We start from the raw sequence: 43,296 nt of genomic DNA, 5'->3' as shown, positions 1-43,296 counted from the left end.
CTGCAGCATCATCTGCTTGCGACGCCTCCGAACCTCATTCTGAAATGATCAGTAAGCCGCGAGGAACGTGCCCTCTACAACCCCGCCTTCACCGCACTGCTCTGCATCCGTGCAGTGCAAGGCCACGAAAAGGCGTACGAGGCTCCCTGCCCACTCCCCGTAGCCGTCACCGCCAGCATCATGGCCTTGCAACCCGCCATCAGGGACGCCCTGCCGGCAACAACAGGAACCGGCTTGATGGGGTGGCTCGAAGCCAACCAGCACGTGCGCATCGAGATGTCCCGCAACGCCACGGCGCTCGCCGCCGTGGTCCGGCCGGGACTCCTCTTCGCTCTCCAGTCTCGCGCCGTGTTCTGCACCACCACAGGCCTCATGCTCAAGCCGCGCGCCGTGCCCAAGACCATCGGCGACGGCACGCAGCAGACCAGAGCCATCCAACAGGCAGCCCACATGCTCGGGCGCTGGCTGCCCAGCACGGGCAGCCTCGGTACTGTCCTGACCCTCATGGGAGTCCAGCCGTGACCTTTCAGATCCGCGCGGTCACCATCTACGGCAAGCAGCCCAGTCAAGTGCATACGGTGCCCTTCAAGCCCGGCGGCCTCAACATCGTCACCGGCGACTCCCGCCGCGGTAAGAGCGCGCTGCTGACGATCATCGACTACTGCCTCGCTAGCTCCGAGTATCCCGTGAAGTCCGGCAAGGTGCGGGACTACGTCGGCACCTACGCGATCACCTTGGTCAAGCCCGGACAGCAACTCTTCGTCGCCCGCCGCGCCCCCGAGGCCAAGAAGAGCGTCAGCACCGTCATGTGCGTCCTCTCGCAGGCACCAGGCTCGCCCCCTCCACCCCTGGACGACCTTCGTTTTGTCACACCGAGGGAGGTCGCCAAAGACATCTTGAGCGACTTCTGCGGTATCGACCGCAACATCCGTGTCCCCGCCGTCGGCCGGGCAACACTCATCGCACCGTCCGTCCGCCACGCGCTGTTCTTCTGCTTCCAGGCCCAGAACGAGGTCGCCAACGAAGACGTCCTCTTCCACTCCCAAGGCAAGGAGTGGAGGCCGAACACTATCCGCGGCGTCATCCCCTACTTCCTCGGCGCAACCGACCGCGAGCAAGCACTCCTCCGCAGTCGACTACGCCTCGCCCGCAAGGACCTGTCCGACCACGAAGCGAAACTGGCCGCCGCGAGAGTTCTTGCCCCCGCTGCCGGCCAGGCCCAAGCCTTGCTCACCGAAGCTATCGAAGCCCGCCTCGTGCGTCCTGACACCAGCCGCGAGACGACCGCCGAAGGAGTCCTGCGGCTCTTGCGCCAGCCGCTCCTCCAAAGAGGCCCCCAGGCAGGCCCGGACTCGACCGATGACCCCATCAGCGACCTGCGCAACCGTCGTACCGGGCTGCGGAGTCACGCCAACAGAGCACGGGCGCGCATCGCCGACCTCAAGACGACCCTGGCGGAGAACGGCGACTTCACCGACCAGGCCAACGAGCAGCGCGCTCGGCTGGCCACCCTTGGTCTCCTCAAGCGCGATCCCACGTATCCGTACGGCGCGCATTGCCCAGTCTGCGCCGGCCCGGTTACACCCGCCCATGTCACCGCAGCGGCACTGGCCATGGAGCTTGAGCACCTCCAAAGCGACCTCCACGCCATTGGCAGGGACACTCCAGCCATCGAGCGAATGATCAGCGAAGAAGAGGGCCAGCTACAGGAAATCCGCTCGCGGCTAGCCCGCAATCAGGAAGAGATAAACGAGGTCACGGCAGCCTTCCGGGCGCTGGACCACGAACCTGACGACGCACGGCGTGCCGCCATCGTGCAGGGCCGCATCAGTCTTTACCTGGACACCGCGGCCCAACTCGCCATCGGACCTCGAGTGGAAGACCGAACCGAGGAACTGCGCATACGGATCGCCGAGTTGGAGACGCTTCTCAGCGAAGATACCCAAGGCGACCGCCTGACTAGTTTCCTGTCCTTGATCAACCAGGAGATCAGGTCCAAGGCGCAGGAACTCGAACTGGAACACTCCAGCTCGATGCTGCGCCTCGACGTGAACCGTCTCACCGTGGTGGCTGACACCCCCGACGGGGCGATACCACTGAAAGACATGGGCAGCGGGGACAACCACCTCGGGTACCACGTGGCCACCCTCCTCAGCCTCCACGAGTGGTTCGCCGAGAACGGCAACCCAGTGCCGGGCGTGCTCATTCTCGACCAGCCCTCGCAGGTGTACTTCCCGCCTGACCACGTCGGCGAAGAGGTACTTGAGAGCGACGACCGGATCCTTCTCCTGAACATCTTCAAGGCCATCCACCGCACGCTCCGCCGGCTCGACGGAAGGCTACAGGTCATCGTCATGGAGCACGCAGACCTCGAAGACCCCGCTTTCAGCGATCACGTCGAGCACAGGTGGCGCCGACGCGACGGACAAGCACTCGTACCTGCCGCATGGATTACATCCGAGGCTGACTGACGCTGCAGCGCGCGTGACGCCGGTGGGCCCAGCTGCCATCATGGCCGGTTGTCGGCGTACACGTGAACGTGGCTCTGGCAGGTATCAGGTGCCACTGACAGAGGGCCTCCCGCGCCTGGCATACGTTCTGGACAGCACCGTCTTTCATGCCGAGGGAGAACCGTGCACCGCATCGAGCCCCGCAAGATCGCTCACGGCCTGAACGTGAGTACCCGTACTCTCACCAACCACTGACACGGCTGTACGAGCGCCTGGGATTTGAACCCGGCGATCAGTTCCGGCTGGGGAAGTGGTGGGCAACGTCCGACGAGCGCCCGCCGGATTGACCGCCGAGTTGAGGCGTCGCCGGAGCGCTACCGCCATCCCGCTGCTCGGTTACTGCCAGTGGAGGGTGAGAAGCCGCGGCGGCGATCGTGACCGGAGATATGCGGCTTGCGGCGGCCTTGCTCACTCAGGCGCTCGGGAGCTGTCGCGAGCGCCGTCATGAGATCCGTGCTGATTACAGGATGTACTCCTCCATCAATCCGGCGAGGTGGGCGATGGCCGGCCAGGTGGTGGCGATCGTCGTGTGGGCGTGAAGACGTCGCTGGGCCTGGGCGTACATGGCCCAATCAGCGGGGTTGTCTCCCTCTTGGAGGAACGCAGGCACAATCTCCAGGGAAGCCGGGTTGGAGCAGGTCTTGGTTCGGTTGCCCGGTTCGGCCGGGTCGAGCTTGGTGACGCCGAGCGAGATCTGGTTCTGGGCCGAGCGGGGGTTGATGCCCCAGAACGCGCGTTCCCCGACCTGGACGACGCCGGAGAAGCGCCCGAACTTCGACACGGGAATCAGCTCTTCCGATTCTTCGCCGACCCTGACCATCTCCTCGGTGACTCCGAAGGACCGGGGGACCGCGTCGCGGTCGCTGCGTTCCCGGAGCCGGATGATGCGTAGGCCGGGCTGGTCGCCGGGCTTTCGGATCGCCGGAGTCACAGCGGGGTCGGTCATGTCGACACCTGGCAGGACTAGCTGGTCGAAGGCGATCCGGCCGTCCTGCAGCCATGGCCAGATGTCCCGATCGCTCATTCGTGCGCGGCGTACGAGCAGGAGCCGGTCGGCGGTGGAGTCGAGGGCCAGGGCGCCGGTAATGAACTCGGCGAGGGCCGCGCGCGAGGTGCGGGTGGCTACGCGCCCGCGGCCGGCGGTCAGCGCCTCGGGAAGTGCGGTCAGCGGCATGGGGTGCTCGGTCGAGCTGCCGGGTGTGGGCATGAGCTGTGCGGTGGGTTCTTCGTGCGTGTGCTGCCGGACGAGGATGGGAACGATCATCCGTTCGCCCGCGGGGACGAGCCAGACCGTGATCAGTTCGAAGGGGCCGTCGATGCCCTGGGGTACGGCGATCTTGGGCAGGTGGCCGGCCTGGCGGAGAGCGTCGTTGAGGGCGGAGGCGGCGCGTTCGATGTCGCTCGTGGCGAAGTCGGTGTCCGCGAAGCGCTTGGCGAGGGCGGCTTTGCTGGGATTGGGGTTGGCAGGGGTAATCGGGCGAAGGCATTGGACGTTTCGGCCGAGAGCCGGGAGGGTCTTCTTGAAGAGCTTCTTTGGATCGCCCTGGCGCGTGCGCGAGAAGTAGGCGGGTCCTTCCATCTCCACGATGCAAACGATGGGTTCGGCGAGGCGGGGGAAGGCTTCGGCGATCCTTGCGGTGCGCTCGGTCTCACTCCTTTCGTACTCGGCGCGGCGCGCGACTTTGTCGGGGTTGGTGGAGCGGGGCAGGCCGGCGGTCAGGTCCCGGGGGTCGCAGCGGTGAAGCGTTACGTTCAGCGGCCCGGTGAAGCCGGCGGAAGTCTCTGTGGATTGGCCGGGGGTCAGGCCGAGCTTTGCGGCGGCAGCGACCTGAAGGCCCTGCCAGGTCCGGTCGGAGGACGCCCATACCTCGATCTCGTAGGTGGGGGCGTCAGGCAGCTCCAGCGGCAGGAGCGCTTTGGCGCGGGTCCGGGCCTTAGGGGTGGGCGCGAGTGGAGCCAGCCCCTTCTCCTCCAGCTGGTGGGCGACCTGGGCGAGGACCTCCATGTGGTCGCGGGGCTGGTAGCCGTTGCCGACGGGGTGGTCGTGGACCGAGCGCGTCGGCGGTGTGCCGTCCTTGTCGGGGTAGCGGTAGGTCATGCCGGTGCTGTGGACGAGGTGGGCGGCGAAGGGCTGCGCTGCCGCGTCGCCGGGGGCGGTACGCAGTTGGTCGAGGCTGGGTGGCTGGTGGTGGGTGAGGCGGGCGAGGATCTCGGCGACGCCCGGCTCCCAGGCCCAGGTGCTGCTCTCCCCGCGCCGGCGGATGGTGACTCTGCTCTGCAGGAGCATGGGCCGCTCGCGGCGGTGGACGAATCCTTCCTTGGCCGAGAGGAGGACTTTGGCGGTCGGGTCGCTGAATCCGCGGCGGGGGACGTACTCGACTGGGCGCGTCGCGAGGCGGGTCATGTTCAGGTCGACGTGGAGGTGGACTTCGGGAACGCCGGGCACTGTTTCGAGGTGGAAGGTCAGGACGTCCACGCTGGCTCCGGCCGAGCCGTCTTCGTCGGTGAGGGTCTCGGGTGCGCCGAGGTGCAGGGTACGGCGGCCGTCTGCGCGGGTGGGGCCGAGCCGCAGGTCGCGGTGGTGTCCCAGGAGTTGGAGCCCGCTGCTGGTGAGGTGCTCGGCGACGAGGCTGGGCAGGAGGTTGAAGACGTGGGTCGGGGGGTTGGCGGTGCCGTTGGCATGAAGGCCGTGGCGGGTGAGGTCGAGGTCCTCGGGGACCCACTCCAGCTGGCCGGCGCCTTCGAGTTGGCTGTACCAGTCGGTGTCGGGCATGTGGGGTGCCACGCGGCTCGAGGCCCATGCCGACAGGGCGATCAGCAGGAGGTCCGGGTCGACCTCGGCGCGGGCCCGGAGCCATGCGGGGTCGCGGGGGTTGGTTTGTACGGAGGTGATGTCGGGGTCGATGAGGGTGAGCAGGTCCCGTAGCGATTTGGTGGGCAGGTAGTCGGGTCCGCCGCGGGGACGACGGCCGGGCCGGGTGTCCCACGCCTTCTCCAGGAGGGCGAGCATTCCCGGCGGGCAGGTCGTGCGGTAGCCGGTGACGGGCCAGGTGGCTTCCGGTGTGAAGGTGAGGACGGTGGCTTGGGTGCTGCGGTAGGCGGGCATCAGCGGTGACCCCAGTCGATGTTGTCGAGAAGATGGGAAGCCAGGCCCCAACAGGCCTTCGCGAGTTCGTGGTCGAGCCGCTCGGCGACCGTGGCCGTGGGGCCGGGGTCCGTGAGCCAGCCGTGTAGGAGCTGCTGTGCGGCGACGATCACGCTGGTACGGGGGGTGTCCGGGGCGGAGTCGTCGAGATTCGCGGTGCGGGGGGCGAAGGCCGCGTCGCAGAGGTAGACCAGCACGGGCTCGTTGCCGCGGATGCCACGGCCGAGGGTCTGGTGGAGAGGAACAAGAAAGTTGCCGACGAACGCGGCGTGCTCGATCGGGTCGGTGAGTCGGGTGAACAGGACGGGCTCGCCTACCCGCCGTTGCCAACGGCGACGCTCGCTGCCGCGGAGCTTGCGCGCGAGGTCGACCGGGTCGGCGTGGTCAAGGGTGACGTCGAGAGGATTTCGAAGGCGGCGCATCGCCTCGCGGCTGAGGAGCGAGAGCGGGAAGGTGGCATCGTCGGCGGGCGGGTGGATCCGGGCCAGATAGAACACGGCGCCGAGGGCCGCGACGCGGCGGGCGTTGAGGATGTTGTGGCCGCGTTGAACGGCGCCTTCGGCTGCCACGAGGATGTCGGCCCCGGAGGCGGCGAAAGTGGCGAGGCGCCGCCGGGGGATGCTGTGGCGGGTAGGTGGGTCGTCGTCTCGGATGACATGGAGGGCCGTGTACGGGGTCTTCTGGTTGATGTAATCGGCGACGGTTTGGGCGTCCCGGGTGCTCTGCACGGTGAACAAGACCTGCTGGCGGTCGTCGGCCAGGCGTTGGCGGGCCTGTTGGAGCAGCGACTCCCGCGCACCGGGGGCGGGGTTGCAGATCCAGTCGGCGGACGTACACAGGGCGTGCGCGTGGAGGGTGGGGTCACCTCCGGTGCCCGAGGTGAAGACCGGGCGGCCGTCGCGGTAGCGCGGCGGCCGGAAGAACATCCTGCTTTCCAGCAGCGCCGCCCTGGCCTTCTCGGGTTCGCGCAGGACCAGGTTCGGGGTGACGTCGAGGTGGAAGCGGGGGGAGGCGGGCATCCAGCTGGTGGCGGAGGCGAGGACGACGTTGGGCCCCTGGATCCCTTCGGCCTCCAGGAGGTCATGCAGGTGATACAGCAGCCACCGGCCCACACCACGCAGCCACAGGATGCTGAAGGACCCGCTGTCGCCGGCGGGGTTAGGCTGCCACTGGAGAGCCATCAGGTTTCCCGCGGCCTGCTCTGGGACGAAGGACATCAGGTCGCGGGGCGGCTGGCGGCTCCAGAAGTCGTCGCCGTCTCCGATCTGTGCCGGGCTGATGGCCGGCAGACGCTGGGCGACCTCGAAGAACGATGTGGTGATGCGCGCGGCCCACAGGCCGCCCTGCAACAGCTGCGCGAGCTCCGCCGGCGTGCCCCGGGCCGTGATGCCGTCGAGTACCGGCTGATGGGCCTCGATCCATGCCTCGGCGGCCTCCTGCGCGGACATGAGCGTGTCGTGGGTCGCTGTCATGGCCTCGATCAGCTCGGCCCAGTTCTCTGCGGGCGCCTGGAAGGGGGCGGTGACCAGCGGCTCGAAGTGCTGTTCGAAGTACCGGTCGGCGGCTTCCTCGAGTTCCGCCTTGCGGGCGAAGTCGTTGCGCTCGCCTAGGCCGTGGAGGCTTCGGGCCAGGCGCCGCAGGAGGCTGTACCCGGTGAACGGTCCCTCGGCGATGAGGGCGCTCAGGTGGTCGGCACCCGGGTCGATCATCAGTCGGTAGAGCTCCGTCAAGGCCTGGTCGTGGCGGCGGAAGTGCTTGTCGCCTGCCGTCACCTCGGGGTCCCGGAGGTCGAGGAACCACGAGTGCTCCAAGCGCTGTCCGATCCGGTCCCCCACACGGTGGCTCCAGCCCCTGCCGGGTTGGGAGAGAATCTCGTGCAGCAGGAACTGGTCGTCGAACTGCTGCTGCACGGTGTCGGCCTCGTCCATCAGGAGAATGGCCAAGTGATGCTGGGCCGCTTCGGCGACGCGGACCTCGATCTGGGACTGCGGCATCTTCGTGGATGCCAGGCCGGCCGAGGTGGTCACCCACACCTGGGCTTCCGCCACATTGCGAGCCGCTGCGTGGGCAGGGCATCGCGAAAGGATCGGGCAGTCCCGGCGCCCGCGCTGGCCGTCCACAAAGAGCTTGCCCCTGCACGGCCGCTCCTCCCTCGGGAGCGGAGCCCGGTCGCTCCTGCTGGTCAGGCGCAGCTCCTCCACGTAGCACTGGTCGTCGGCGAACGCCGCCGCGGCGTCGACACCGGTCGGGAAGGTGGTAGCGCCGTCGTGGAGGAGCGAGCGCCAATAGCGGTCCTTGTGCACTCCCTCCCGGGTCCGTCCGAAGATGGGGACAGCGTTGATACGGAGCGCCTGCAGGAAACTGACCTTGGCGTACATGTCGCTACCGGAGGCGAGCACGAAGCCCACCTTGCCGCCGCGCTGGGCAACGATGTAGGCGATCATGTCCAGCAACGTGGATTTTCCGCTGTTCATCAGGCCCACCACGTGCCACAGACCGTCGATGACCATCTCCTGTGGCCGCTCCAGGAGACGCCCTCCCACATGGTCGGCCAGCAGGGCCTCCATCTGCTCCAGCCGCTTGACGAAGTTCCGGTTCTCGATCTCCGGGTGAGCGATCAGGAGCTCGTCCATCTCGGCCGCCGCCCGCTGAAAGTCCTCCATGGTGAGAGGAATCGGCTCCCGTGTTCGGAAGGCCGTCGCCAGCAGCTCGGGCGGGGCCGGCGCGGGGACAAAAGTCTCAGGGATACGGATCTTTTCCCAGCTGCCATCAGTTCGCTCGAAAGAGCACGTCGAACCAGGCGGCGCCGGCCGATAGTCGCTCCCCGCCTTGTAAGGGGCGACTTCCTGAAGCCTCTGCCGGTAGACGTCGTGGCGTGCCGCGGCGTATGGGGAGCGGCGCCGGGTGAACACGGTCGACAGTTCAGCCTTGTGCCCCGCCATGTCGCCTGGCTCGAACCCCCGTACCTGGGCGGGGAGCTTCACGTAGTGGTCGAGCTTCTCTCGCATCGTCCCGGTCTTGGCAACCGGGCCCATCAGCTCACGCAAGGTCCGGATCTGCGGGTCGAACGCCGGATCCAGCCGCATGTATCCAGCGAGCACCGGCCACAGAGCGCCGATGCCCCGCCCCGGCATGTGATCGACCAGGAACGACAGCCCTAGCTCGAGGGCACAGAGTTCCCACGGCTTGAGCTGGCCGAGCATCGGCCGGACGCACTCGTCGTCCAGCTCCTTCACCAGCGAGGTGCTCCAGGAGCGGGTGTCCCTCATCGGGCACCTCCCGCCCTGCTCGCGCGGACGGCGGCGTGCCGCAAGAACGCCTTCTCATCAAGCACCTCGACTCCAGCGGCCCGGCCATGCAGCTCGCGCTCCAGATCCGCGAGGTAGCCAGGCGTCTGGAGGCGGTGCATGGGGACGACGATGATGCGCCGACGCGCCGGCACGCGGGCATCGCTGCGGAACCCCCGGGCGAGGAGAGTGGGGCTCGCGCAGTCCTTCGCGTCGATCGCCCAGCATTCCCTTTCTCCGCCGGCGTTCACCGGTTCGAAGATCAACGCCGCGTCCCAGGCGTCCAGGCACGGCCACGGCTCAGTCCGGACCCGGTCCGCCGGCAGCTCGGCGAGCCGGTCCAACAGCCGCCCTTCGAGCAGTCCAGGGTCGTGGAAGAACTGGCGGGTCGCCCGGTGCTGGGTCCAGTACCCACCCAGACAGGCCACCTCGAACCGCTCGGGCCTTCCGCCGCACCCCGGAGTGCCGCAGCCGCTCGCCCCGTCGTCGACCGGATTGCGACACTCGCGACAGCGACCCAGCCGGACCTTCCCCGGGCTCTCGACCGGATGGAGGACGTACGCAGTGCGCACGAACTTCGCGAGGTACGAGTCGCTGTCGGCGTCCGCCTTCGACAGCTCTCGCGCCAACGCCTGGACGTCGCGGTCGCTGAGAACGGGGCGATCGATCAGCAAGCGCCGCAGTCGGCAGTAGATTCGCTGGACAGCCTCCTCGCCATCACCATTCATCCGGGCGCACGACATCAGTGCCGCGAAGGTCTGGTTTTGAACCAACTCCGCCTCGACGTCGGCGTGACGGACCAGATCGGCTGCCTGCTCGGCGAACTCCGACAACTCATCCCCGTCCAGCAGGATGGCTTCGAGATCACCGCCGGCGAGGGAGAGCGGAACGGGCCAGGACCCCAGCGGGCGACGGCACCACTCGAACAGCTCGAGGTCGTTGCCCGGCCAGTCCGACCCCAGCGCCTGCGCCTTCCACCACAACCGCCCCCGTGCGTCACGCCAGGCGCGCGGCAACGGACCGGGCAATTCAGCAGCCCTGAAGTGCCCGCCATCCGCCTGCTGCCGATCGAGCCGGATTCTCGCCAAGGCGGCACACAACAACTCCACCGTCATGTAGTCGTCCGCTGCGCTCTGGGGATCCCGGCCCCTGCCGGGCGCGGCATCCCGTGACTCCGCTACCTCATTCGCTGGTGGACAGCCGTCCGGCGACTCCGATCCGACGGACTGAGGGTGCGCACGGTCAGCGGGCCTGGCGGCTTCCTGAGTAATGCTCATAGCTGATCGATATACACCACGTCACTGACAATGCACTATCCGTTACGAGTGAGTGTTCTTTTTGGAACTGTCATTCGACATTGGGTGGTCGTTGTTCAGCGGTGGAGGGCGTAGCAGCGGAGTACATCGATGTCGGCGGGACGGACGGCGGACCAGGCCATAGTGTCGGCCTCCGTGGCGGTGATCCCGAGACCCTGGAGGGGTGGGTCGAAGCTCGCCGGCCGTCGATAGATACGTACGTGAGCGGGGTCGGTTCGTTGACCGCTTGGCCTTCGCGGCACCGGGTACGGAGACGGTTGCTCCTCCTGCTGGCGGCGCGAACGCCAATGAGGGCACTTCGGCCCAGTGTGGTCGCGGGTCAGTGGCCGCCGGAAGACGCCGCGACGACCGGTGATATGGCTGGTACCTACGAACCGGACTGCGCGCCGCTGTGCGGGCACCACGTGAGGAGAGGCTGTGGGGCTGGAGGATCTCGGATTCACGGCGGACGAGTCCGCCGTCTACCTGGGGTTGATCGGGCTGCCCTCAGCCCGGGGGGGTGGAGATCGCCGAGGCGGCCGGAGTGCCGCGGAGGCGGGCTGAGGAGGCGCTCCGTGCGCTGGTGGAGCGGGGGCTCGCGACGCTCGCCGACGACGGTCGGTACGCCGCCGCGCCTCCGTCCATGGCGCTCGGTGGCGAACTCGCCGCCCGCAGGGAGCGGCTGCGGCATGCGGAGCTGGCGGTGGCCCGGCTCGCGGAGACCTACCGGACGGCGGCGGGGGAGCGGGGGCGGGGCGATCTCGTGGAGATCGTCGAGGGTACGGAGGCGATCGCCACGCGCTACCGTCAGCTTCAGCTGTCCGCCCGCCGCTCGCTCGACATCCTCTCCGCAGGGCAGCCGGAGGCGGTCACCCCGGAGGACAGCGAGGAGGTGACGGTGCTCGCCCGTGACGTGCGCGTGCGGGCCGTCATCGACCAGGGCTTCCTGACCGAGCCGGGCGCTGCGGAGCACGTCGTGCGGTCCCTGGCCGACGGCGTCGAGGTCCGTACCGTCGACGAGGTGCCGTGCAAGATGATCCTCTGCGACGACGAGGTGGCGATGCTGCCGCTGCACGGCCGGGGCGCGGCCGTCGATCCCGCGATGGTGCTGCGAGGCGGACCGGCCCTGCTGGCCCGGGACCTGTTCGCGCAGGTGTGGGAGCGGGCCCGGCCCTACCAGCGGCCGCACGACGGCATCGACCCCGTCGACGCCCACATCCTGCGGTTGCTGCTTGCCGGACTCACGGACACGGCGATCGCGGGACAGCTGAAGCTGTCCGTGCGTACCGTGCAGCGTCGGCTCCAGGCCCTGACGCAGCGGGCCGGGGCGACGACGCGGTTCCAGCTCGGCTGGTACGCCCGGCAGTACGACTGGGTGTGAGCGAGCCGCGGGGCCGGGAGTGCGGTGAGCAGGCCCGGTCGTACCCGGCCCGCCCACCGCCGTGAGGCTCACCGCAGCCCGATGGCCCGGATCACCTCCTGCTCGACGCCGAGGCCGCCCGGCGCCTGGGCGGTGACGCGCAGGGACAGTGCCCGCCCGTCACGAGGCGGGTGCAGGACCGTCGTCCAGCGGCCGGCGCCGGCTGCCGTCAGCTCAGGCTGCTGCCAGGTGGCTCCGTCGTCGTAGGAGACCTGGAGCGTGGCGGTGCGCGCGGTGTGGCCGGCGGGGGCCGTGGCCGCCCGCAGTGTGAGGGTTAGGGGCCGTCCGGCCGGGGCGCGGCCCTGGAGGTCGGTTTCGACGTCGTAGTCGACGTTCAGCAGCGGCACGTCGGTCCGGGTGGTGCTGCCGGGCGCGGGGCGCTCGAAGTCGAACGCCCAGGTCGTGCGGGTCCGGGTGGACGTCTGCCAGACCGGGCTGGTGCGCTGCCCGGTCGCTGTCAGCCGGTACGAGCCGGTCGGCAGGCTGAACGCCCGCCCGGACTGGGCGTTGAACGCGGCGACCTGCGCGCCGTCGCCGGCGCGGTAAAGGACGGTCCGGGTGCCCGTGCCGCCGAAGCCCGCGTGACCGCTGTTCCCGCCCGACCACATCGGGACGTTCCACTGGAGGGTGCCGCTCACGGTGGAGTACGCGGCGTGGGAGTCGTCGAGCCGTGGCGCCTGGACCGGCTTGAACCACGCCCCCTCGTACCGTCGGCCCGCGGCATAGGCCACCTCCTCGTTCTGCTCGCGGTAGCCCGCGGCGTCACCGGTGCCCGCGTGCTGCTCATACCAGCGTCCGAGGCCGGACGGCGCCGGCGTGACGTACTCGGTGACGGTGCGTCCGTACCCCTCGCGCTCCCCGCCGCCCACGGCCGGGCCCCACGTCGGGACGAAGAACCGCGAGCCCTGGCCGAGGGTTCCCGGCGCCGCGAAGTACGCGGCGTCCACGCGGGCGAGGTCGCCGTTTCCGGGCCGGTAGGCCGACGGATTGTCCGGGACGTGGCCGCCGTAGCTCCTCAGCAGGTCGTAGGTGTAGTCCGGGAACTGCTTCTGTCGCACGTGCAGGGTGCCCTTGCCGGACTTCGCCTCGGTGACGAGTCGTGCGCCGACCCCCGCCGTGACCGAGGCGACCGTCACCTCATCCGTGGAGTCGTACCGCTCGTAGAGGCGACCGGGCGCGTCGTTGCCGCTGATCAGCATGGCCGCACCGGCATCGGTCGCGGCCCGGACCCGCTCGGTCAGGGTGACCTCGTCGCTGCGGTCCACGACGACGGCCTTGCCGCGCGCGTCGACGCCCGCGTAGTCGGCCGCGGTGCCCTTCCCGGCGTAGACCGTCCGCAGGGTGCTCTCGCCGTCGTGGAACACCGTGCCGGCCTGCGCCGTGAGGTCGATGTGGTGTCCGGTCCCGGTCGCCGCGTCGAGGGCCTTCTCGCGCATCCGCCAGTGGACCAGGACGTCCAGCGACCCCTCCTCCACCTCGTCGGTGGGGGCCAGGTACACGGAGTCGTACGCGGCCGGCAGTAGGACGGCGCTGTTCCAATTGCGGCCCGAGGTCACCGGCCCGTCGGTGTGGGCACGGGAGAAGTCGACGACCGTCTGGGTCGTCTCGCTCTCCCGCTCGGGGACCGCGTACGCCCGGTGCGCGCTGCTCGCGTCGAGGACGGCCGTCACCTTCGGATGGTCGGCGTCGAGCTCCCCGTTCGGCGCGAGCAGCAGTGCCTTGCCGAGCGAGTCGGGGCTGTCGCCGGGCACGTCCATGAACGACCAGGCCGTGTAGTCGCCCGGCGGCAGCCGCAGCGTCGTGCGTCCCGTGACGTTCACGTACATCGGGGTGTCCGAGCCGGGCGTGTTGACCACGACGGTGTCCGTGGCCGGCTCCCCGTCCGGGCCGGTGACCTCGATCGTGTAGTCGTACATCTCCCGTTCCTTGAACAGGGCGAAGCCGGTGTGCGCCACGACCCGGCCGGAGCCGGGGGCGGTGGCGATCACGCGGCCGGACAGCGTGGTGCCCGCGAGGACCTGGGACGGGTCGAGGGTGAGCGTGGCTCCGGCGGTGCCGCCCGCCGGGACCGTCACCGACTGCTGCGCCAGGGTCGCGGCCCGGCCGGTGGTGTCCACGGCCAGGGCGAGGGTCACGTCCTCGGTGCCTGTGTTCCGGTAGGTGACGGTGCGGGTCGTCGGCCTGGCGTCGGCGTTCGGCCACTTGTGGACGGCGGCGGCCACCGAGCCGGTCGCCTCCACCGTCGTGCCGACCGCGGCGAGTACGTCCACGCGGCCGGTGCCCGCCTCGTACGGGGTGAGGCCCGGCGCGGCGTGCGAGGTGGACATGAGGGCGTTCTTGACCCGTGCGCCGTCCCAGTCGGGGTGGAGCTGCTTGACGAGCGCGGCGGCGCCCGACACCAGGGGCGTCGCCATGGACGTGCCGCTCATCGTCCGATACATGCCGCCGGTCCAGCCCGGCACCTGCTGCGAGGCGGCGGCCAGGATGTCCACGCCGGGCGCTGCGACGTCGGGCTTCAGGGCGTACGAGCCGGTCAGCGGGCCCTGGCTGGAGAACGCGGCGCGCCGGTCGTCGCGGTCGACGGCGGCCACGGTCAGGGCCGACCTCGCGGCCCCCGGGGCGCCGACGGTCCCCGGCGCGTAGCTGTTGCCGGCGGCCACCACGAACAGCGGGCCGCCGTCCGCCGAGAGCGCGTCGAGGGCCAGGGACATAGGGTCCTCGCCGTCGGAGCCGGTGGAGGAGCCCAGGCTCATCGAGACGATGTCGGCGCCCTGGGCCTTCGCCCACTCCATGCCGGCGATGGTGGCGGAGTCGGCACCGTACCCGCTGTCACCGAGGACCTTGCCGACCAGGAGACGGGCACCGGGCGCGGCCCCCTTCTCCTTGCCGCCCGAGGCGGCGCCGGATCCCGCGACGGTGGAGGCGACATGAGTGCCGTGACCGTTGCCGTCGTCGACGCCCTCGCCCGCGACGAAGCTCCGCGCCTCGACTACCTGACCCCGCAGATCGGGATGGTCGAGATCGGCGCCGGTGTCCAGGACCGCCACCTTCACACCGGTCCCGTCGTACCCCTTCGCCCAGACACCGGGCGCCGCAATCTGCGCCGTGGACTCGGCGAGCGCCGCCTCGACCCTCCCGTCGAGCCATACCTTGCCGATGCCAGCGGCGAGCCGGCGCGGGGCACTGTCGGAAGCGCCGGCGGGGGCGATGGCGTCCCAGAACGAGCGGGCCCGCCGCTTGTCCGCGTGCAGCGCCGTCGCCCGGATCGAGGCCAGGGTACGGACGGCCGTCGCGCCCGCGGGTGGGGCGGGCGGACGAGCGGAACGGGCGCCGGGCACCGCCGTGGTGATGACCGGTACGGTGCCGGAGCGCGCGTCGTCGTATCCCATCGCAGCCAGTTCCGTGACCTCAAACAGCCGGGGGTCCAGCTTCCCGGCCGCCAGCAGCGGCATCGCCTCCTCGGGCACCACGTAGGTGTCGTCCCCGTACGTCTGCACCTGCACGGCGCCCGAGGAGCCCTCCGCACGCTCCACGGTGACGACGTCCCGTCCGCCGGTCCGGTCGGTGAGGTGGACCAAGTCACCCGTGATGAGGGTGATGTCGTAGGACGTCGCCGCAGTCGCTCCGACCGCCCCCCGGTCGGCCGGGGAGGCGCCCGACACGGCGGGGACCCCCGCCCAGCCGGCCAGCGCCATGGTGAGCGCGACGGCGGCCGACAGGGGTCGGCCTCTGGATATGGATCTCATGCGAATGGTCTATCTGGAACATCCTCCTCCGCCCACTGTTTCCCCTGGCGAACATCGGACATGGCGGAGATCCGACGTGGAGACCGCACCCCGCACCGCCCCCGGGGCCCTGCGCGGAGGAGCGGCGTGTCAGGCCGTCAGCCAGCCCCTGCGCAGCGCCTGCACTCCCGCCTGGAAGCGCGTCTGCGCGTCCAGAAGCAGCAGCAGTGCCTTGATGCGGCGCCGGACCGTGTGCACGTGCACGTTCAGTTGGCGGGCGATGGCCTCGTCCTTGAACCCCGACGCCAGGAGCGTCAGGATCTCCCGGTCCTGAACGGTGACGTGCTCCCGAGTGTCCTGCCCGATCGGCATCGCCCGCTCCCACACCGTCTCGAACAGCGGCGCCAGCACGTTGCGGAGCACGGCGTCCTTCACGGCGAGGGCCGTTGCCGTGGGGTCGCTGGTGTCCGTGGGCGGCAGCAGGCTGTCCCGCCCGTCGACCGCAATCAGTTTCGTCGGCAGGTCCGCCGCCACCCGTATCTCGACGCCCTGTTCCGTGAGCTCATTGAGCCCGTGTGCGCGTCCCGGCAGGTCGAGTCCCTCCCGGTCCACCACGACCCTCACGCGGACGCCACGTGCCACGAGGTTGGCGACGGCGAGTGGCGCGGGCATCCCTCCGTCGGGGCTCGACGCGTACGGCGGCCGGTCCAGCAGGGTCAGCTCGACGGACGCGGCGGCGATCAGCGCGTCGGCCCGCTCGGTGATCGCCTCGCGACCGCGTACGACCTCGATCCCCGCGGACGCCTCTTCGGGCACGCCGACGGGCAGCCGGGAGGCCAGGCGGTCCACGGAGGCGCTGAACAACTCCAGGCGGGCCGACCGGCTGAGGAGTTCGGCCTGGCGGAGATGGATGAGGTTGCGCAGCGCCAGGCTCGGGGAGACGGGGATCGGCATCGCACCGTGGTCGTCCACGAGACGGACGAAGCCCTGGTCGGTGAGCGTGCCGAGTGCTGCCGTGACCCGCTCCACGGACAGGCCAGAGGCGTCAGCGAGGGCGGTGTGCACGGAGGGGCGAAGCGAGGCGGAGCGCGGGTGGTTGGAGGTGCGGGGCGCGGCGAGGAGGGCTTCGTAGAGCCGAAGTTCATCGGGCCCGAGCCCCAGTTCTTCCCAGTCGGGGTTCCTGTCAGGCCAGTTCATGGTGAGGGATCCTCGCCCGAACGCCCCGCTCCACACAAGTGAGGGTGTCCAGTATTCGGCAGGACCGGTCCGTTGTCCGGACGATCTTCATGCCCTTCGATGTGACCACGCCTTCGGGCTCCGTGACATCGAAGAAGGGAACGCTTTGCGTACCTCACCCGTTCCGGCGGCCCGTGGCCGTCGCCGCTCAGGAGCACGAGCCGGTTCCGGCATCACCGCCCTCCTGGCCGCCGCCCTGCTCCTGCCCACCGTTCAGGCCCACGCGGAGCCGGCACCGACCCCCGGCGACGGGGCGCCCGTCACCGCCGGGCCGGCTACCGCCACACCGGCCCTCGTCACGGGACTCGACGAGACCGTGGCCGCCGACGTGACCGCGGTCGACGCCGCCCGCGACCACCTCGCAGCCAAGCGAGACCGCTACCACATCGCGGAACCGCAGAAGGACCTGACGCCCCTCGCCACGGAGCGCACGGGCAGCCGGGAGACCGTACGCCTCCAGCAGCGGTACAAGGGCATCCCGGTCCTCGGGGGCGAGTACGTCGTCCGTATGGAGAAGAAGGCCGGCAAGCGGGCCGTCACGGGCACCTCCGGCCGCTACTTCACCCGGCTCGACCTGGCGACCGTCGACCCCGCGGTCTCCGAGACGACCGCGATCGACCGCGCCGTGGCCGCCGTCGCCGGACAGCTCGGCACCGGCCGGCTGACCCGCCCGGCGCAGGACGGTGAGCGGGCCGCTCCGCTCACCGGTGCCGTCCAGGGCCTGACCGTGCTCCCGCAGGGCAAGGGGATACTTACCCGGCACATCACCGTCACCGGCGTCAACCCGGCCGACGGCACCCCGGTCAAGCAGGAGGTGTACGTCGACGCGCGCTCGGGCTTCCCGGTCCTGCAGTACAGCTCGATCAGGACCTTCGGTGCGACGGGCACGGCGACCGGCACCGCCACCGCGGGCGAGGCGGGCACCGCCGACGAGTCCGCCACGACGGCCTCGCAGCTCGTCGTCAAGGGCACCGGCACCCGCTACAACGGGCAGAAGGCCGAGGTGAACCTGTACCAGGGCGCCGACGGCGCCTACCAGATGATCGACTACAGCAAGCGGGCCGCCGCCACCCCCTTCAACGGCGTCCTCCTCGCCACCTACGACGCCCGCGGCCGCGAGGCGTACACCGCCTCCGGCGCCTGGCCCAGCGGCATCCAGACCTTCCGCTCCGCCACGCCCGAGCTGGGCGAGGACTTCACCGACTCCGGTGCCGTCGACGCACATTGGGGAGCCGGAAAGGTCTACGACTACTACCACTCGAAGTTCGGCAGGGACGGTCTCGACGGCAAGGCCGGCTTCGTCTACTCCCTCGTCGGCGTGGTCAACAACGGACAGCCTTTCAACAACGCCTTCTGGGACGGCCAGAAGATGGTGTACGGCCAGGGCGGCGGCGACTACCGCACCTTCTCCGCCGACACCGACGTCGTCGGCCACGAGATGACCCACGGCGTCATCCAGCACACCGCGAACCTCGTGTACGTCGGCCAGTCCGGCGCCGTGAACGAGGCGCTCGCCGACTACTTCGGCAACGCAATCGACGTCGAGGCCAACGGCCTCGACATGGCCGACCCGGACACATCCCTCCTCGGCGAGGACCTGTGCACCACCATGGCGCCGCGCGACTGCGCACTGCGGGACCTCGACGACGGCGCCACCACCCAGGACGACTTCGTCGGCGTCACGTACCGCGGCGACAACGGCGGCGTCCACCTCAACTCCACCATCTTCTCCGGCGCGCTCTGGGACATCCGGCAGAACCTGGACGACGACCTCGCCGACCAGATCGTCTACCGGGCCCTGTCGGCGTACATGACCCCGCTCGACGGCTTCACCGACGGCCGCGCCGCGCTCCTCGCGGCCGCGCAGGAGCTGGGCGCGACGAAGGCTCAGCTGGCGACCGTCGCCCGGGCGTTCGACGACCACGGCATCGTCGAAGGCTGGGAGAAGGACCTCGGCGTCGACACCGAGACGCTGATGACCGGCGTCAACATCGCCGGTACCGGCGTCGGCGCCGGAAACGGCATGTACGCCGTCTCCCGCTCCAATGCCTCCGGCGAGGAGCCCTACTCGGTGTGGATCGGCCGCACCGACGGCAGGGGCGCCCCTCAGCAGGTCAGCGAGAACACCGGCAACTACCACGTGTACGCCGACACCGACGGCGAGACCGTCGTCTGGGCCGAGTACGGTCCCCAGTCCATCGCGATCAAAGCCCGCGCCGTCTCCGGCGGTCTGGTCAGGACCATCGGCGGCGCCGGCGTCAGGATCACCTCTCTCATGGTCGAGGGCGATCTCGTCGTCTACACCGGCTTCGACCCGCGGCTGGGCCTGGACCACGTCGCGTACATCGACCTGAAGACGGGCGCGAAGGGTCTCGTCGACCAGGGACGCGGCGACCGGGCCACCGCCCTGCCCTCCGTCCGCGACGGAAAGATCGCCTACGCCAAGCTGTGGATGCAGCCCGACGGCTACCGCCTGGGAGCGGAAGTGTTCGACGTGGCGACCGGCACCACCACCCTGCTGCCCGGCGACCCCGCCAAGGACATGGCCATCGGCCAGACCGCCCTCACAGACGACGGCGTCTTCTGGCTGCGGGACACCGACATTGAGGACGGCGGCAAGGCATCCGTGGAGCGGGCCGCCATCGATGGCTCGACCCCCGTCACCGTCCTGCCCGAGGCCATCGAGGCCCCGGTCTACAGCTACTCCCTGACCGCCTCCGACGACGCCGTCACCATCCTCTCGCTGCCCCCGGCCACGTCCTGGGCCAACGCCACCCTGCCCAAGCTGTACCAGGTCGCCCCCGACGGCAAGGGCGGGGCGAACCGTGTCTCCTGCAACCGCGGCGACCAGGTCTACCCGTCCGCAGACACCGGCAAGCGGGTGCTCTGGCTGGACGGCACCACCGGCTCTACCGACCTGGTGATGCGCGACCGCCCGGCCGGGAAGTGCTGACCGGAGCGTTCTCGCGGAGACGGCAACGGTAGCCGTGCCCGACGAGGAGGCGGACCCCAGGGAGACTCCCAGGGGTCCGCCTCTTGCTGTCCACGAGTGGCCATGGCCGAGGTGCACCACCCCAGACGTTGCGGTGCGGCCGTCGCATCGGGCCGGCCTGGAGATGTCGCGGAGCGTCGAACGAAGGGACTCTCCTTCTCCCTGACGGGTGGGTCCGCCACTCACAGGTCCCGGTCGGCCCGGCAGTTCACGTACGAGGCCCTGGTGACGACGGAAGGCGAGGACGTCGAGATCGACGTGTGCTCGCAGCTCGCGGCCGATCGCGAGTTCCATCGCGTGATCACCGGCGATCCACGATGGGAGGTCCGCCGTGGCGAGGACTGTGTCCATCCTCGGGCTGATCCAGGACCCAGCGTCCCTACGTGCTTGCACCGGAGTACTTCAACTCGACCTCGCTGTGGTGCGATTGACTCGTCCTCCGGTTCGAAAGTGCAGGCGATCACCCGGACCAAGCTCAGCGAAATCCTCCGGACATTGGGGACGGCGGGGAACGTGATCCCGCCGCTGCGCCCGCCCCGGCCCCGAGGCGCGGCCGGGGCGGCGAGCCGGAGGGTGCTGTTGCCGTGCGAGGCAGGACGCGATTCGCGATGTCGGGGGCAACGGCAGCAGGCCGCGGGTGATGCTGGTGGGACGCCCGGCGCGGTCACCCCGCGATGGTGATGGTGATCGGCCCCGACACACTGGTGACGCCTTCCTGGGTGGCGCACTGGAGAAGGTCGGGCGCGGTGTAAGCCACCACTTCCTGGAGGGCCTTTCCGGCGAAGCGACCGGAGGTGATGGTGCCGGTGCTGGTGACGACGAGCTGCCCGCCCGTGGTGAGCACCGTGTACGTGCCTTCGTAGTGGCTGGTCGTGCTGTCGTTCCAGGTGAGGTCGAACGCGTCAGGGCCGGTGGGCGGGGTGTAGAGGCAGCTCGCCGTGGTCGAGAACGGCCCGAATCGGTGGTGGCCGGAGGTGACCGGACCGCCCGTGCAGCTGGTGAGGTCGGAGGTGTTGACGACCACGGTCTCCCGGGTGGTGAGGGTGATGCCGGGGTCGTACGTCTGCAGCCCGGTGCCGACGCACGTCATCAGCGTCGGGTCGGCGTGGGCGGCGGGCGCGGCCAGCACATCGGTGGCGGACAGCAGCAGGAAAGCGGTCGCGACGCGGAGGGTATGGAGGTGACGCTTCATGGGGGAGCCCCTTCACGAGCGGAGGGTGGGACGGGCGGGGACGCTGACCACCTGCTGCGCGTCCCGGTACCGTCGGTGGTGGCGGCTGCCACCCTGGAGCCATCCGGGTCCGTTGATCGTCGGTCATCCTTCCCGGTCGAAACTGGTGCTTAACTCGGGAAAGGAATGTTCTGTCGGCGCGTCAGCCATTCGGATGCGCGAAGCCGTCGATTCGGCAAGGGAGAGCACGGCGGCGAGGCCCGGCTCATGCTGACCACCGGCGGCCCGGCGGCCACCGAGGTCTGGCGCTGGACGCTGGAGCCCGGCGAAGAGTATCCGAGCCACCCGCAGCTCGCGCCCGAACACCGCCGCGGGCACGGAGCTCTGGGCGGCGGCACGGCCTGAGATCCCCCATGACTTCAACTCTGGTTCAGGTTCAGCGTGACGTTTCGCGCAGCACCCGTGGCGGCCCTGGATGGGCTGGACCACTGGCAACCAGGGAGAGTGCGACTTCGATGAACACTGACTCAGAACGAACCAATGCCCGGCCGGCCGAATGAAGGACAATGCGACGGCCCGCGCGGTTCTGGAATCGTCGGGCGATGCGCTTTCCGGCCGTTCCGTGCTCAACGATACTGCGCACTCTGGGCCCTGACCCACTCGGCCACGGCCCTGGCCTCTGCGGATGTCCCATCCGTGAGGTGGCCCCGCTGATGACGCCGATCCCCGGGACCACCTCCAAGTCAGACGTCGGTGACGGCGGCGCCCGGGGCACCCGCTCCACGGTCCGAGACTGCGGGAGACGACGCCGTCCGACGTGCCGCCTGACCTCGGCCCCGGACGGCTTGTTCCCACCCAGTAGACGTTGCGACGGGCCCGTGCGCATGTCTGACCGACGAGCCGTCATGCGGCGGGGGAGCGCCTTTCCTCGGGCGCTGCAGCCGCGCCCGCGCACACGACCGTGACACTGTCAGGAGTACACCGCCGGAGTGGGCGTACCGGGTGAAGAGCGCCCTGTACGCGCGGGCGTACATCCGCTGCCACCCGAGCGGCAGTAGGAGCGGACGTTCCCGAGTGACATCCGGCTGACGTCCAGGGCCCCCGCGTCGGCCTGAGCACGCGGACGATGATCGGGACGCCTTTGGGGCGACCCGATGCCGGAATCTTGCTTCCGTGGGCCCCCGGCGAGTCCTCCGCAGCGTGCCTGAGGCCTTCGCCAAGCTTCCCCGTGCCGCAGCCGTCGAGGGCAGCGTAGCCACCCGGGCCAAACCGAAAGGCCTGGCCGAACTCGATAGCCCGGCTCCCGGCTGCTTGTTGCGGGCGCTGTCCCGTGCCTTCCCCACCGCGCTTCAGGGCGCCCCCTTACCCCAGTCCGGCCGGGAGCCGCTCCATCATCGCCGTGAGGTTCGAGCCCGCCGGCAGGGTGCCGAAGGCCAGTCCCCGGTCGCCGGCCAGCCTTGAGGCACAGAAGGCGTCCGCCACCGGGGCCGGGGCGTGCCGTACGAGCAGGGAGCCCTGAAGGACGAGTGCGAGGCGTTCCACCAGCCACCGGGCGCGGAGTTCGGCATCTTCCGGCCGTGCCAGTTCGCGAAGCACCTCCCGCCATGCGGCGTCGAGCCGGGGGTCGGCGCCGGTCGCCGACTCCACCTCGGCGCGGAAAGCGTCCAGGGATCCCGGTTCGCGGAGCAGGGCGCGCAGGACGTCGAGGGCGTTGACGTTGCCGGACCCCTCCCAGATGCCGTTGAGCGGTGCCTCCCGGTAGAGCCGGGGCATGCCGGATGCCTCGTCGTAGCCGTTGCCCCCCAGGCATTCCAGGGCCTCGGCGACGGCCGCCGGCTGGCGCTTGCACACCCAGTACTTGCCGACCGCCGTGGCCAGGCGGAGCAACGCCCGCTCGCCGGTGTCGCCGCGATGGGCGCGGTCGGCCGCGCCCGCGACCCGCAGAGCGAGGGTGGTGGCGGCCTCCGACTCCAGCGCGAGGTCGGCGAGGACGTTCCGCATCAGCGGCTGGTCGATGAGCTTGGCGCCGAAAACCGAGCGGTGGCGGGCGTGGTGGGCGGCCTGGGCGAGGGCGGCACGCGTGCCGGAGGCGGAGCCGAGGATGCAGTCCAGGCGGGTCATGGTGACCATGTCGATGATGGTCCGTACGCCCTTGCCCTCGTCGCCGACCAGCCAGGCCACGGTGTCGTCGAACTCGGGCTCGCTGCTGGCGTTGGAACGGTTGCCGAGCTTGTCCTTCAGCCGCTGGATACGGAAGGTGTTGCGGCTGCCGTCGGGCAGCACCCGCGGCACCAGGAAGCAGGACAAGCCGCCGGGCGCCTGTGCGAGGACGAGGAAGACGTCGTTCATCGGCGCGCTGGTGAACCACTTGTGGCCGCGCAACCGCCAGCTGTCGTCGGCGGTCCGTACGGCCGTCGTCGTGTTGGTGCGGACGTCGGTGCCGCCCTGCTTCTCCGTCATGCCCATGCCCGCGAGCAGTCCCCGCTTGCCCGCCGGCGTCCGCAGGCCCGGGTCGTACACGCGGGAGGTCAGCAGCGGCTCGTACTCCTTGGCGAGGTCGGGGGAGTTGCGCAGCGCCGGCACCGCGGCGTACGTCATCGACACCGGGCAGCCGTGTCCCGCCTCGGCGGAGCTCCACACCATGAAGCCGGCCGCGCGTGCCACATGGGCGCCGGGGCGCTCGTCGGTCCAGGGCGCGCCGGCCAGACCCTCGCTGATCGCGACGTCCATCAGGGAGTGGTACGAGGGGTGGAAGTCGACCTCGTCGATGCGGTGGCCGTAGCGGTCGTGGGTGCGCAGCTCGGGCTCGTGGCGGTTGGCCTCCTCGGCCCAGCGCTGGACCTCCTCGCTGCCGGTGAGGCGGCCGATCCGGTGCAGGTCGGCGACGTACCACTCGGCGCCCTCCCGGCGTACGCCCTCCAGCAGGACCGGGTCGTCGGCGACATCGTGGCCCACCAGTGGGGGAGCCTGGTTGGTCACCTCGTGGGTGCGTGCGGTGGGGTTGCTGACCGGCCCGGTGCCGGAGGTGTTGGTCATGGTCGTGTCCTTCGCTGTCGTCGAGAACGAGTGGCGGAGTCGTCGGGGGAGCGCAATGCGGTCGTGATCCATGCAAGCTGGGCTGGCCGATCGGGTCGGCCTGCCAGCCCGCTGGCACCTGCCCTGCACCGAGGTAGCGCAGGGCCATTGCGGTGAGCTCGGCGATCAGCTCTTCGGTGGAGTCTCTGTCGGCCATGCCGAGCGGGTCCACCAGCACTTCGCCGATGGCGCCGGTGATGGCGACGGCGGTCTCGGCGGGCGCCGCGAGCAAGGCGTAGGCCAAACCCCGGCGTTCGAGGGACCGCTGAGCGAACACCTCGACGCGCCGCGTGAGTCGCTCCACGGGACCACCGGGGCTGCGCAGTACATCTCCCAGCCCCTCGATCTCACGGCCGGAGGCGTGCCGGAAGACCTCGACGGCCAGTGCCGCCTTGGACGGGAAGTGCTGAGTGGTGGGCCCTCTTGGCTGACCAGCCGCGGCCCTGCCCATGCCCTCCGACGGTCTTGTGTCGGCTGGAAGGCACGGGCAGGGCATGTGAGGGGCGTCGACCGCGGTCAAGGGCGGGTGTCTGCGACCTCTCGCTTGAGGATCTTGCCGGTGGCGCCCTTGGGAAGGGCATCGACCACCCAGACGATCCGGGGGTACTTGTAGGGGGCGACCTGACCGCGCACGAACTCCCGCAGCTCTTCCGGAGTGGCCGAGGCGCCGGGACGGAGTGCGACCGCGGCGGCGACTTCCTCGCCGAGCACGTCGTCGGGCAGCCCGATCACGGCCGCCTCGGCGACGTCGGGGTGTTCGTAGAGGACTTCCTCGATCTCGCGGGGGTAGACGTTGTAACCGCCGCGGATGACGAGGTCCTTCTTGCGGTCGACGATGTAGTAGTAGCCCTCCTCGTCGACGCGCGCGAGGTCGCCGGTGTGCAGCCAGCCGTCCTTCACGGTCTCAGCGGTCGCCTCGGGGCGGCCCCAATAGCCCTTCATGACGTTGTGTCCGCGGACGCACAGCTCGCCCACGCCGTCGACCACATCGGCCAGGCTCATCTCGATGCCCTCGATCGGCGTGCCGATCGACCCGGCCTTGCGAGGGCGGTCCGGGTGGTTGAAGGAAGCGACGGGCGAGGTCTCGGACATGCCGAAGCCCTCCAGGACCTGGCATTCGAAAGTCTTCTCGAAGTTGTTCAGGACCTCGACGGGCAGCGAGGCGCCGCCGGAGACGCACAGCCGCAGACTGGAGGTGTCGAAGGCGTCGGGCCGCTGGGCATGGGCACCCAGCATGGCCGCGTACATCGTCGGTACGCCGGCGAACATGGTGACCCGACGCTGCTCGACGGCCCGCAGGGCGAGCGCCGGCTCGAAGCGGGGCAGGAGGGTGAAGCGGGCGCCGGCACTGATGGCCGTGTTCATGGCGACGGCCTGGCCGAAGGCGTGGAACAACGGCAGGCAGTCCAGCACCACGTCCCGTGCGGTCAGGTCGAACAGTGAGCGGGCGGCGATCTCGGAGTTGCGGACGAGATTGGTGTGGGTGAGTTCGGCGCCCTTGGGCGGGCCGGTGGTGCCGGAGGTGTAGAGGATGACGGCGGTGTCCCCGTCGCCGCCCACCACGGTCGCGGCGGGCTCGTTGACGTCGGCGAGCAGCTCGGAGAGCGAGCCGGCCGCCACTGGGATGATCGAGACGTCCGTGCCGGCGGCGCTCTTTCCCTCGACCGCTTCACCGGTGACCGCGTCGTGCGCGAGCAGCAGCACGGCGCCGGAGTCCTTGAGGTAGTGGGCGATCTCGCGGGCCCGCAGCAGAGGGTTCATCGGGACGACGATGGCGCCGGCGCGCAGCGCGCCGTAGTAGAGGACCGGGAACTCCAGCAGGTTGGGCAGCATCCTCATGGATACCTCCTGGTGAGGCTAGCAGGCACGCTGCTGGATAGGGTCTTTGCAGGTCAGGGTGTGTGAGGTGAGTTGTTGATCTTGGCGGTTCATGGCCCGGAGGGGCGGTCCTGAGCGGTACTGATGCTGAGTCGATGCTGACTTTCCTGACGATAAATCAGCTAAGGGTCGGGTGGACGCGTTTTGCATGTGCGCAGCATGGCGAAATCATCGACGCCCGATCGCGCACGGACACGGGTATGGACGTGGCAGGGGGTGTCGGCGACCTGCGGCCGGAGGAGGGGGGGGTGGGGATGTACGGCTTCCGGCACTACTTCGCCTCGAACGCCCTCGGCAACGGGATCCCGATCACGGACGTGGCGGAGTGGATGGGGCACAAGTCGATCGAGGAGACATACCGCACCTACCGGCACCTGATGCCGGGCAGCATCACCAAGGCCGCCCGGATCCTCGACGTCGGCCTCTGGGAAGCAGCCTGATTTCCGGCGTTGAGGGAACAGCAGGTTCTTCGACTACTGGTGGTACGAGCGAGGCAGCTGGCCGGCAAGAATGACGGTCCAGTGCGTCGATTACAGGGTGCTGGACCGCAGACGGTCCGGATCTCGGTGAGGGACCGTAGCGCTGAAGGAGCGGTGTTGGCGCGTGAGGCCGGGGTGCGGGCGCGGATGGTCGGGAGTGTCCCGGAGCGCAGACGGAGTCGCTTGGCATCCTCCAGCGTGATCCCAACCTGCGGTCACGGCATGCATGCTCGAACCGCAGGCCACGGATGAGCCGGCAGGCACTCAAGTGCGGAGAGGCCGGTTCCCGCAGCCTCCTCCGGCGTCGGCGGTGCGCAACCCGCGCATGCCCGATCGCGCACGCTGCAGTGGCCGGCTCTGGCGGTCCGGGCCGCCGGGACGTTGACGACGCGAGTGGCCGGACGGGGAGAGAGATCGCGGGCGTCAGCGCAGGGTGTGGATGAAACCGATCTTGTCGATCTCGTCGCCCGAGCGGCCGTGGAAGCCGGTGATCTGCCGGCCGGGAGGGGCGGTGTGGGTGACGCAGTCGGAGGTCGGCGTGCCGCCGGCGAGGACGTGGCCGAAGTTCGTGCCGAACCTCGCGTGGAAGATCCGGGTGCGGCCGTCCTTCTGGGCCCGGCACACGTGCGCGGTCGTGACGTACTCCCCGCTGCCGAGCGTGAGGGAGGCCGTGGTGCCTCCGGTGCCGCCGTGGGTGAGCGTCGTGCCGTTGTCCAGGGTGACGGCCAGCCGGTCGATCCGGGAGCCGGCGCCCAAGGCGATGGTGGTGGCACGCGCGCCGGCGGGAACGCTGTCGAGGTCGTTGAAGGGGACGCCGTGCGGCCCGCCGAACTGCTCGCTCAGCTGGAAGGCCGGGTTGGGCGACCAGGAGAAGCCGACCGCGACGGGGTCGTGGTCGGAGAGCATCCGGGAGGTGTCGGTGAGGAACGCGGCGTGTTCGTTCCTGTAGGAGGTGGCGTTCAGGGAGACGAGTCTGCTGCCGCGGTAGAGGACTTTGTCCACGAGCTCGCAGGTGTCGGGCACGGTCGGTAGAGACTGGTCGCAGAGCAGGGGGTCGCTGCCTTGGGAGGGCGGGACGCCGCCGCGGATCAGTTCGACCCAGGCGTCGGTGAGCCTGTTGGCGGCGGCGAAGGCGGCGATGGTGTCGCCGGTGCGTGTGTAGCGGGTGTTGGTGTCGCCCATCACGACGACGGCGTTGCCCGCCGAGTGGGTCGTGATGAAGGCGGTGAGCTGGTTCAGGTTGTCGGCGCGTGACTTCAGATCTCCTGCGCTCGTGCCCGCGTTGGTGTGGAGGTTGTAGAAGTCGACGTACACGCCCTCGGCGAGGCGTTGCCGTGTGAGGGTGAAGCCCTTGGGGGTCAGGCAGTCGCCGGAGTCGTACTGGCAGGAGTTCCAGCGCACCCGTGCGACGTCGTCGGCTTCGTAGGCAGACTTCGCCAGTGTGTTGAGACCGCTCCCGATGCCGGCCCCGCCGCTGGTGGGCGTGCGGTACGGGTGGGCGGTGTCGGCGGCGTAGAGGCGGGCGTGGTAGTTGAAGTCCTCTTGGACGTGGACGATGTCGTACGGCGTGATCCGTCGGCCGATCTCGGTCGTCGCGGGCTCGCGGGGCGTCGGCGCGCTGGAGACGCTCTCGGGCAGCCCGGCGATGTTGTAGGTCAGCACGCTGAAGGTGCCCGATCCGGTGGGGTGGGCGGCCGTGGCGGGTGGCGCCGTCGCGGTGGGTCCGACGAGGGCGGCCGCCAGGGCCGCCAGTCCGGCGAGGAGTCGGCGCATGGACATCTCCTGGTGAGCGGGGCCTGCGGTGGCGGGGCGTCGGCCGGGCCCGACGGAGGTGCACGTCCGGGCCCGGCCGGTCGGGTCAGGCGCAGGTGCCGGCGTTGAGCGTGAAGTCCGTGGGGGACGGTGTCGAGCCGGTATGGGTTCCCTGGACTCCGAAGCTCACGGTCGCCCCCGGGGCGATGGTCCGGTTCCAGTCCGCGTGGCGGGCGTTGACGGCGGTGCCGCTCTGGGTGACGGTGGCGTTCCACGAGCTCGTGACGCGCTGGCCGGCCGGGTAGGTCCAGGCCAGCTGCCATCCGTCCACAGCCGCCGGGCCGGTGTTCTTGACGGTGACGGTCGCGGTGAAGCCGGTGCTCCAGACGTTGCTCACCGCGTACGTCACCGTGCAGGAGGCGGTGGGCGGTTCGCCGCCGGCGGAGGTCCGCTCGGCGGCGTAGGCGGCGAGCCAGGCAAGCGGCGCGTTCCAGTTGACCGCCACCTCGTTGGTCGAGTACGAGTCGATGTGGTCGACGTAGCAGGCGGCGGGGGCGCAGCCGCGCAGCCTCTCCTCGGCCACCGGGTCCTGGAGCGCGCTGTTGGGCCCGCCCGCGAGCGAACCGGCGGGCGGGCGGGGGAGAGACGCGTCCAGTTGGTGCGCCCAGAAGCGGTGGTGCTGGTTCTGCGAAGACGTCTCGCCGTGCCCCGTGACGTAGGACAGGCCCAGGGCGTTGCGCCCCAGCAGGTAGTCCATGGTCTCCAGGGCGCCGGCGCGGTAGCGCGCGTCGCCCGTCAGCTCCCCGGCGACGGCCATGACGACGGCGTCGTTGGCGACCTCACCGTTCGATCCCCAGAAGTAGCCGTCCGCGGGGACGGGTACGGCGTACCCCTGGGCGGCCATCCTGGACAGGTAGCCGTCGGCCGCGGCGGTCACCGAGGCGCGGATCCGGGCCGTGTCGGCGGCGGGCAGCCCGTTCGGGACGGTGGCCAGGACGAGCCGGCCGAGGGCGGCGGTGTCCGCCCAGCCGAAGCCGTACGGGCTGAAGGCGTCGGCGGAGGTGTGCCAGGACGAGGAGGTGAGCGCGTCCCGGTAGGCGCTCTCGCCGGTCGCCGCGTACAGCTCGGCCGCGGCCCAGTAGAACTCGTCGGTGACCCGCGTGTCCCCGTAGGCTCCGCCGCCGGTGCTGTCGGAATCCGGTGCGTACATCGCCGGGTTGGTCTGCGCGGCGCTCCACGCCCGGCGGGCGGCCGACAGGCAGCGGTCGGCGTAGGCGGAGTCGTACGGCCGGAAGACCCGGGCGCACTGGGCGGCGGCTGCCGCGAGGTTGAGGGTGGCCGCCGTGGACGGGCGGTGCAGTTCGCGTGGTTGGGAGTCCTGTTCGGGGCGCGTCGGCATGCCGGTCCAGGCGGCGTCATGGATCTTGTGGAACGCCATGCCCGCGTGCGGCTTGCCGTCGGGCACCTGCATCCGCATCAGGAAGTCGAGCTCCCACCGCGCCTCGTCGAGGACGTCGGGTATGCCGTTGCCGCGCTCCGGGACGCGCAGGGTGGAGTCGCCCAGCGCCGCCTCCTTGCCCGCTCGCTCGGCCCGCTCGAAGGAGTTGACGACCAGCCAGGTGGAGATGCCGCCGTTCACCACGTACTTGCCGTGGTCACCGGCGTCGTACCAGCCGCCCCGCACATCCTGGGTGTAGTCGCACACGCCGGCCTGGCAGGGGACGGAGACGTCGCCCGTGTTGGGTGCGACGCCTAGGTGCCCGGCCGGGCGCGCGTAGGCGGAACCGACGAGGGAGGCGTCGATCGCGATGCCGCTGCGCTGGTGGTGGAAGAACGCCATCGAGTCGGAGCGCAACGTGTCGTAGAGGTCCACGCGGATATCGAAGGGAGCGCTGCTGGTGCCGTCCACGGTCAGGACGTATCCGGTGCCCGCCGCCCGGTGCGAGGAGAAGTCCGCCACCTGGACGGACTGTCCGGAGGGGGCGTCCGCGCCGCGCGGGACGGTCGAACCGGAGGCGACCACCGCCCCGGACGCGTTCCGCAGCTGCCAGCCGAGCGCCTGCGCCGCCGTGGTGACGACGGTGGCGCGCTTCGGCCCGTCGGGCAGGTATCCGACCTGGTTGACGCGTACGGCCGTGGTCGCCGCCGTGGCGGCTGGGACGTCCGCGGCGGCCGGGGTGGTCGCGAGACCACCCAGGAGCAGGGCGCCCGTCAGCAGGGCGGTGGAGAGACGTAACGAGCGAGACGGCGGCATGTGCGACTCCGTGTGTGTCGTCGGGAGATCGGCGGGGTGAGGCGGTCTGCGTGGGCAGGTCATCTGCCGGGCAGGCGGAGGTGGTCGCCTCCGGCCGGCCAGGGAACCACTGGAGGGCCGCGCCTGTGCGAAGCGGGCACGCGAGTCGTTCCCTCTTTGTCTCCCTGGTCATGGGAGCGCTCCCAGGCAATGGAATGTCGAACACCGGTTGAGGGGGCGGAGATCTGAGCGCACATTAGTGAGGCCCGCCCACACCGTCAACGGGATCGACGCGGTGGCGCGAAGTCGACCATCCGGCCGGTCCGCGGGACGCGACGCTCGTGCGGGTAGCGTGCGGCGCAACGGTGCAGGCGGCCGACCGCCGCGACGGAAAGAACCGATTCCGAACCCCCAGCTCGCGGAGATCCTGTCCGCGACCCTGCTCGTCCTCGTGCTGGCCTGTGCGGTCATCCGCCCCTTCGGGTGGCCGGAGGCGGTCGTGGCCGTCCCGGCCGCCGTCCTGGCGATCGTCACCGGGGCCATCTCCCTCGACGACGCCCTGGCCGGGGCGGAACGACTCGGGCCGGTGATCGGCTTCCTGGCGGCCGTACTGGTGCTGGCCCAGCTCTGCGACGACGAGGGGCTGTTCCAGGCCTGCGGGGCATGGATGGCGCGTACGGCGGCGGGCCGGCCGCGTCGGCTGCTCGTCCAGGTGTTCCTGGCCGCGTCGGCGATCACCGCCGTGCTCGGTCTGGACGCCACGGTCGTGCTCCTGACCCCGGTGGTGTTCGCCACCGCGGCCCGTATCGGCGCCCGTCCGAAGCCACGTGTGTACGCCTGCACCCACCTGTCGAACACGACCTCCCTGCTGCTGCCCGTCTCCAACCTCACCAACCTCCTGGCCTTCGTGGCCGGCGGGCTCGGCTTCACCCGGTTCGCCGCCCTGATGGCCCTGCCGTGGGCAGCCGCGATCGCTGTCGAGTACCTGGTCTTCCGGCGCTTCTTCGCCACCGACCTGGACGCGGGAGCCCTGGCCCCCGCCGACGTCCCGGGCGCCGCACACGGCGCCTTCGCCGGACTCCTCGGCCGCGGCCACCCCGCGTGGCACCGCCCGGCCGAAGGCTGGGGGAAAGACCCCGGCACGCGCCTGGAACACCTCGCCGCCACCTCCGCGCGGCAGCTGCTCCAGGACGCCGCCGACCGCCTGGACCGCCCCTGCACGCGTACCGAACGCACCGGCCGCGTCGAGCGCGAGGCCGTCGCCGCGGCCGAGGGCGGCGACCTGCTGATCCTGGTCCGGGACGGCGACCGCACCCACCTCGGACCGCACAGCCTCGGCCCCGCCGCACGCTTCGTCGTCGACCACGTCCCCTGTCCGGCGCTGCTCGTGTGGCCCGAACCGCCGCCGGGGCTGCCCACCATGCCGCCCCCTCCTCCGCGTCACACCGTCTGACGGGCGACGAACCGCCGCCGGCCACCGCCGGGGGCCGGCCAGGCGACCGGCTCCCGCGCGGGCCCGGCCGCGGACGAGAGGCTTCCCGTGGCCGACGCGGACGGGGGACGAGCGGAACTCAGCGGTTGAAGGTCAGCCGGGGTGCCGCGTTGCGGGCCAGCGTGTGGGCCTGCTCGGGCCACCAGGTGCCGGCGGGCGGGTCGACGATGCCGTACTCGGGGTCGATGGTGCCGCCGGTGTTGCGGGTGCAGCTGCCGTCGGACTCGCCGGGGATCTTGACCCACAGGTAGGCGTCGACGAGCGGGACACCGGTGTCGGCGGTCGGGCGCGCGCCGAGGCCGCGGCCGGGCGCGTTGCACCAGATCTCCGGGTCGCCGGTGTACTTGCCGGGCTCCGGGGTCCAGGCGCCCAGACCGTTGCGGCTGGTGTCGATGACGAAGTGGTGCAGGGCGTCGTTCGGCGGGGTGCCCGCGTTCTGGTCGAACCATGCGTCGGTCCAGCGCCAGGTGGCCGGGTCGGCGGAGTCGACCGCGTTGCCCGGGGCGCCGTCGTTGGGCGCGGCGGGCGAGTAGTACTGGGTGGCGCACCAGTCGGTGTGGCCGCGGGCGTACTCGGGCCCTTCGGTGGCGTACCACATGCACTTGGCTATCCAGGTGCCGTATCGCGCGTTGTGGTCGGTGGGGTGGGTGTTGGACACGTTGAGGGCGAATCCGTCGCTTTTCTCGACGCCGGCGTCGAGCAGTCGCCGCGCCATCTCGCCGACGGGCCGCCACAGGACGTTGCCCGCGTCGAGGTAGACCGCGGTGCGGGCCTTGGCCTTGATGGTCCTGACGGCGTACGCGAGGTCGGCGACGCGGGTCGCCGTGAGTTCGCCGGTCGGGTCCACGCCGGGCCCGCAGTCGCTCGGGAGGAGGGCCAGGCCGTCGGGCTCGACCACGACGACGGCCTTGCCGTCACCGATGCCGGCGGCGAAGGCGTCGATCCACTGCCGGTAGGCGGCGGAGGACGCGGCGCCGCCGCTGGAGTACTGGGTGCAGTCCCGGCCCGGCACGTTGTAGGCGACCAGGACGGGAGTCCTGTTCACCGCCCGGGCCTTGCGGACCAGGGTTCTGACCTTGGCCCGGACCTCGTCGGGTGTTCCTTCGGTGAACCACTCGGCCTGCGGCCAGCTCGCGAGCCTGGCCATGTTCACTGCGTTCGCGAAGTCGCCGTTCCCGAGGTCGGTGAGCGCCTGCTTGGCGGCCTTGCTGTGCGGGTCCACGTAGAACCTCGTGGCCGGGGTGAGCGCGTCCGCGACGGGTGCGGCCTGCGCCTGCGCCTGCGTCGCGATGAGGGCGGCGCAGGCCGCGAGCGCCGCGAGGGCGGCGGTCGTACGGCGCCGGAGGCTGCGTGGATTCATGGGGGCTCCTGGTCGGAGGGATGGGGTTCGGAGGGATGGGGTGAGGAGGGCCGGTGGTGCCTGTGGCCCGGCCGCGGGGCGGCGGATACCGGGCCACAGGAGTCGGATGTCAGTAGCCGTAGATCATCTTGTAGGCGGCCTCCGGGAGGAACTGGCCGGCCGTGGAACCGGTTCCGACGCCGCAGTTGCCGTCGGACTCGCCCGGGGCCTTGATCCACAGCAGCATCTCGGCGCCGCCGCCCAGCCGGGTGGGCGTGCCGATGCGGCGGCCGGCCGCGTTGCACCACTCGCCGTTGGAGCCGTTGCCGTTGCGGCTGGTGTCGACGACGAACGGCTTGGTGTAGCCGTAGCGGGCGGCCAGTTCGCTGTTGACGGCGTTGCCGTAGGCGGTGTTCTGGGCGGTGGTGTAGTAGTTCGAGATGTTGAGGGAGAAGCCGTGCGCCTGTCGGAGTCCGGCTTCGTGGAGGCGCTGGGCCATCGTCGCCGCGCTCACCCAGCCGGGGTTGCCGGCGTCGAGGTAGACCCAGGTGTGGGGGGCCTGGCGGTTGAACTCGGCGAGGGCGCCGCTGATCATGCCCTGGCGTTCGCGGATCTGGGTCTGGTTCAGGCAGCCGTAGTCCGCGAGGGAGTCGGGTTCGAGGACGACGACGGCCGGGCGGTCGGCGATCCCGCCGGCGAACTGCGCGATCCAGGTCGCGTAGGCGGAGGCCGACGAGGCTCCGCCTCCGGAGTGCCCGCCGCACGAGTCGCGGAGGTAGATGTTGTACGCGACCAGGATGGGCAGTTTGTCGTGGTAGTCCGCCGCGCCGACGTACGCGCCCGTCGCGGTGCCGATCGTGCCGCTCCAGGCGCCGAACCAGCGGGCCATGGGGGTGTTGGCGAGGGAGGTGTTGATCGCGGGGGCCCGGCCGTCGCCGGGGTTGGCGGCGACCCACTTCCTCGCGCTGGAGTCCGGGTCCGCGTAGAACCCGCTGGTCATGGTGGTGGGATCCGCCGCGTGGGCGGACGGGGCGACGACGAGCGCCAACGGCAGTGCGGAGAGGGCTGCGACGAGGGCGCGGATTCTGCGGCGCATGGCGGTACCTCGATTTCCTGACGACGGACGCGTCGACCGCTCTCGTCCCGAGCGGTGCGACGCGGTGGGGAATTGCGGTGGTACGACGTTCCCCGTGCGGCGGCTCACGGAGGGGGCGCCCCGGCGGGGACACCAGCGCACTCCGGACGCACAAGAGCCGGTGGAAGCGCTCCCACTGGAAGCGTTCCCAGGCCATGATCTGTGGGCCGAGGTGTGGCCGTATCGTGTGATGCGCCTATTGGGACTGTCAAGTGCGCCTACTTAAACAGCACTTCACAGGATGAAGGGAAGGGTTTACAGTCCTGAAACTGGAAGCGCTTCCAGAGTTCCAGGTGTTCAGAAAGAGGGAGGAGGGCAGCTCATGGCGCAAGGTGCGCCGAACCGGCAGTCGACACTCGACGAGGTGGCCGAACTGGCCGGCGTCTCGCGATCGGTGGCCTCGCGTGTGCTCAACAACGCCCCACACGTCAGCCAAGCGAAACGCGAGGCCGTCGAACGGGCGGTCCATCAACTCGCATACGTGCCGAATCCGACCGCCAGGGCGCTGGCGACCCGTCAGACCGGTGCGGCTGCCCTGGTCGTGTCGGGAGAGGACCCGTCGATCTTCGCGGACCCGTTCTTCGCCCAGGTGATCGTGGGCGCCTCGGCCGCGCTGGAGGAAGCCGACCTGCACCTGATGCTGTGCCTGGCGGCCTCCGACCGGGGGCGCCGGCGCGTGGAGCAGCTTCTCCGGTCCAAGGGGGCCGACGGGGTGATGCTGATGGCGCTGCGCGAGGACGATCCGTTGGCCCGCATGGCGGAAGAGGCGGAGATTCCCGTGGTGTTCGGCGGGCGCCCGGTCGGTTTGGACCCGCGGTGGTACGTGGACGTCGACAACCTCGGAGGAGCGCGCGCGGCGACCGAATACCTGATCTCGCTCGGCCGGACCAGGGTCGCGACGATCTGCGGGCGGCTGGACACCGAGGTGGGGCGCGCCCGTTATCGCGGCTACCAGGACGCCATGCTGGCGGCCGGCCTCGAACCGTATCCGCCGGAAGTCGGTGACTTCACCGAGTCGAGCGGCGCGGCCGCCATGGCGGCGCTGTCGGCGCGGCACCCGGAGTTGGATGGAGTGTTCGCCGCCAGCGACAACATGGGGGTGGGGGCGTTGCGCACACTGCGTGATGCCGGCCGCCGCGTCCCCGTCGACGTCGCCGTGATCGGCTTCGACGACCTGGCCGTGGCCAGGATCTCCGATCCGCCGCTGACTACGGTGCACCAGCCCATAGAGGGTCTCGGTCATGAGATGGCGCGCATGCTCGTCGCGCTCATCAACGGGCAGGCCCCCACTCCACTGATCCTGCCCACGCGTCTGGTCACCCGCGCCAGCGCCTGACGAACCGCCTCCCGGCCGGCCTGGCGTACGGCCCCGGGATTCGGCCGGCGCTCCGGCCGGCGCTCTGCCGTGCGCCCCCTTTCGCGCTCACCCGTGCGCCGCCTACAGCCCGCCCCTGTCGGTTGCCTTGACAGACCGTCAAGGCGGCGGCAGGGTTTCGACGCCACCTTTTGGGAGCGCTCCCAATCTGGGGAGAAGCCCAAAGGCATGGCTTCACACCGGCCTTCGAGGCCGCCTCTCCCACGCCGACCGCCATCGAAGCGACCCGTCGGCGTACCTCCAGCCCTCCCTTGACGCATCGAGGAGATGCCATGTCCCGCTCGTCCGTGCCGCGTGCCCGTATCCGCTCCGTCGTACTCGCCTCCGCGGCGGCGACGCTGGCCCTCGCCCTCACCGGCTGCTCGACCTCCGGCGACGCTTCCGCCTCCGCCGACGGGAAGATCACCCTCACCGTCGGCACCTTCGGGACCTTCGGATACAAGGAGGCCGGCCTGTACGACGCGTACATGAAGCAGCACCCGGAGATCACCATCAAGGAGAACCCGACGACCGCCGAAGGCAACTACTGGACCGCCCTGCAGACCCGCCTGTCCGGCGGCGGACTCGACGACGTCCAGGCCCTGGAGGTCGGTCGCATAGCCCGCGCCACCTCCGAGGACCTCTCCGACGCCTTCGCCGACCTGTCCGACGCCCCTGGCGTCGAGAAGAAGAACTACCTGCCCTGGAAGTGGGACCAGGCCACCACTGCCGACGGCAGGACGATCGGCCTGGGCACCGACGTCGGCCCGATGGCCATCTGCTACCGCCAGGACCTGTTCGAGGCCGCGGGTCTGCCCTCCGACCCCGAGTCCGTCGGCAAGCTGTGGGCGGGCGACTGGGCGAAGTTCGTCGAGACGGGCAAGCGGTACCAGGCCAAGGCGCCCAAGGGCACTTCCTTCATGGACAGCGCCACCGGGCTGTTCAACGCCGTCGTCTCCAGCAGCACCGTCCAGTACTACAAGGGCGGCAAGCTCGCCTACAAGGACTCGTCCAGCGTCAAGACCGGCTGGGACCTGGCCGTCAAGGCCGTCCAGGGCAAGACCAGCCAGGGCCTGAAGATGTTCGACACCCCCTGGCAGACCGCGTTCTCCAAGTCCACCTTCGCCACCACGGTCTGCCCCTCCTGGCAGCAGGCGAACATCCAGCAGTTCTCCGGCCCTTCCAACAAGGGCAAGTGGAACATCGCCCAGCCCCCGGCCGCCGGCAACTGGGGCGGTTCCTTCCTGGCCGTACCGGCCTCCGGCAAGCACGTCGACGAGGCCAGGAAGCTCGTCGCCTGGCTCACCGCGCCCGAGCAGCAGGCGAAGGTCTTCCAGAAGGTGGGCAACATCCCCGCCAACCAGGCCGCCTACGACCTGCCGGGTGTCGTCGACTACAAGAACGCCTACATCGGCCCCGACGCCGCCACCGGACAGATCTTCTCCACCGCCGCCAAGGCCATCCAGCCCGCCGAGACCGGCCCGCACGCGCAGGACCTGACCGGGGCGTTCAGCACCGGCGTCCAGCTGATGGAGCAGAACGGCAAGAGCCCGGAGGAGGCGTGGAACGCCACGGTGCGCCAGATCGACAGCACCATCCAGTAGCGCTCCCCGCCCCCACCTCTTCCGGGCCGCCGTCGCGGGGGAGAGGGTGGCCGGCCACCGGGGAGCCGGCCGCCCCCACCCCGTACCGACGTGACCGGCCGTGACCACCGAAGGAACCGCCCGTGGCCTCCACGACCGCACCCAGCCGCAACGGCCCAGCAGGCCGGCAGGACACCCCACCGCCCCCCGCCCGCCCCTCGGGACCCTCGGCCTGGCGCAGCCGCCTGCACCGCTGGGACACCAAGGGCACGCCGTACGCCCTCGTCGCACCCTTCTTCCTCGTCTTCGCCGCCTTCGGCCTCTTCCCGCTGCTCTACACGGGGTGGCTCTCCTTCCACCGGGTGAGCCTGTACAACGTCGACCGCGCCGAATGGGTCGGCCTGCGCAACTACACCGACCTGTTCACCGGTCAGGTCAGCCACTACTTCTGGAACGCGCTCCTCAACACCTTCACCCTCGGTGTCCTGTCCACCGTCCCGCAGCTGCTGATGGCACTGGGTCTCGCCCACCTGCTCAACTACCGGCTGCGCGCCCGCGGGTTCCTGCGCACGGCGCTCCTCGCCCCGTACGCGACCTCCGTCGCCGCCGCCACCCTCGTCTTCGCCCTGATCTTCAGCCCCGAGGGGGGCATGGCCAACTGGTTCCTCGGCCTGTTCGGCGCCGGGCCCGTGCACTGGGAGGCCGGTCGCTGGAGCTCGCAGTTCGCGATCTCCGTGATCGTCACCTGGCGCTGGACCGGTTACAACGCCCTGATCTACCTCGCCGCCATGCAGGCCGTGCCGCGCGAGCTGTACGAGGCCGCCGCCCTGGACGGCGCCAGCCGCTGGCAGCAGTTCCTGCACGTCACGGTCCCCGCCCTGAAGCCCACGATCCTCTTCACGGTGATCGTGTCGACCATCGGAGCCACCCAGCTCTTCGGCGAGCCCTATCTGTTCGGTGGCCAGAGCGGCCACCAGGGCGGCACCGACCACCAGTACGAGACCCTCGGAATCCTCATGTACGACCAGGGCTTCCACTCCAGCATGCTCGGGCGCGCCAGCGCGGTCGCCTGGATCATGTTCGGCCTGCTGCTGCTCATCGGGCTCGTCAACGCGCTGATCACCCGCCGCCTGCGCGCCTCCCAGTGACGTGGAGTACGACATGACCACCACCGCCCCCGTGTCCGACCGTCCTCACCGGACGGCGACGCGACCGTCCGTCCGCGCCGGCAGGGCCGGCGGACAGCACCGGGCCGGGCCACTCGCCCGCATCGTCCTCGGACTCGCTGCCCTGGCCTCGCTGTTCCCGCTGTACTGGACGCTGGTCGCCGCGTCCACCGACAGTCACGCGGTCGTCTCCAGCCCGCCCCCGATGCTGCCCGGCGGCAACCTCATCGAGAATCTCACCTACGTCTGGCACAACGCCGGCGGGCGTGGCATGGGCGTCGCCCTGCTCAACTCGACGCTCGTCGCGGGCGCCGTCACCGTCACCACGGTGACCTTCTCCGTGCTCGCCGGCTTCGCCTTCGCCAAACTCCGGTTCCGGGGGAAGAAGGTGATGCTCGGCCTGGTCCTGTCCACCCTCGCCGTGCCCGCGCAGCTCAGCGTCGTACCCCTGTTCATCCTGACCAGGAATCTGGGACTGGGAAATCACCTCGGGGCGCTGATCCTGCCCGTCCTGGTCACCGCCTTCGGCGTCTTCTTCATGCGGCAGTTCCTCTCCCAGGCGCTGCCCACCGAACTGCTGGAGGCCGCCCGCGTCGACGGCGCCAACTCGCTGCGCGTCATCTGGCACGTCGTCTTCCCCGTCGCCCGCCCGGCGATGGCGGTCCTGGGCATGCTGACCTTCGTCCAGTCCTGGAACGACTTCCTCTGGCCGATCGTCGTCATGAACGGCTCCACCAACCCGACCGTGCAGGTCGCCCTCGCCGGGCTGGGAACCGGCTGGTCGACCGACTGGTCCGTCATCACCGCCGGAGCGCTCATGGGCACCCTGCCGCTCCTCCTGGTCTTCGCCCTCTTCGGCCGGCACATCGTCGGCGGCATCACCCAGGGCGCCATCAAGGGCTGACCTCCCCTCCTCCCCTCGTCCCACACCTCCGCCAAAGGGAGACTCCGCCATGCCCGCAACCCCTGCCACCGCCCCCGCCTCCACGGCCGTCGACCGCCTCCATTTCCCGCCCGGTTTCCTGTGGGGCGCGGCCACCGCCGCCTACCAGATCGAGGGCGCCGTCGGCGAGGGCGGCCGCACGCCGTCCATCTGGGACACCTTCTCCCGCACCCCCGGCAAGGTCGCCAACGGCGACACCGGCGACATCGCCTGCGACCACTACCACCGCTACCGCACGGACGTCACCCTGATGTCCCACCTCGGTCTTCAGGCGTACCGCTTCTCCCTGTCCTGGCCCCGCGTCCAGCCCGGCGGACGGGGCCCCGCCAACGCCGCGGGCCTCGACTTCTACAGCCGGCTCGTCGACGAACTCCTCGACGCCGGCGTGCAGCCCGTCGCCACCCTGTACCACTGGGACCTTCCCCAGGCGCTGGAGGACGAAGGGGGCTGGACGGTACGCGAGACCGCCGAGCGCTTCGGCGAGTACGCGGCGCTGGCCGCCGACGCACTGGGCGACCGGGTCGCCCTGTGGACCACGCTCAACGAGCCCTGGTGCTCGGCCTTCCTCGGCTACGGCTCCGGCGTCCACGCCCCGGGCCGCACCGACCCCGCCCTCGCCCTGCGCGCGGCCCACCACCTCAACCTCGGACACGGCCGCGCCACCGCGGCCCTGAGCGCGTCCCTCCCCGCCCACGCCCAGATCGCGGTCTCCCTCAATCTGCACCACGTCCGGCCGCTCACCCGGGAACCGGCCGACCTCGACGCGGCCCGCCGCATCGACGCCGTCGCCAACCGGGTCTTCACCGGCCCGATGCTCTCCGGCGGATATCCGGCCGACCTCCTCGCCGACACCGCCCACGTCGTCGACTGGGGCACCCTCGTCAAGCCCGGCGACGAATCCGCCATAGGCGCCCCCATCGACCTCCTGGGCATCAACTACTACACGCCCGCCGTCGTCTCCGCCCCGATGCCCGGAGCGGCTGCGGTCAACCACGCCCACGGCGAGAGCGACCACTCCCCGTGGCCCGGCTCCGAGGACGTCAACTTCCACCTCCCGCCCGGCGACACCACCGACATGGGCTGGACCATCGATCCCACCGGGCTCTACGACCTCCTCCTGGCCACGTCCCGAGCCCACCCCGGCCTCCCCCTGGCGGTCACCGAGAACGGCGCAGCCTTCCCCGACATCCCCACGGCGGACGGGCAGATCCAGGACCACGACCGGATCGACTACCTCCACCAGCACCTCAACGCCGTCCACCGGGCCATCGCCGACGGTGCCGACGTACGCGGCTACTTCCTCTGGTCCCTGCTCGACAACTTCGAGTGGGCGTACGGATACGAGAAGCGCTTCGGCGCCGTCCACGTCGACTACACCACCCAGCTGCGCACCCCGAAGCACAGCGCTCATTGGTACGCCAGGGCCATCGCCGCGAACGCGGTCCCGGGTCTGTGAGCTTCAAGGACGGAGCAGAACTCTCCCGACGCGGGGATCCCCGCTGTCCGTGAGTTCCATGGCCCGCCCGAACTCGTCGATGTCCAGCTGGTGCGTGAGGAGTTCGAGTGGCGTCAGCCTTCCCGCGGAGAAGGCGCTCACGGCGTAGGACCAGGCGCCGGAGGAGGCCCCGAAGGCGGTTCCGATCGACAGCTGCCGTGCGACGACCTGGGCGGGATCGAGCCTTTCCGCCCCCTGGACCGGGATGCCCGTGAGCACCAGGCGCCCTCCCGGTCGCAGCAGGGACGTCGCTGTGTGCGCGCTCGACGTCCCGCCCGCGGCGTCGATCACCACGTCGAAGTCCGCGAGACCGGAGGCGCGGTCCCACGTCCGATAGGCCGTGGCTCCGAGACGACGGGACACATCGGCTCGGTCGGGGCTCGTGCCGACGACCGTCAGCTCGCTCGGCGAGAAGGCGCAGAGGAGCTGTGCGGCGAGCAGTCCGAGGGCACCGGAGCCGATGACGGCCACCCGTGAGCCGGGCAGGGGGGACGCCTTGAGTACCGCGGCGGCCGCGCAGGCGGCCGGCTCGAGGAACGCGGCGGCGGTGAGGTCGGCGTCCGGCGCGAGTGTGTGCAGCAGACGAGCGGGGAGGAGGAGGGTGGGAGCCATGGCGCCGGGAAGGGTGAACCCCGTCTCCGCGTATCCGCGGGTGCACAGGGTGGTCTCTCCGTCGCGGCACGGCGCGCAGGTCCCGCAGGTGCGCAGCCCTTCGCCCACGACCTTGCGACCGATCAGGGAAGCGGGCGCGCCCTCTCCCACGGCGGTGACGGTGCCGGACCACTCGTGGCCAGGGGTGACCGGATAGCGCACGTACGGAACGGGGCGGCGGCCCAGGTAGACGTCGCGGTCGCTGCGGCTGATCCCGACGGCATGCACGCGCACCTGGGCTTCTCCGGGCCCCGCCTGTCGAGGCTCGTGCTGCACGAGGCGAAACGACTTGGGAGCGTTCAGGACCACAGCCTGCCCCCGGCGGCTCACAGGAAGGCGCCCTGGGCGGTGGGCGGAGTGAAACACATGGGGCGACTCCTGGCGTTCGATATTTCGGGCGTCGTTCGAAATTGTGTCGCGACGATACGAAGCATGGTGAGGTGTGTCAACGGGCTTCATACTGCGGAGCCTTCTGTGTCGCGGGGCGCCTCAGCAGGTCCTGTTAACGCTCACATCTTCGAGGTGTAACTAGCGGAGCGGCGACTCGTCTCTCCACATCAAAAACGGGTAACGGCCGTACGAACCCTTGAGTTACGAGTCTGTTAGCGCTCACAATGTGTCGCGTTCGGCAGCCCACCGGCCGTCGGAGGCCCACGCACATTCGCCTCCGCTCAGCTCAACCACCGCTGCGCAGCCACGCCTTCGCCGGGCCCAGCCCCTTCCGGGCACCGCCCTGTACGACGCACGTCCCGAAAGGAACCTCGACATGGCCCACAGAGCCCTCCGTGTCATCACCGCCGCCGTTCTGGCCGCTGGTGTGCTGACCGCCTGCACCACCGAGCCCGCGGCCACCGGTACCACCGGCGGCACCGGCAAGGGCTCCTCCGACGGCAAGCTGGTGCTCGGGTTCGCCCAGGTGGGAGCCGAGAGCGGCTGGCGCACCGCCAACACCAAGTCCGTACGCGAGGCGGCCGACAAGGCCGGCATCACGCTGAAGTTCTCCGACGCGCAGCAGAAACAGGAGAACCAGATCAAGGCGATCCGCACGTTCATCCAGCAGAAGGTGGACGTCATCGCCTTCTCGCCGGTGGTGGAGTCCGGCTGGGACACCGTCCTGAAGGAGGCCAAGAACGCCGGCATCCCGGTGATCCTCACCGACCGTGCGGTCGACTCGCAGGACACCTCCCTGTACCAGACCTTCCTCGGCTCCGACTTCGTCAAGGAGGGGCAGGAGGCCGGCAAGTGGCTCGTGAAGGAGTACGAGGGGACCTCCGACCCCGTGAACGTCGTCGAGCTCCAGGGCACCACCGGCTCCGCCCCCGCCAACGACCGCAAGGCCGGCTTCGCCGAAGTGGTCAAGGGCGAGCCCAAGTTCAAGGTCGTCGCGTCCCAGACCGGGGACTTCACACGCGCCAAGGGCAAGGAGGTCATGCAGGCCTTCCTCAAGTCCCACGAGGACATCGACGTCCTGTACGCCCACAACGACGACATGGCCCTGGGCGCCATCCAGGCCATCGAGGAGGCGGGCAAGAAGCCGGGCACCGACATCAAGGTGATCTCCGTCGACGGCATCAAGGACGCCTTCGTCGCCATGCAGGAGAAGAAGATCAACGTGGTGGTCGAGTGCAACCCGCTCCTCGGCGACCAGCTGATGGAACTCGCCAAGAAGGTCGCGGCGGGGGAGAGCGTCCCGCGACGGGTCGAGGTCAAGGAGGGCGTCTTCACCCAGGACCAGGCCGCGGCCGCCCTGCCCGGCCGCCAGTACTGACCCGACGCCCGCACCGGACCGGGGGCGGTCCTCGCGCCGCCCCCGGCCCCTCAGGAGAGGAGGGCGGATGGCAGCCCCACCCACCCCCCGCACACCCACCCGCACCGACCGGCCGGTCCTGGAGGCCCAGGGCATCCGCAAGGTGTTCCCCGGCGTCCTCGCCCTCGACGGC

The 43,296-nt window shown here is 70.4% G+C and carries 25 protein-coding genes and 3 pseudogenes (1 of these 28 running past the window's edge); 14 read left to right on the top strand and 14 right to left on the bottom strand.

What is annotated here, in order from left to right; genetic code table 11:
- Positions 1 to 96 precede the first annotated feature (96 nt).
- Together IE321_RS03595 and IE321_RS03590 are read left to right on the top strand one after the other, a co-directional pair.
- Positions 97 to 522: a three component ABC system middle component gene (locus IE321_RS03595; RefSeq protein ID WP_226653056.1), complete on the top strand. Its 426-nt coding sequence runs from the start codon at positions 97 to 99 to the stop codon at positions 520 to 522.
- Positions 519 to 2,471 (top strand): DUF3732 domain-containing protein, encoded by a 1,953-nt coding sequence (locus IE321_RS03590; protein ID WP_190221719.1) that lies wholly within the window; start codon positions 519 to 521, stop codon positions 2,469 to 2,471. The genes IE321_RS03595 and IE321_RS03590 overlap by 4 nt, the downstream gene beginning before the upstream one ends.
- A gap of 499 nt (positions 2,472 to 2,970) precedes the next feature.
- On the opposite strand, the gene IE321_RS03585 is transcribed toward IE321_RS03590, so the two are convergent.
- Genes IE321_RS03585 through IE321_RS03575 form a run of 3 tightly spaced genes read right to left on the bottom strand, consistent with a single transcriptional unit; the run spans position 2,971 to position 10,057 of the window.
- Entirely contained in the window at positions 2,971 to 5,616 is a 2,646-nt protein-coding gene (locus IE321_RS03585) for a pPIWI_RE module domain-containing protein (RefSeq protein ID WP_190221718.1), read from the bottom strand.
- A complete protein-coding gene (locus tag IE321_RS03580) occupies positions 5,616 to 8,924 on the bottom strand; it encodes a pPIWI_RE_Z domain-containing protein (RefSeq protein WP_190221717.1) in 3,309 nt (1,102 codons plus the stop codon). The genes IE321_RS03585 and IE321_RS03580 overlap by 1 nt, the downstream gene beginning before the upstream one ends.
- The gene (locus IE321_RS03575) at positions 8,921 to 10,057 is read right to left on the bottom strand and encodes a restriction endonuclease-related protein (protein WP_190221716.1); all 1,137 of its coding nucleotides are present in this window, start codon (positions 10,055 to 10,057) and stop codon (positions 8,921 to 8,923) included. Before IE321_RS03575 ends, IE321_RS03580 begins: the two co-directional genes overlap by 4 nt.
- 700 nt (positions 10,058 to 10,757) lie before the next feature.
- Between IE321_RS03575 and IE321_RS03570 the strand changes: the two genes are divergently transcribed.
- Entirely contained in the window at positions 10,758 to 11,618 is an 861-nt protein-coding gene (locus tag IE321_RS03570; RefSeq protein WP_190221715.1) for a helix-turn-helix domain-containing protein, read from the top strand.
- A 68-nt stretch (positions 11,619 to 11,686) separates the two neighbouring features.
- Here the strand turns inward: IE321_RS03570 and IE321_RS03565 are convergent, their stop codons facing one another.
- Together IE321_RS03565 and IE321_RS03560 are read right to left on the bottom strand one after the other, a co-directional pair.
- Positions 11,687 to 15,403, bottom strand: a complete 3,717-nt coding sequence (locus tag IE321_RS03565) for a S8 family peptidase (RefSeq protein ID WP_190221714.1) — start codon at positions 15,401 to 15,403, stop codon at positions 11,687 to 11,689.
- A 129-nt stretch (positions 15,404 to 15,532) separates the two neighbouring features.
- Positions 15,533 to 16,579, bottom strand: coding sequence for a helix-turn-helix transcriptional regulator (locus IE321_RS03560; protein ID WP_190221713.1), 1,047 nt, complete (start codon positions 16,577 to 16,579; stop codon positions 15,533 to 15,535).
- Between the two features lie 145 nt (positions 16,580 to 16,724).
- Here IE321_RS03560 and IE321_RS03555 point away from each other — a divergent pair, with 145 nt between their 5' ends.
- Positions 16,725 to 19,571 carry a M4 family metallopeptidase gene (locus tag IE321_RS03555; RefSeq protein WP_190221712.1) on the top strand — a complete coding sequence of 949 codons (2,847 nt, stop codon included), beginning with the start codon at positions 16,725 to 16,727 and terminating at the stop codon, positions 19,569 to 19,571.
- Between the two features lie 703 nt (positions 19,572 to 20,274).
- Here IE321_RS03555 and IE321_RS03550 read toward each other — a convergent pair.
- On the bottom strand, positions 20,275 to 20,802 hold the full coding sequence (locus IE321_RS03550; protein ID WP_190221711.1) for a hypothetical protein: 528 nt from the start codon (positions 20,800 to 20,802) through the stop codon (positions 20,275 to 20,277).
- Positions 20,803 to 21,021: 219 nt separating this feature from the next.
- Here IE321_RS03550 and IE321_RS03545 point away from each other — a divergent pair.
- Positions 21,022 to 21,138, top strand: a pseudogene (locus IE321_RS03545) (XRE family transcriptional regulator); the annotation flags it as partial.
- Positions 21,139 to 22,143: 1,005 nt separating this feature from the next.
- Here IE321_RS03545 and IE321_RS03540 read toward each other — a convergent pair.
- The 3 genes and pseudogenes from IE321_RS03540 to IE321_RS03535 form a co-directional block, all read right to left on the bottom strand.
- On the bottom strand, positions 22,144 to 23,817 hold the full coding sequence (locus IE321_RS03540) for an acyl-CoA dehydrogenase family protein (protein ID WP_190221710.1): 1,674 nt from the start codon (positions 23,815 to 23,817) through the stop codon (positions 22,144 to 22,146).
- Between the two features lie 124 nt (positions 23,818 to 23,941).
- A pseudogene (locus IE321_RS41770) lies at positions 23,942 to 24,295 on the bottom strand (TetR/AcrR family transcriptional regulator); the annotation flags it as partial.
- 77 nt (positions 24,296 to 24,372) lie between these two features.
- Positions 24,373 to 25,695 (bottom strand): long-chain-fatty-acid--CoA ligase, encoded by a 1,323-nt coding sequence (locus tag IE321_RS03535; protein ID WP_190221709.1) that lies wholly within the window; start codon positions 25,693 to 25,695, stop codon positions 24,373 to 24,375.
- Positions 25,696 to 25,967: 272 nt separating this feature from the next.
- Between IE321_RS03535 and IE321_RS03530 the strand changes: the two are divergent.
- Positions 25,968 to 26,174, top strand: a pseudogene (locus IE321_RS03530) (tyrosine-type recombinase/integrase); the annotation flags it as partial.
- 462 nt (positions 26,175 to 26,636) lie between these two features.
- On the opposite strand, the gene IE321_RS03525 reads toward IE321_RS03530, so the two are convergent.
- Entirely contained in the window at positions 26,637 to 27,986 is a 1,350-nt protein-coding gene (locus IE321_RS03525; protein WP_190221708.1) for a jacalin-like lectin, read from the bottom strand.
- An 85-nt stretch (positions 27,987 to 28,071) separates the two neighbouring features.
- Positions 28,072 to 30,219 (bottom strand): glycoside hydrolase family 9 protein, encoded by a 2,148-nt coding sequence (locus tag IE321_RS03520; RefSeq protein WP_190221707.1) that lies wholly within the window; start codon positions 30,217 to 30,219, stop codon positions 28,072 to 28,074.
- A gap of 379 nt (positions 30,220 to 30,598) precedes the next feature.
- On the opposite strand from IE321_RS03520, the gene IE321_RS41765 reads away from it, so the two are divergent.
- On the top strand, positions 30,599 to 31,651 hold the full coding sequence (locus tag IE321_RS41765) for an SLC13 family permease (protein WP_226653057.1): 1,053 nt from the start codon (positions 30,599 to 30,601) through the stop codon (positions 31,649 to 31,651).
- A 118-nt stretch (positions 31,652 to 31,769) separates the two neighbouring features.
- Here the strand turns inward: IE321_RS41765 and IE321_RS03510 are convergent, their stop codons facing one another.
- Positions 31,770 to 33,050, bottom strand: a complete 1,281-nt coding sequence (locus IE321_RS03510; protein WP_190221706.1) for a glycoside hydrolase family 6 protein — start codon at positions 33,048 to 33,050, stop codon at positions 31,770 to 31,772.
- Positions 33,051 to 33,159: 109 nt separating this feature from the next.
- On the bottom strand, positions 33,160 to 34,125 hold the full coding sequence (locus IE321_RS03505) for a glycoside hydrolase family 6 protein (protein ID WP_190221705.1): 966 nt from the start codon (positions 34,123 to 34,125) through the stop codon (positions 33,160 to 33,162).
- Between the two features lie 361 nt (positions 34,126 to 34,486).
- Here IE321_RS03505 and IE321_RS03500 point away from each other — a divergent pair, with 361 nt between their 5' ends.
- The 5 genes from IE321_RS03500 to IE321_RS03480 all read left to right on the top strand — a co-directional run bounded on the left by IE321_RS03500 (position 34,487) and on the right by IE321_RS03480 (position 40,666).
- The gene (locus tag IE321_RS03500; RefSeq protein WP_190221704.1) at positions 34,487 to 35,500 is read left to right on the top strand and encodes a LacI family DNA-binding transcriptional regulator; all 1,014 of its coding nucleotides are present in this window, start codon (positions 34,487 to 34,489) and stop codon (positions 35,498 to 35,500) included.
- A gap of 311 nt (positions 35,501 to 35,811) precedes the next feature.
- Positions 35,812 to 37,122: an ABC transporter substrate-binding protein gene (locus tag IE321_RS03495; RefSeq protein WP_190221703.1), complete on the top strand. Its 1,311-nt coding sequence runs from the start codon at positions 35,812 to 35,814 to the stop codon at positions 37,120 to 37,122.
- Between the two features lie 122 nt (positions 37,123 to 37,244).
- Positions 37,245 to 38,249, top strand: coding sequence for a carbohydrate ABC transporter permease (locus IE321_RS03490; protein WP_190221702.1), 1,005 nt, complete (start codon positions 37,245 to 37,247; stop codon positions 38,247 to 38,249).
- A gap of 13 nt (positions 38,250 to 38,262) precedes the next feature.
- Positions 38,263 to 39,171, top strand: a complete 909-nt coding sequence (locus tag IE321_RS03485) for a carbohydrate ABC transporter permease (RefSeq protein ID WP_190221701.1) — start codon at positions 38,263 to 38,265, stop codon at positions 39,169 to 39,171.
- A gap of 49 nt (positions 39,172 to 39,220) precedes the next feature.
- The gene (locus IE321_RS03480; protein ID WP_190221700.1) at positions 39,221 to 40,666 is read left to right on the top strand and encodes a GH1 family beta-glucosidase; all 1,446 of its coding nucleotides are present in this window, start codon (positions 39,221 to 39,223) and stop codon (positions 40,664 to 40,666) included.
- Positions 40,667 to 40,669: 3 nt separating this feature from the next.
- Here IE321_RS03480 and IE321_RS03475 read toward each other — a convergent pair whose 3' ends face one another.
- Positions 40,670 to 41,686 carry a zinc-dependent alcohol dehydrogenase gene (locus tag IE321_RS03475; protein WP_226653034.1) on the bottom strand — a complete coding sequence of 339 codons (1,017 nt, stop codon included), beginning with the start codon at positions 41,684 to 41,686 and terminating at the stop codon, positions 40,670 to 40,672.
- A gap of 436 nt (positions 41,687 to 42,122) precedes the next feature.
- Here IE321_RS03475 and IE321_RS03470 point away from each other — a divergent pair, with 436 nt between their 5' ends.
- Together IE321_RS03470 and IE321_RS03465 are read left to right on the top strand one after the other, a co-directional pair.
- Complete coding sequence (locus tag IE321_RS03470) at positions 42,123 to 43,124, top strand: ABC transporter substrate-binding protein (RefSeq protein ID WP_190221698.1); 1,002 nt, start codon at positions 42,123 to 42,125, stop codon at positions 43,122 to 43,124.
- Positions 43,125 to 43,191: 67 nt separating this feature from the next.
- A protein-coding gene (locus tag IE321_RS03465) for a sugar ABC transporter ATP-binding protein (protein WP_190221697.1) crosses the window boundary here: on the top strand, positions 43,192 to 43,296 show its 5' end (the start). 1,458 nt of this gene lie beyond the right edge of the window; the window shows 105 of its 1,563 coding nt (coding positions 1-105); the start codon lies at positions 43,192 to 43,194; the stop codon falls past the right edge of the window.

It is taken from the genome of Streptomyces hydrogenans (assembly GCF_014656075.1).
GTDB classification, from domain to species: domain Bacteria; phylum Actinomycetota; class Actinomycetes; order Streptomycetales; family Streptomycetaceae; genus Streptomyces; species Streptomyces hydrogenans.
Note: the sequence above shows the minus strand (reverse complement) of the source record. Positions and strands in the feature narration are given on the sequence as shown.

Bases quoted from the DNA above. Each gene is read 5' to 3' on its own strand.
- IE321_RS03580 (WP_190221717.1), bottom strand. From the start codon at position 8,924: ATGAGGGACACCCGCTCCTGGAGCACCTCGCTGGTGAAGGAGCTGGAC.
- IE321_RS03525 (WP_190221708.1), bottom strand. From the start codon at position 27,986: ATGCGCCGACTCCTCGCCGGACTGGCGGCCCTGGCGGCCGCCCTCGTC.
- IE321_RS03510 (WP_190221706.1), bottom strand. From the start codon at position 33,050: ATGAATCCACGCAGCCTCCGGCGCCGTACGACCGCCGCCCTCGCGGCG.
- IE321_RS03470 (WP_190221698.1), top strand. From the start codon at position 42,123: ATGGCCCACAGAGCCCTCCGTGTCATCACCGCCGCCGTTCTGGCCGCT.
- IE321_RS03560 (WP_190221713.1), bottom strand. From the start codon at position 16,579: ATGAACTGGCCTGACAGGAACCCCGACTGGGAAGAACTGGGGCTCGGG.
- IE321_RS03500 (WP_190221704.1), top strand. From the start codon at position 34,487: ATGGCGCAAGGTGCGCCGAACCGGCAGTCGACACTCGACGAGGTGGCC.
- IE321_RS03565 (WP_190221714.1), bottom strand. From the start codon at position 15,403: ATGAGATCCATATCCAGAGGCCGACCCCTGTCGGCCGCCGTCGCGCTC.
- IE321_RS03505 (WP_190221705.1), bottom strand. From the start codon at position 34,125: ATGCGCCGCAGAATCCGCGCCCTCGTCGCAGCCCTCTCCGCACTGCCG.
- IE321_RS03535 (WP_190221709.1), bottom strand. From the start codon at position 25,695: ATGAGGATGCTGCCCAACCTGCTGGAGTTCCCGGTCCTCTACTACGGC.
- IE321_RS03480 (WP_190221700.1), top strand. From the start codon at position 39,221: ATGCCCGCAACCCCTGCCACCGCCCCCGCCTCCACGGCCGTCGACCGC.
- IE321_RS03540 (WP_190221710.1), bottom strand. From the start codon at position 23,817: ATGACCAACACCTCCGGCACCGGGCCGGTCAGCAACCCCACCGCACGC.
- IE321_RS03575 (WP_190221716.1), bottom strand. From the start codon at position 10,057: ATGACGGTGGAGTTGTTGTGTGCCGCCTTGGCGAGAATCCGGCTCGAT.
- IE321_RS03520 (WP_190221707.1), bottom strand. From the start codon at position 30,219: ATGCCGCCGTCTCGCTCGTTACGTCTCTCCACCGCCCTGCTGACGGGC.
- IE321_RS03495 (WP_190221703.1), top strand. From the start codon at position 35,812: ATGTCCCGCTCGTCCGTGCCGCGTGCCCGTATCCGCTCCGTCGTACTC.
- IE321_RS03585 (WP_190221718.1), bottom strand. From the start codon at position 5,616: ATGCCCGCCTACCGCAGCACCCAAGCCACCGTCCTCACCTTCACACCG.
- IE321_RS03550 (WP_190221711.1), bottom strand. From the start codon at position 20,802: ATGAAGCGTCACCTCCATACCCTCCGCGTCGCGACCGCTTTCCTGCTG.
- IE321_RS03485 (WP_190221701.1), top strand. From the start codon at position 38,263: ATGACCACCACCGCCCCCGTGTCCGACCGTCCTCACCGGACGGCGACG.